The organism is Comamonas thiooxydans, from assembly GCF_002157685.2.
In the GTDB taxonomy this organism is placed as follows: Bacteria; Pseudomonadota; Gammaproteobacteria; order Burkholderiales; family Burkholderiaceae_C; genus Comamonas; species Comamonas testosteroni_H.
Genome location: NZ_AP026738.1, coordinates 1 through 56265, shown reverse-complemented (window position 1 = coordinate 56265; position 56265 = coordinate 1). Strand labels below are relative to the sequence as shown.

Genomic DNA, 56265 nt, shown 5'->3' with positions numbered 1-56265 from the left:
CGCCCCGCCGGTCATGGGTATCAATCGCCAGCCCGTGGACTTCGAGTATGTGAAATTCTGATCCCCCTGAGCGGCCGAGCCGCCTCCCCCAAGGGGGACGACATCCTCGCGGCGGAGCGGCCCTTGCTCGATGTCACTGAGTGGGGTTGCCCCGGTTTGGAGAACAAAATGAGCACCATCACGCTGATTGAAAACGGCATCCTGAAGCAGCATCTGATCGACCCGGAGATCTGCATTCGCTGCAACACCTGCGAGGCGACCTGCCCCGTGGACGCCATCACGCATGACGACAACAACTATGTGGTCATGGCGGACAAGTGCAACGGCTGCATGGACTGCATCTCGCCCTGCCCCACCGGCTCCATCGACAACTGGCGGCTGGTGTCGGCAAGCAAGCCCTACAGCGTGGCCGAGCAGCTGGGCTGGGAGAGCCTGCCCGAAGAGCTTTCTGCCGATGCACTGGCCGCCGCGCAGAAGGCCGAGAATGCCGGCGATGTGCAGGATCTGAGCCAGGCCCAGGCAGTGATTGCGGCCGCTGCCGGTCTGGCCGAAAGCGGCGCTGCGGAAGTCTTTCGCGCAGCCAGCTATGGCGCCACCACGCCGCCCTGGTCTGCCGCCCATGCCTATACCAATCTGCATGGTCCCAAGGCTCCGGTAACGGCCACGGTGGTGGGCAATCTGAACTGTACGGAAGCCGGCTTCGACAACGAGACCCACCACATCGTGCTGGACTTCGGCGCCATGCCTTTCCCGGTGCTCGAAGGCCAGTCGCTGGGCATTGTTCCGCCCGGTGTGGATGCCGGCGGCAAGCCCCATGTGGCGCGCCAGTACTCGATTGCCAGCGCCCGCAACGGCGAACGCCCCGGCTACAACAATCTGGCATTGACCGTGAAACGCGTGGTCGAGGATCACCAGGGCCAGCCCGTGCGCGGCGTGGCCAGCAACTATCTCTGCGATCTGCAGGTGGGTGACAAGGTGCAGGTCATAGGCCCGTTCGGCAGCAGCTTTCTCATGCCCAACCACCCGCGCTCGCACATCGTGATGATCTGCACCGGCACGGGCAGCGCGCCCATGCGCGCCATGACGGAATGGCGCCGCCGCCTGCGCAAGAGCGGCAAGTTCGACAGCGGGAAACTGCTGCTGTTCTTCGGTGCGCGCACGCCTCAGGAGCTGCCTTATTTCGGCCCCCTGCAAAACCTGCCCAAGGACTTCATCGACATCAACTTCGCCTTCTCGCGCGTGGCCGGCCAGCCCAGGCGCTATGTTCAGGACGCCATGCGCGAGCGCTCGGCCGATCTCATGGAGTTGCTGCGCGACGACAACACGCACATCTATGTCTGCGGTCTCAAAAGCATGGAGGACGGCGTCGTTCTGGCCCTGCGTGACGTGGCCCAGCAGGCAGGCCTGGGCTGGGAGGAACTGGGAGCAAGACTCAAGCGCGAAGGACGTCTGCACCTGGAAACCTATTGAGGCCTCAAGCCCTCGCGAATCCTGTGGACGGAAAACAGGATTCGCGCATCAAGGCGGCGGCCGCATGTCATGCCCTTGACAGCGCAGCCCCTGCCAGCGACCTACAGTGCAACGACCATAACCCACGAAAGACATGGCATGAATGCACGGGCGAACTTTCTGCGCATGCAAGACAGCACGCGTGAAAACTGGCAGTTGATCGGCGGCGAATTTGCACACTTCACCAGCGGCCTGCCCGATAGGGTGATGGCCCATCTGAAGCTGCTGGAGGGCGACTATGGCGGCTTTCCGGTGGACCGCTATACGCACTCCCTGCAAACCGCCACGCGCGCGCTGCGCGACGGCCGCGACGAGGAGTATGTGGTGTGCGCGCTGCTGCACGACATTGGCGATACCCTGGGCTCGTTCAACCACCCCGATATTGCCGCCGCGATTCTTCAGCCCTTTGTGAGCGAGGCCAACCACTGGATGGTCCAGCATCACGGCATCTTCCAGGGCCATTACTTCTTCCATCACATCGGCCTGGACAGGGACATGCGCGAGCAGTTCCGGGAACATCCGCACTACCAGCGCACGGCCGAGTTCTGCGAACTCTATGACAACCCGGCCTTCGATCCCCGGGGGGAGACCCTGCCCCTGAGCGAGTTCGAACCCATGCTGCGCCGCCTGATGCAGAGGCCCCGGCAAAGCATCTACAAGGCCGCCATGGACACGGAGATGCAGAGCGCCCGGAAGCCGTAGCGGATACCGGCAAACCACCTTCAAAAGATGAGCTGGCACCGCACACCCATCAACGGATCTGGCCGTTATTCGATACCTATCCGTTGTACTGCAGGCGATTGCAGCTCATCTTTTTACAGGGCTCTGGCCCTCCCTCGCTGCTAATGCGCGTAGGCGTCCTGCGCCAGCGCGCAGGCCAGTATCCAGGCCGGGTCCACCAGCTCGGCGCCGCGGGCCTGCGGCGCCTGCGGCAGTGCCAGCGGGATTTCGGTGCAGCCCATGATCACGGGCACGGCGCCGTGGCGCTGCAGCAGTGGTGCCAGCGCCTCGCCGAAGCATTGCACGGCCAGCGGCATATCGCCCTGTTTCACGCCCTCGTAGATGCCTTGCATGAGCCGGGCCCGGCCCGCCGGTCCGGGCCGCAACGCGGCAATGCCGCAATCGGCCAGCGCCGCGTCGTAGAGGCCGCTGTCATAGGTGCCGTCCGTGGCCAGCACCAGGGCCTGACGCGCACCGCCTGCCTTCAGGTACAGCGCCGTCTGCTGCGCGATGTGCAGCACGCGCAGCTGCGGGAAAAGTGCCTGTATCTGCCCATGCCAGGCATGGGCCGTGTTGCAGGCCAGGGCCATGCTGCGCACGCCCAGGGCCGCGAGCCGGCCCGCGCCCTGCAGCAGATGCGCAGCCGGGCCCGCAGGGGACTGCGGATCGCGGCGCAGCGCCTGTGTGCGATCGGGCATGGGCAGTTGAACCAGCCAGTGCTCGGGATAGGCCTGGTCGTGCACGGGCAGGCCCTGGTCCTGCAGGTGCCGGGTGCAGGCCTGCACGAACAGGCGCACGAAATCCGCGCCCGCAGCAGGCCCCATGCCGCCGAGAATGCCCACTGCCCGCATCTCAGAACGCCGGCTTGTCGCCGCGCTCCTGCACGTTGCGCTGCAGCTGCTCGCTCATGGGCAGACCCAGGGCCGCGTTCTTGGGCGGAATGGGCTGCATGAACCATTTGTCGTAGAGCCTGGCGAAGGCGCCCGACTTCATCATGTCGCCGATCACGCCATCCACCAGCTGCTTGAACTGCGGGTCGTCCTTGCGCAGCATGCAGGCATAGGGCTCGACCTGCAGCGCATCGGCCACGACGTGGAAATCCTTGGGATTCTTGGCGTTGGCGATCAGGCCGTAGAGCAGGATGTCGTCCATGCCGAAGGCCGCGGCGCGGTCGTTCTCGACCAGCAGAAAGCCGTCGGCATGGTCTTTGGCCATGACGATGTTCATGCCCCAGCCCTGCTCGGCATTGGCCTTGCGCAGCACCTGCAGATTGGTGGTGCCGGTGGTGATGGCCGCGGTCTTGCCCTTGAGGTCGGCATAGCTCTGGATGCCCGAGCTCTTCTTCACCAGCAGCCGCGTGCCGGTGTAGAAGTGATTGACGGCAAAACCCACCTCCTTGGCCCGCACCGTGTTGTTGGTGGTCGATCCGCACTCCAGATCTATGGTGCCGTTGGCCAGCAGCGGCATGCGATTTTGCGAAGTCACGGCCTGCCAGCGCACCTCCAGCGCGGGTAGGTTCAACTGCTTTTTCACGGCTTCGGCCACCGCCTGCGAAAGCTCCACGGTCATGCCGATGGGCTTGCCGTTGTCCAGGTAGCTGAAGGGCACGGAGGACTCGCGGTAGGCCAGCGTGATGCGCCCGCTGTCGCGCACCTTGGCCAGGGTATCGGCATGGGCGGCGCCCAGAAAACCCAGGCCCAGTACTGCGCAAAGCACGGTGGAGTGAAGTTGCATGCGATGTCTCCTCTTCGGTGGTGGATGTGCCGCCAGTGTAGAAAGCACGCCCGACTCCCGGGGATGACAATATCGGGCGGATCCATGCCCCTGGTTTATGGGTGGCAGCACAGGCACGGCCATGCTCCGGGTAAACACCGCGACGAAGGACCAACCCGCCGCACGCATCGCGCGGACAGACCATAACCTGGGCGCATACCCTGCATGCCAAATGCCATGGCTGCCAGGCCCCGTACGGGCCTACAGTGCGGCGCATGGAGAAACGATCTATGCATGTCTGCATCGTGGGCGCCGGCATCGTCGGCCTGGCCACTGCCTATGCGCTGCAGCGCGCGGGCTGCCGCGTCACGGTCCTGGAGCGCGGGCCCGGCCCGGCAGCGGGCGCCAGCGGCGGCAACGGCGCGCAGCTCAGCTATTCCTACGTGCAGCCGCTGGCCGATCCCGGCATCTGGAAGATGCTGCCGCAGCTGCTACTGGATAAGGACTCGCCGCTGGCCCTGCGCCTGCGCGCCGACCCCGCCCAATGGGCCTGGGGACTGCGCTTTCTGGGCGCCTGCAATGCACGCGCTTCCATGGCCGGCACGCAGGCGCTGCTGAGGCTGGCCGCCGAAAGCCGGGAGGCTTTCGAGCGTCTGCAGGCGCAGGAATCCCTGAGCTGCGCACTGCACACGCCGGGCAAGCTGGTGCTCTACCACACGCAGCAGGGCCTGGATGCCGCGGCCCGGCAGGTGGCCCTGCAATCGCGCCTTGGCGGCGCCAGTCAGCAGGTGGTGGATGCGGCCACCGCCGTGCGCCTGGAGCCCGCGCTGGCCGGCTACGCGGGCCGCATGGCGGGCGCCGTTCACACCCCCAGCGAAAGCGCCGCCGACTGCCGCCAGCTGTGCGAGCAACTGGCGGCGCTGCTGGCCGTGCGCGGCGCCGAGTTGCGCTACAACACCGAAGTGCAGGGCTTCGAGCGCCAGGGCGACGCCGTCACCGGCCTGCGCACCGCCGCAGGCCTGCTGCAGGCCGAGCACTACGTGCTGGCCAGCGGCTGGGAAAGCCCGGCCCACGCGCGTCAGCTGGGCCTGCGCATTCCCGTCTATCCGCTCAAGGGCTACAGCATCACCGTGGACATAGGGTACGACCACACCCACACCCACGCCGCGCCGCGCGTGAGCGTGACCGACACCGCGCGCAAGGTGGTGTTCGCACGCCTGGGCGAGCGCCTGCGCGTGGCCGGCATGGTGGAGATCATCGGCCGCGACACACGCATCGATCCGGCCCGCATCGACAGCCTGCGCCGCTCCACGCAGCAGGTCTTTGCCCAGCTGCCGCTGCAGGGCTCGCTGCATCCCTGGAGCGGCATGCGCCCGGCCACGCCCACAGGCCTGCCCATCACCGGTCGCCAGCGCGGCGGCCCGCGCAATCTGTGGCTGCAGACAGGCCATGGCGCGCTGGGCCTGACGCTGGCCTTCGGCTCGGCCCAGCGGCTGGCTGCGCAGATGCGCGCGGCCTGAACCCGGGCTGCTCAGGAGGCGCTCAGAAGCTCCTGCAGGGCCTTGCGCATTTCCTGGGTCATGGCGCGCGCCAGCACCGATCCCGGGCGCTGGGGCAGGCTCAGCGCGTTCACGCCCACGGTGATGCGCGGCAGCAGCGGCACCACATGCACGCGGCGCCGGTCGGCCGCCAGGGCCGTGCAGCCGTCCATGATGGCCGCGCCCAGCCCGTATTCGGCCATGGACAGCGCCGCATGGTAGGTCTGCACCGTCACCACGGGCGACAGCCCCACGCCATGCTCGCGGCAGGCCTGGCCCAGGCGCATGCCCAGCGGGTCGCGCGCATCGAGCGCGACCACGGGCAGATCGGCCAGATCCTTGAGTTCCATGCCTTCGGCGCGCACGCGCGAAGGCGGCAGCAGTCCCTTGGGCAGCACACAGAACATGTCAACCTCGGCCAGCAGTTCGTGCTCCAGCGCGGGCTGGCCCACGGAGCTGATCACAAAGCCCACATCGGCCTCCTGCAGCAACAGGGCCGATACCACCTGCGGCGTGTGCAACGCCTGCACGTGCACCTGGACCTGCGGATGGCGACGCCTGAAGCCCGCCACGGCTCGCGGCAGCACCTCGCGACTGAGCGCGAATACCGTCAGCACATTGAGCCGGTCGGCAGACTGGCCATGACGCAGATTGGCGGCCAGGCGCTGCACCTCGTCGAGCTGCTCGAACAGCTTCTCGATATGCGGAAACAGGGCCAGTGCCTCATTGGTCGGCGTCAGCCGCCCCCGCGCGCGCTGGAACAGCGCAAAGCCCATCTGCAGCTCGGCATGCTGCAGCGTGCGGCTGACTGCGGGCTGGGTGACGTTGATGAGGCGCGCGGCCGCGCTGACGCTGCCGGTCTGCATCACGGCATTGAAGACTTCGATATGTCGCAGACGCATGCCCGGCCTCCTGCCACCGCCTCACTCGGACTGCGCGCGCGCCAGGCGTTCGCTCTTCCAGTACACATCGTCGCCGCCGTCGAGGCGGTTGAGCACGCGGGCCAGCACGAACAGCAGATCGGACAGGCGGTTCAGATACTGGCGCGGCGCGGCTCGCATGGCCTCGGCCTGCTCCAGCGCCACCACCTGGCGCTCGGCACGGCGCGCCACGGTGCGGCATACATGGGCCTGCGCGGCAGCGCGCGTGCCGGCCGGCAGGATGAACTCCTGCAGGCGCGGCAACTGCGCGTTGTAGTGGGCCAGCGCGTTGTCGAGCTGCAGCAGTGCATCGTCCTTGAGCAGCTCATAGCCCGGCATGGACAGCTCGCCACCCAGGTTGAACAGCTGATGCTGGATGTCGATCAACAGGTCGCGCACATCCTGGGGCATCGGCTCGCACAGCAGCAGGCCGATATGCGAGTTCAGTTCATCCACATCGCCCATGGCATGCGGGCGACCGCTGTTCTTGGAAACGCGGGTGTTGTCTCCGAGGCCGGTGGTTCCGTCATCTCCGGTGCGGGTGGCGATTTGCGTGAGGCGGTTGCCCATGGGTCATCCCTTGTCAAAACTGCGAGTTTTCAGGGCCGGCGCGGCCCTCAGATACTGCCGCCATTGTGCGTTACAGCCCGCAGGCAAATGTAGTCTGAGGCAACAGCAGGCAAAAGTGCTGGCCCTTTGCCGCCTCACAAGGTGCAATGCACTCCTGTTATCGCATAGAGAAGGAATGCCATTCATGAACAAGAAGAATCTGCTCAATTGCAAGGTCTCGTCATTCGAAGTCGTCAGCGTGGTGCTGTTCTCCGCACTCACCCTCGGCGGGGGCATGGCTTTTGCGCAAACCGGCGGCAGCAACGCCGGCAACAACAAGGAGCCTGCGCGCATCGTGCAATCGGGCGCGGCCACCGGTGTGCAGCAGGCCCCAACCGCCAAGAACAGCGTGCAAGCGGCCTTCGAGCGTGCCGACGCCAATCGCGACGGTCAGCTCAGTGCACAGGAGGCACGCCAGTTGCCTGTCATCTCCCAGCGCTTCGAAGAGATCGACAGCGACCGCAACGGCCAGCTGTCACGCGCCGAATTCGACAAGGGCGCTCAGCAGTACTGAGGCCTTGCCGCGGCGCTTTCCTGATCACGCCACAGCGCTGAGTTCCTCCTGCGGCAAGGCGAACTCGGCCCCGGCATAGTCCAGGTGAATCTCGAACTCGCGGCGCAGCAGACGCTGCGCCCAGTCATCGACCAGGCTGCGCTGCGCAGCACTCACGCCGGCCCCCATTTCCAGCCGCACCAGGCTAGGCTCCTCGAGGCCGAAGGCACGATAGCCGCCCAGCGGCAGCAGGCCCCGGGCATGGTCCTCGACGGCGCGAAACAAGGCCTCGCCGGAATCGCAGATTGCCGAGGCCACAAACACTTCGGGGTCGCGCTCCACCCAGTTCAGCACATTGCCGATCTGCGCCACGCCATGCGCCCGGCAGGCCTGCGTGACGCCGGGGCGACCGCCATCGAGCATGGCAAACACAATGTCCAGATCCGTCTGCTCGACCATCGCCGAGACACAGGTGCGGGCCCAGCCCGGACGATGCTGGTGACCACAGAACTGGGTGACCAGCTGCCCCTCGAAGCCGGCGCGCCTGAGACCGTCCGCATAGGCCGCGCGGCCACGCAGACCTGGCGGTACTTTCTCGCCCGAGAAATGCCCCACCTTGCCCGTCTTGCTCCACTGGCTGGCCAGCACGCCGGCGAGGAATGCCGACTGCTCCTGCAGCACCTCGTAACGCGCCACATTGGGAGCCGCCCAGCTGCCTTGCGTGACCGCGAAGGCCTGCTGGGGCCAGCGCTCGGCCAGGATCTGCACCGGACCGTCACCCTGACCGCCATGCGCAAGAATCAGCGCATAGCGACCGCCGCACAATGCGGACATTTCGGCGGCGCGCTGCTGCGCCGACTGGCCGGCCACCCAGAGCACATCGACCTCATGGCCGGCCTCTCTGGCCTTGTGGGCTCCGCGCAGTCCCGACTCATTGAAACTGCCCTGCCCTTCGGGGCCAAACAGCACCACGGCATAGCGTGGCTTGCGGGGTGAATGCAGGTTTTCGTTGCTCATCGTTGTCCTGATTGCTTAAAGTTTTGCGCCGGTCTTTTTCGCGATATCGCCCCAGGCCAGATGCTGGTCTGCAATCAGCTGGGTGAAGGCTTTGGATTCCATGTCCCGGGTCACGAATCCCTGGGCTTCGAGCGTCTGTGCAAACTCGGGGCGCGCGCTGATCTGCCGCACCGCGCTGGCGATTCTTTCGGCCAGCGCCCTGGGCAGGCCGGCGGGTGCCGAGATGCCGACGAAATTCTCGGAAACCAGCTGTGCCAGTCCCAGTTCGGCCACGCTGGGCACCGTCGGTGCCTGCGCCACGCGGCGTGACGATGTCAGCGCCAGCAGCTTGAGCCGGCCCTGCTTGTGCAGCGCGATGTTCTGCGGCAGCGCATCGATGGCCAGCTTGATATGGCCGCTGAGCAGATCCGCACGCATGGGACCGGCACCGCGATAAGGCACATGCTCCATGGACAGCTTGAGCGTCTGCGCAAACTGCTCGCCCACCAGATGCCCCACCGAGGCAGCGCCACCGCTGCCAAAGGCCACGGGAGCAGGCTGCTCCTTGATCCAGCTCACCAGCTCGCTCAGGCTGTTGGCGGGCACCGAGGGATGCACTGCAAACACCGTGGGCACGGCACCGATATAGGCCAGGTGTTCGAAGCTGCGCAAGGGGTCGTAGCCAGGACTTTGCAGCAGCGATGGCGCAATCGACAGCGCCGCCGAATTGGATACCAGCAGCGTGTAGCCGTCGTTGGCGCTGTGCGCCACGATCTGCGCGCCAATCGACGAGCCCGCGCCTGGCTTGTTGTCTATGACCACACTCTGGCCCAGCTTCTCGGCCAGCGCGGGAGCCAGCACCCGCGCCACGATATCGCTGGATCCGCCGGGCGGAAAGGTCACGACCAGTTTGATGGGTCGTGCCGGCCAGGCCTGCGTCTGCGCCGCACGCACATGCCATGCAGCGCCCAGCATGCCTGCCGCCGACACCCCGGCCAGCCCCTGTATGAATGATCTGCGACCCGTATCGCGCATGGCTTTGCCCTCCGAACTGCTTTTGGTTTGAAGCGAGCTCTGCAGCGCACGCCATGAGGCTTGCCAATATAGGCACACTAGGAGCAAACCCTAAACACTGATTTCTCATTAGCTAGGGCGGAACTTATCTATGTGCCCGCGGCAGACGGCTGCGCCACGGCGAAACCGCGATCTCTGCCAGCTCCAACGGGCATGCGCCATGCGTATCGATTGCGACCTTGAGCGGCATGGCCTAGTACCCAATACGTACACGCCCTGATCGGGCCAGGTGATATTCTTTTTCTCCTCTGGAGACCCCGATGAACGCACCTGTTTCCCATACCTCGCTGCAGCCCGATTTCGTGCAGCGCCCCATCCCCGAAGAATTTCTGCAGGCTCTGCAAACACGTTTCGGCGGTCAGTGCTCCACGGCATTGGCCGTGCGCGAGCAGCATGGCCGCGACGAAGGCGCGATTTCCGCGCCCCCTCCGGCTGCCGTGGTGTTTGCCGAGTCCACCCAGGACGTGCAGGACGCCGTCAGGCTCTGCGACCAGTACGGCGTGCCCGTGATTGCCTATGGCGCAGGTTCGTCGCTGGAAGGCCATCTGCTGGCCGTGCAGGGTGGCATCACCATCGACGTCAGCCGCATGAACCGGGTGCTCTCGGTCAATACCGAAGACCTGACCATCACCGTGCAACCCGGCATCACGCGCAAGGCGTTGAACGAGGCCATCAAGGACACCGGCTTCTTCTTTCCCATCGACCCCGGTGCCGACGCTTCGATCGGCGGCATGACCTCGACCCGCGCCAGCGGCACCAATGCCGTGCGCTACGGCACCATGCGCGAGAACGTGCTGGCCCTGGAGGTAGTGACGGCCAGCGGCGAAGTGGTGCGCACCGGCAACCGTGCCAAGAAGAGCGCCGCCGGCTACGACCTGACCCGCCTGCTGGTGGGCAGCGAAGGCACGCTGGGCATCTTCACCGAGATCACGCTGCGCATCTACCCGCTGCCCGAAGCGGTGAGTGCAGCCATCTGCTCTTTTTCCAGCATCGAGAACGCCGTGCACGCGGTGATCCAGACCATCCAGATGGGCATTCCCATCGCCCGCGTGGAGCTGGTCGATGTGAATTCAGTGCGCATGGTCAATGCCTACAGCAAGCTGTCCCTGCGGGAAGAGCCCATGCTGCTGATGGAGTTCCACGGCTCCCCCACCGGCGTGAAGGAGCAGGCCGAGATGGTTCAGGACATTGCCCATGAATTCGGCGGCAATGCCTTTGAATGGGCCGAACGCCCCGAAGACCGTACGCGCCTGTTCACCGCGCGCCACAACGCCTATTTCGCGGCCGTCTCCAGCGTGCCCGGATGCCGCTGCATCACCACCGATGCCTGTGTGCCCATCAGCCGCCTGGCCGATGCGCTGCTGGAGTGCGTGACCGAAGCCGATGCCAGTGGCATCCCCTACTTCCTGGTCGGCCATGTGGGCGACGGCAACTTCCACTTCGGCTATCTGATCGATCCCGACAACGACACCCAGCGCCAGCAGGCCGAGCAACTCAACCACACGCTGGTGGCGCGCGCGATTGCGCTGGGCGGTACCTGCACGGGCGAGCACGGCATCGGCATCCACAAGCAGGGCTTTTTGCTCGAAGAGGCGGGAGCCGGTGCGGTGCAGATGATGCGCGCCATCAAGCAGGCTCTGGACCCCAAGAACATCCTGAACCCGGGCAAGATCTTCCAGCTGCAGTGAGCCTTGCTCGCGCTGGCTGAAGACGCACAAACCATGAAAAAGGGCCTGCAGTTGCAGGCCCTTTTCTGTTCTCGGATCGGTGCTTTACTTGCCGACCTTGAGCTGACCGCCACGACCCAGGCCGCCCTTGACTTCCTGTGCCTTGTAGTTGCGCAGCGAGATCACCATATTGTTGTAGGCATCCATGAAGGCGGCCACCGTGGCCTTGCCTTCGGGAGAGCGCGAGAAGCCGCCCAGACCACCACCCACGCCACCGCCGAACGCGCCCATGGCTGCGCCGAAGTTGGTGGCTGTGGAGTTGCCTTCGGAGATGGAGATCTGCACGCCAGAACGGATGTCGAACATGCTCAGCGTCACCACCGAAGCCTTACTCTGCATGGCACCGCCGATCAGCGTACCCACATTGCCGAACAGACCGCCCACGCCCGCTGCCAGCTGACCGGTTGCATCGTTGTCGATGATGATGGAAGGCTCCATGTAGTAATCGGCTGCCACGCGCTGGCCCTTTTGCTGCTTGGAGCCGGCGCGGAATTCACCGGAATTTCGCTGCTTGTCGGTGATCGCCGACATCTTGCTTTCGGTGCGGTTGTTGCCGATGGAGGTGATCACGAAGCAGTTGGACTGCTGCACGGCCAGACGGATCAGGGGCTCGATGGTCGTGATCTTGGTGGCGGCGCCAAAGCTGGCATACCACTCCTTGCCGCGACCGTCGTCCACAGCCAGCGTACCCAGAGGGGCATCGCAACGCTCGAGCGTAGAGTTCGCATTCACGCTGGTTGCGCCGCCCGCTGCGCCAGTGGCAGCCGTGGGAGCCGTACCTGTGGAAATGGTGCCGCCGCCGGGGGTCACGCAGCCGCCCAGTGCCAGGGCCGATGCGATGGCTGCCAGACGCAGCGTTGTCTTCTTGGACATAGTGATGCTTTCAAAAAAATAAAAATGCTGCAGCGCTCACAGCGCCTCAGCGGTAATACCAACCCGACGAGCCCCACACCATGTAGTAGGGCGCGCCCACATACCAGCCATTCCAGGACTTGCGCTCGTCCTCGATGGCCTGATAGCGTGCATGAGCATTCTGTTTGGCGGCTTGCGCCTGGGGCAGCAGGCGCTTGGCTTCCTTGAAACCCTTGGCGGCAGCACGCGACAGCCAGGCCTCGGCTTCGGCGGGGTCCGGACCCATTTCTTCAAAGCCCAGCAGATATAGACGGCCCAATGCAAACTGGGCCTGACCGTTACCGGCATCACCGGCCTTGCGCATCCATTCGATGGCCTGATAGCTGTTGCGCTCCACGCCATCGCCGCGCAGATAGCGCAGCCCCAGGTCATAGGCTGCGCGAGGATCGGCTTCGGCTTTTTGCACCAGTGCCGCCAGGCGGCGCTCCGCCTCGGGATTGACGGGCTCGCCACGGAAAGTCGCGACATTGCGCGGCAGCTCGGAACAGTTATTGCCTTCGCACAGGCGCACGGTGGGCGAAGCAGGTGCCAACTGCTCCTGCGGTGTCTGTACCGCGCATGCTGTCAATGCAAGAGCCGCCAATGAAAAGGTGGGGGCGAGCAGGCGCATGGATGTCTCCTCTGAATTCTCAGCCGCTGAAAGCCGAAAAGTATACATAAGCAAAAATCAGTAATTTTTACGACGAGTTGACAACACGCATACCCCACCAAAGAGGGGTATCCCGCACAAAATGCAAAACCCCGACAAGGCCTTGTCTGCACTGCAGTGTCGTGGAGCCTGTGATTGACGGATACATTTCAAAACTCATGACAAAAAAATGGCTTGCCTCGACCTGGCCTCTGCCTGCATTGCTCGTCTGGCTGCTGGCCTGGGTGATTTTTGCGGGTCTGGCGCGCCTGCTGCCCTGGTGGCTGGCCCTGCTGGTCGCCGGTGGCTTCAGCACGGCGGCCAGTCTCTACGGGCCCAACTGGTGGCGCAGGCTCATCATTGCGGCCGGGTTTCCGCTGTCGTTTCTGGTGCTCAGCGCCAGCCAGTTGCCCGCCTGGGGCTGGCTGCTGCCTCTGGCCTTGCTGCTGCTGATCTACCCGCTCAATGCCTGGCGTGATGCCCCGGTCTTTCCAACGCCGTCAAATGCGCTCAAAGGACTGGCAGAGGTCGTGCAGTTGCCGGGGCAGGCGCTGGTGCTGGACGCCGGCTGCGGCATGGGCGATGGCTTGCGCGCGCTGCGCAGCGCGCTGCCGCAGGCCCGCCTCAATGGTCTGGAATGGAGCTGGCCACTGGCGATTGCCAGCGCCCTGCGCTGCCCCTGGGCACGCGTGCGGCGTGGCGATATCTGGCTGACCGACTGGAGCGGCTACCAGTTGGTCTATCTGTTCCAGCGGCCCGAAAGCATGGGCCGCGCTGCTGTCAAGGCTGCCACCGAGATGCAGCCCGGCAGCTGGCTGGTGAGCCTGGATTTCCAACTGCCCGGCGTGGAAGCGACGGCATGTCTGCAAGGCAATAGCCGCCACAAGGTATGGATCTACGCCATGCCGCTGGATGGCGCAGAACGCAGCTGAGGCGTTTTATTTGGCTGCGCCGCTGGCCTTGCTCACGTAGAGAGCAACGGCAGCGATATCGGCTTCGCTCATTGTGGCCTTGAAGGAGGGCATGGAGCCGATGCCGTCCTTCAGGGCACGCGCCACGCGGGCCGCATCGGGCTGCAACTCGTCCAGCACCGGGCCTATGGCACCTTCGGTGCCGGCGTCCTTGAGGGTATGGCACACCGCGCAGGCAGGGACGGCAGCCGTGGTGAACAGCTCTTTGCCGCGCGCCATCTGGGCGGCCTGATCGGCATGGGCGGCAGTGCCCGCCAGGACGGTCAGCAACAGGGCGGCGAGGGTGGGTTTTGTCTTCATCATTGTTCTTAGGGAAATGCGATGCATCGGGGTTTGATGCCCATGGCCCGGCGCCCCTTCTTCGGCGCCCGGCATGGGTAGCGAGTGCGGCGCTCAGGCCACGGTGACAGTGACGGCGTGATCGGCCCAGCTGGTATTGTTGTAGCCGCTCTGGTTTTCACCGCGCGTCTCGGGCTGCACATTGCCCTTGACGTCGGTTGCGCGACTGGCCAGTTGGTAGGTGCCCTTGGGCAGCTGCGCTGGCAGCACGAACTGACGCCAGGCGTACCGGCCCATATCGGGGCCCACCAGACGGGCCTGCTTCCAGGTCTTGCCGCCGTCGATGGAGACCTCCACCCCCTTGACGGCGTTCATGCCGCCAAAGGCCACGCCCTGAATCTGCACCAGGCCGGGGGCTTGGTTGCCGTTTTCGGGGATGGGGCTGTTGATCCAGGACTTGACGCTCATTTCCTGCACCGAAGGCTGGCTGGGGTCGCCCTTGCTGCCGGGGGGGGAGATGCGGTAGCCGTGGGACATGATGTGCGCCTCGCTTTCCTTGACGGTAAAGGCCAGCTGCTTGATGTACTTGATGTTGTTCACGCCGGTGTAACCGGGAACGATCAGGCGCAGCGGGCCGCCATGGGCCAGAGGCACTGGCTCGCCGTTCATTTCCCAGGCCAGCAGCGCGTCCTCCATGGCCGACAAAGGCACGGAACGCTCCACCAGCACGCTCTTGGGGTCCAGTCCTGCGGGCAGCACCTCTCCACCCGTTCCCGTCATGTAGGCCATGCCGTCGGCCACGCCGCCCAGGGCCTTGACCACCTCACGCACTGGCACGCCGCTCCAGACCACGCAGCCTGCAGCGCCTACGGTCCATTGCGTGCCGCTGGGCTTGGTGGGGAAGAAGGCGCGGCCATTGCCCGAGCATTGCAGCACCATGGTCACAGTTTCCAGGCCCAGCTTCTTGAGCTCGCCAACGGTCAGCTTGGCGGGCTTCTTCACGCCATCAATCTGCACCGCCCATGCATCGCGATCGGCCACGATGGCCTCGGCAGGCGTGGGCAGGTTGTTGCGCACATAGAGCTGGTTGGTGGGCGTGACCACGCTGGAGCCAAACGCGCTGCGCTTGGTCTCGATGGTGGTAGAGCTGTGCACGATGACGGCATCGGCATTCTTGAAGCCGGCATAGCCGGGTAGAGGCTTGGCTGCTGGTGCAGCGGCCTGTGCCATGGCCTGGCTCTGGAAGCTGGCCAGACCGGCTGCAGCCAGCGCGCTGGCGCTACCGGCGAGCAGGCGGCGACGTGGCAGAGAGGTGGGTTGTTGCATGGGGTCTCCTCGGTAATTTTTGTGAATGATCAGAGCGAAAAATCCGGTTCAGCCATCGACTTTCTCAGGGGCCCCCAGAGCGCGCGATGCCACGGCCAGAGCCTGTTTCTTCTGTGCGATCAGCACCAGCGGGCGGCCTTCCCTCGAACGCACCACCTTCCAGTAGCTGTTGGCCCACCAGCCCTGGCCGTCGGCCATCCGCTGGGGCTGCTCGAAGGCCAGCACGGTGACGATGCCGCCTTTTTCAAAGAAAGTGGTCAGGTGATAGGCGCGACTGCCATCGATGTCGCAGGGCCGCATGAGCTGGGTATAGCCAGGCAGCTTCTGGTCGACAGGCCAGTCCATATGCTTGGCAATCTCGGCCTCCGGGATGAACTGACCGCGCAGCGTGCGTTCGTAGTACTCATGCTCGATGGCCGAGCGCACCATCTGCGGCGGGCGCAGGCTCAGCACGCTGCCTGCAGCGACGCTGCTGACGATCGCTGCTGCACACAGCACCTGCAGGCCACGACGGGCATACCAGGGCGTGTGGCGCAGCAAATGGGCCGGCGGCTCGCCGGGATCGAAAGCCAGCGCCAGCTCGGCACGGGCGCGCAGGTCGAAATCGGTGTCTTCGGGGCGGTCTTGGTGTTTCATGGTGCGCGCTTTCTCAGCGGTATCACGCTGGCAGCTGCGGAAGATTCAGTGGCGGCCCCAGCGGGATGGCGCGCCGGCTCCTGCAGTGCCGTCTTGAGCGCTTCACGGGCCCGCGCCAGGCGAGAGAGCACAGTGCCCGGTGCAATATCCAGCGCCTCGGCCATCTGGGCCGTGGGCATGTCGTCAAAGTAGTAAAGCACCAGCACTTCACGATGGATGGGGGCAATGCGGCTCAGCGCCTTGACCACGTCCAGCTGCGCATCGAGTGCATCGTGATGATTCACTCCCTGCTCGCAGGCTTCATCCAGAGACTCGGTCTGCGATTGCACAGGATCGAAGTGCCTGAAGGCATGGCGGCGCATGATCTGGAACAGCCAGGCCCTGGCCATGCTCTGGTCGCGCAGTTGGTGGCGAAAGCGCCAGGCGCTGGTGAAGCAATCCTGCACCACATCCTCGGCCGTGGCACGAGAGCCCGTCAGCGCCCAGGCGCTGCGCAGCAAAAAGCGGTAGTGCTCGCGCACCCACTGGTTGTAGCGCGACTCGGCGGAGAAGATCATGGTGCTAAAGAGCACAGGTTTGCAGCTTTCATTCCATGCCGCTGCAAATATTGTTTGAGGCTCCGCCCTTCAAAATAACGAAAACCGCCTCAAACCCTTTTGCACAAAGCGCTAGAAGCTATACATTTTGAGCATGCATGCCGAAAAATTGTGCCGGAGGCATACCCACCGTGCGGCGCACCATGGCGCTGAAGGCGCTGGGACTGTAGTCCAGCTCGGCCGCAATGCGCTGAATCGGCCAGTTGCGCGCTGCCAAGCTGACGGCATGGGCCAGCACCACCTGCTGGCGCCACTGGGTAAAGCTGCATTCCAGCTGCTGGCGAAACAGTCGCGCCACCGTGCGCGGACTGGCCCCGGTATCGCGCGCCCAGTCCTCCAGCGTCTCGTTGCGCGTGGGATCGGCCAGCACGGCCTCGCAGAGCTGGCGCAAGCGCTTGTCCTGGGGCAGGCTCACGCCCAGCTGCACGGCACTGGCACGGCGCAGCTCGTCGAGCAGCAGCTGGCTCAGATGGTGCTCGCGTGCCCTGTCCTGCTCGCACAGCTGCTGGCTGTCATCGGGCAGCGTGGGCAGCTCGCGCACCACGGCGCGCAGCAGATCCGAGGCATTGAGCACCCGGCACTGGCGCCAGGCCGCCTCTTCGCCGGGGGCCACATCGGGGCCGCAACGCCCCTGGGTCTGAAAGAAGTACAAGGTGCGCAGATCGGCGCTTTCCACCATGGTCACGGCATGCTCCATGCCCGGCGGCACCCACAGCACGCGCGAGGGCGGCACGATATAGGTGCCCTGCGCTACCGTCAGGCGTATGGTGCCCGTGGTGGAGATGGCCAGTTGCCCCCAGGGATGACGGTGCGGCTTGACCTGGGTGTCGGCCTCCAGCCAGCGACATTTGGCACGCACCGGACGCTGTGCCGTGGGTATGTAGAGATGGGGTGTCAGCGTCTCCACATAGGCGGTGGCCTTGCCTGCACGCAGGGGCTCGGGGTCGTGGAGACTGGACATGATGGTTTGGCTGGCTTGCGATAGCAATTGGCAGACTATCGCATACAAGACGCGAGCAGTCTGCCTAAGATGCGACATATGAACCGCCCTGCCTCCACAACACCTCAAAACCAGGCGCCAGAGACACTGCGCAGTGACGCGCGCACCATCAGCCTCATCGGTCTGGCCCATGGCTCGTCGCATTTCTTCCATCTGCTGCTGCCGCCGTTGTTTCCCTGGCTGATCAAGGACTTCGGCTACAGCTATGCCGAGCTCAGCGTCATGGTCTCGCTGTTCTTCATTGTTTCCGGCACCGGCCAGGCACTGGCCGGCTTTGCGGTGGACCGCTTTGGCGCACGCCCGATTCTGTTTGCCGCCCTCGGCAGCTTTGTGGTGGCGGGCCTGATTGCCAGCACGGCCCAAGGCTACAGCATGCTGCTTGCTGCCTCCTTTTTTGCGGGCCTGGGCAATGCGCCCTTCCACCCCGTGGACTTCACCATCCTCAACAAGCGCGTGTCGCAGCAGCGCATAGGCCATGCGTTCTCGGTGCATGGCCTGTCCGGCAATCTAGGCTGGGCGCTGGCGCCGCTATTCATGGCGGGCATCACCACGGCCACGGGCTCCTGGCGCCTGGCCTGCCTGGGCGGAGCCCTCTGCGCAGCCGTGGTGCTGGCCATCATGGTCTTCAACCGCGACGCGCTCGATGATCGCGCCGAATCCGCCGGAGCTGCCGCCAAGCCGGCCGCCGGAACCATTGCCGCACCTCAGGAACACCCCATGGCCTTCATGAAGCTGCCATCGGTGTGGCTGTGCTTTTCCTTCTTCTTCTGGAGCACCTGCGCGCTCAGTGCCATCCAGAGCTTTGCCAGCCCGGCCCTGCAATCCATGTACGGCCTGCCGCTTTCCGTGACGGCGCTGATCGTCACCGGCTATATGCTGTGCGGCGCTGCCGGCATGGTCGTGGGCGGCTTTCTGGTCGGCCGCGTGCAGCGGTTGGAAAAGGTGATCTCCATCTGCATGCTGGGCTCGGGCCTGTTGCTGTTTGTCGTCGGAACGGGCTGGCTGCCCGGCATGGTGGCGGTGGTCGTGGCCTCAGTCGCCGGTCTGGGCACGGGCCTGGCCGGCCCCTCACGCGACATGCTGATCAAGCGCGCAGCGCCCCCCGGCGCAACGGGCCGCGTCTACGGCACGGTGTATTCGGGCCTGGATCTGGGCTTCTGCCTGGCGGCGCCGGTCTTCGGCTACATGCTGGACCACCAGATGACCAACGCAGTGTTCTATGGCTCGGCGATTGCGCTTGTACTGTCTGTGGTCTCGGCCGTCATCGTCGGTGACGGCGTGAGCAAAAAGGCCAAATCCCATCTGGCCGCTGCCTGAGCAACCGGCGCAACCCACCCAGCCCTGCCCGCGCAAGCTGCAGGGCTTTTTTTCGGCACGAAAGATCAAGTTACCCTGGTATTTATCCCTAGGCCAGCAGCCCGGATGCTGCAAACACGGCTGCTAAGCTGAATTCCCTGAGCGGTGCATCACGCCGCCTTTTCTGCCGTGGCCCTATCCGGGAGCGGCCCCGCCCCTAAGGAGAATTTCTATGCGTTGGAACACGCCCTCTGCCCCTTTGCTGCGCGCCCTGCCTCTGGCCCTGGTGCTGGCCTTCGGCTCTGCCCAGGCTGCCCCTCAGGCCGAATGGCTGGAGCATGCGAAAAAGGAGCAGCAGCCCTATCTGGACACGCTGCGCGATCTGGTGCATATCGAGTCCGGCAGCAAGGATGTGGCGGGCGTGAAGAAGATTGCCGAATACATTGCCGGCAAGCTGCGCTCGCAGGGTGGCAAGGTCGAGGTGATCGAGCCCAACGACATCTACCGCCTCGATGACACACCCGAGAAGGTCGGCCCCATGGTGCATGCCGAATTCAAGGGCAAGGGCAGCAGCCGCATCATGCTGATCGCGCACATGGACACCGTCTATCTGCCCGGCATGCTCAAGGACCAGCCCTTCCGCATCGACGGCGACAAGGCCTATGGCCTGGGCATTGCCGACGACAAGCAGGGCGTGGCCCTGATCATGCATATCGTGCCCCTGCTCAAGAAGCTGGGCATCGAGGACTACGGCACGCTGACCGTGCTGATCAACGGCGACGAGGAAATCAGCTCGCCCGGCGCACGCAGCACCATCACCCGCCTGGGGGCCGAGCAGGACGCCGTGTTCAGCTTTGAAGGCGGCGGCACCGACGGCAGCCTGCGCCTGGCCACCAGCGGCATCGGCGCCGCCTACCTCAAGGTCACGGGCAAGGCGTCGCATGCGGGCGCCAAGCCCGAAGACGGCGTGAATGCGCTGTACGAGCTCTCCCATCAGCTGCTGCAGATGAAGGACCTGTCCCAGCCCCAGGACGGCCTCAAGCTCAACTGGACGGTGTCCAAGGCCGGCACCAACCGCAATGTGATTCCCGCCGAAGCCACCGCCCAGGCCGATGCCCGCGCACTGCGCGTGGCCGACTTCGCGGCGCTGGAAAAAGCCATGCAGGACAAGATCGGCAACAAGCTGCTCCCCGCCAGCAAGGTGGAGCTGAAGTTCGAAGTGCGCCGCCCGCCGCTGGAGGCCAATGCCATGGCACGCAAGCTGGCCGCCCATGCCCAGGGCATTTATGAGCAGGATCTGAAGCTGCCCATGAAGGTCATGGACAAGGCCACGGGCGGCGGCACGGATGCGGCTTTCGCGGCCCTCAAGGCCAAGGGCGGCGTGATCGAGGGCTTCGGCCTGTCCGGCTATGGCGCACACTCCAACGATGCCGAATACGTGCACATCAACACCATTGCACCGCGCCTGTATCTGGCTGCCCGCATGATCCAGGACCTGTCGCGCGGCCAGATCAAGTAAGCGCTTTTGATAGCTTCTTGCGCCTGATCTGCTTCGGTTTCCATAAAAAAGCGATCTGAAAATCAACAGGAGCTTGCGCTGTAAGCTCCTGTTTTTTTATGTCCCGGATTCGGACCAACATCTGCGACGAGCATGTCCGCCGCTCCTGATCCGAACCGGCCTCGCCTGCGTTTCCACGGTTCTGTCGCCTAGCCAACAGACCGCAGGCGCACGAGTGTCTACATTCATCGGATCAACGATGAAGGAGAGTCGCCCGTGAGCCAAGAGCCCTTGAACATCCCCAGCGTCCGGCATCTGGTCAGCCCCGAGGAATGGCAGCTGCGCGTGGACCTGGCCGCCTGCTACCGGCTGGTGGCGCTGTACGGCTGGAGCGATCTGGTCTTCACCCACATCAGCGCGCGGCTGCCGGGCGCCGGGCACCACTTTCTGATCAACCCCTATGGGCTGATGTTTGACGAGATCACGGCCTCCTCGCTGATCAAGGTGGATCTGGGCTGCAACAAGCTCATGGACTCGCCCTTCCCCGTGAACCCGGCAGGCTTCGTCATCCACAGCGCCGTGCATGAGGCACGCGCCGATGCGCAATGCGTGATCCATACCCACACGCGTGCCGGCGTGGCCGTGGCGGCCCAGAAGCAAGGGCTGCTGCCCATCAGCCAGCAGAGCACCTTTGTCCTGGGGTCGCTGGCCTATCACGTCTATGAAGGCGTGGCCTTTCGCGAGGACGAGAAACCGCGTCTGCTGGCCGACATGGGCGAGGCCAACTTCCTCATGTTGCGCAACCACGGCCTGCTGACCTGCGGCGCCACGATTGCCGATGCCTTTCTGTCCATGTACGTCTTCGAGTCCGCCTGTCAGATCCAGATCGCGGCCCAGTCCGGCGGCACCGAACTCACCGAGGTCGACCCGCAGATCCTGCAAGGCATCGCCCATGCCATGAAGGTGCAGACCGGCGGAATGGGCGGCCGGTTTGCCTGGCCCGCCCTGCTGCGCAAGCTCGACCGAATCGACCCCGGTTACCGCAGCTGAGCTGCTGCGCGCGTGCAAAAAAAAGAGCATCCCGTGGATGCTCTTTTCGCTTGCTTGGGCGCAAGAATCAGACTTCGCCGCGCAGCTTTTCGATGAGGCCGTTGAGCTCCTCCAGCGAGCCGAACTGGATGGCGATCTCGCCCATTTCCTGCTGCTTGCCATGGCGGCGCACGGTCTTCTTGATGCGCACCTCGACATCGGCCGTGAGCAGGTCGGACAGCTCTTCCTCGATGCGCTTCACGTCACGCGACTTGCCATCTTTCTTGGCCTTCTGGCGCGTCAGATTGAACTCGGCACCGATCTTCTTGACCAGCGACTCGGCCTCGCGCACCGACATCTTCTTGGCCGCGATCTGGTTGCCTGCCGTGATCTGGGTGGCACGGTCCAGCGTCAGCAGTGCCCGCGCATGGCCCATGTCGATATCGCCGGCCATCAGCATGGTCTGCACGGGCTCGGCCAGATTCAGCAGGCGCAACAGATTGGTGGCAGCGCTGCGCGAGCGGCCCACGGCCTGCGCGGTCTGCTCGTGGGTCAGGCCGAATTCCTTGACCAGACGGGCCAGACCCTGCGCCTCTTCCAGCGGATTCAGGTCCTCGCGCTGAATGTTCTCGATCAGTGCCATGGCCGCCGCCGCCTCGTCGGGCACCTCGCGCACCAGCACCGGCACCTCGGACAGACCCGCGATATGCGCGGCACGGAAGCGTCGCTCGCCAGCAATGATTTCGTACTTGCCGGCGTTGTCGCCCCTGGAGAGCTGACGCACCAGAATCGGCTGCATGATGCCCTGGGCCTTGATGCTCTCGGCCAGCTCATACAAGGCACCTTCGTCCATGCGAGTGCGCGGCTGGTACTGGCCGGCCACCATCACATTGAGCGCCAGGCTGCTCGGCAGATTGGCCTGAGACCCGCTCGCAGCGGCCTGCTCTGTTTCACTGACCTTGGGGCCCAGCAGGGCTTCCAGACCTCGTCCCAGGCCCTTGGGTTTCTTAGTCACCATTGCTGAATTCTTTCTTTAAAGGGAGAGCAGCAGCTCATGCCCTGCGTCCCACAGTCCCAGTCCGCTGGCCGTGTTGATATGGCCTGCGGCACCCGCATTCACAAACCGGCTGCCCCAGCCCTCAGCCATGGTCTGTGCGCGTGCCACAGAGCAGTTGGGGTCGTTCTCGCTGCCTACCAGTATCGACGGGAAGGGCAGCTTTTGCAGCAGCACAGGCGACCAGCCCGGCAAAGCGCCGCGCAGGCTTTCCTGCTCCGTATCGCCAGGGGCAACCAGCAGAGCGCCGCGTACCTTGGTTTTCGCGACCTGAGAATGCGCCGCCCACCATGCCACCAGAATACAGCCCAGGCTGTGCGCCACCAGCGTCACGGGGGCGGGAGCGTCGAGCACGGTTTCCTGCAGGCGAATGCTCCAGTCACCGCGCAGCGGATGCTGCCAGCTATGCTGCTCCAGCCGCTGGTAGCCGTACCGGTCCTGCCACAGGCTCTGCCAATGGCCGGGGTCGGAGTTCTGCCAGCCGGGAAGCAGCCAGACATGCTGAGGGTTCAGTGCTTCAGAGGTCATGGTCGTTGGCGATGGCTGGATGGGTGACGGGGAGCTGTTTCACGTGAAACACTCACATTTTCTTGATGCGTCGCACCATCTCTTCGGCAAACTCGACAAAGGCCTTGCTGCCCTTGGCCGAGGCATCGAACACCACACCGGGCAAACCGTAGCTGGGGGCTTCGGCCAGGCGTACATTGCGCGGAATCACGGTATCGAACACCTTGTCGCCGAAATGTTCCTTGAGCTGGTCGCTGACCTGCTGCTGCAGCGTGGTGCGCGGATCGAACATCACGCGCAGCAGACCGATGATCTGCAGGTCAGGGTTCATGTTCGCATGCACCTGTTTGATGGTGTTGACCAGGTCGGTCAGACCTTCCAGCGCAAAGTACTCGCACTGCATGGGCACGATCACGCCATGCGCCGAGCACAGACCGTTCAGGGTCAGCATGGACAGCGAAGGCGGGCAGTCGATCAGCACAAAGTCATAGTCGGCGGCCACGGCCTGCAGAGCAGTCTTGAGGCGCTCGTTGCGGCGCTCCAGCGAGACCAGCTCGATCTCGGCACCCGACAGCTCACGGTTGGCACCCAGCACGTCGTAGCCGACCTGCTCGGACTTCTGAGCCACTTCCTTGACGCTGGCGTTTTCCAGCAGCACGTCGTAGACCGTCAGCTCCAGCGCGCGCTTGTCCACGCCGGAGCCCATGGTGGCATTGCCCTGCGGGTCCAGGTCGATCAGCAACACACGCTGGCCGACCTTGGCCAGACCGGCGGCAAGATTGACCGTGGTCGTGGTCTTGCCCACTCCACCCTTTTGATTGGCAACGCAGAAAATTTTGGCCATTGAACTTCTCTTTTAGTTGGTGGCCAGCTTGAGGCCAAAACCGATCAGAAACACACCGGCTGTTTTTTCCAGCCACTTCACCACGGCCGGATTGGCACGCAAACGCTCTGCCAGCACCGTGGTCAGCGTCACCACGATGACGCTGTAGATAAAGGTAATTGCCGCCACCGTGGCGGCCATCACGCCAAAGGTGATGGCGCCCTGGTGATTGGCCGGGTCCACGAACATGGGAAAGAAGGCCATGTAGAACACGATGGCCTTGGGGTTCATCAGGGTGATCAAAGCACCCTGACGGAAATACTGGCGCGGCTGGATTTCAATGGCCGGCGCATCGCCGGGCTTGGCCGTGAGCAGCTTGTAGCCCAGCCAGGCCAGATAGGCCGCCCCCACCCATTGCACGGCATGGAAGGCCGCTGGATAGGCGGCCAGCACCGCGGCCACACCGGCAACAGCCAGCCACATCAGCACCTGGTCGGCGGCCATCACACCCAGGCAGCAGGCGACACCGGCTCTCCATCCGCCCTTGCCCGTGGAGGTAATCAAGGCCAGATTGCCCGGTCCAGGGATCAGCAAGAAGACGGTAACGGCGGCTGCAAAAGCGCCGTAATCAGAGATGCCAAACATTCAAACCCTGCGCGATGGAAAACAGCAAGTTTATGCGAGGGCCGTGACCGGCGCATCTGCATTGCGCAGATGTTGTCCGATACGGTGTGTAAAAAAACGGTTTTCGCCGTGGCCAGCGACTTCGATATGTGCCGGCCCAGGTCGAGGACGCCAAGCAAAGGCCTGGGCGGCCCCGCCGCCCTGCGGCGAAGGCGTCGTCCCCTTTCCAGGGGGAAGCGGCAAAGCCGCTCAGGGGGTTACTCGATTTTCAACCAGATGACGCAGCGCTCGGCATCCAGGCCGGGAACCTGCAATGGTTCCACGTGAAACACTTTCACATCGGCAGGCAGCGCAGCAATTTCCTCATCAGGGTGCTTGCCCTTCATGGCAAACCAGATGCCGTCCTCGGCCAGCGCCTTGCGCGACCAGGTGGTGAAGTCCACCAAGGACGCAAAGGCGCGGCAGCTGATGACCGGATAGCGGGTCTTGAGATTTTCCACCCGATCATGAATGCCGCGCAGATTGGGCAGGCGCAGGGAGGCAGCCACCTGCTGGATGAAAGCGGCCTTCTTGCCCACGGTATCCACGCAGTTCACATCGATCTGCGGGCAGCAGATGGCAAACACCACACCGGGCAGACCACCGCCGGAGCCCACGTCCAGCAGAGGCAGGCGCTTGCCTTCTTCCACCGGCAGGCGGTTCACATGCCGCAGCAAGGCGGGCACGGCGGCCAGGCTGTCGAGCAGGTGATGTGTCAGCATCTCCTGGGGATCACGCACCGACGTCAGGTTGTAGACCTTGTTCCATTTCTGCAGCAGATCCATGAAGGACATCAGCAGATCGATCTGCGCCGGTGCCAGTTCCAGCTTCAGTGCCTGAACGCCCTGCTCCAGTTGGGTACGCAAAACCTGGCTCATGCGGAAGCCTCTTCGTTCTGATTGGCAAAGCCCTTGAAGCCGCCTTTTTTCAGATGCACCATGAGCAGCGAGATGGCGGCAGGCGTCACTCCCGAAATACGCGAGGCCTGACCCAGGGTTTCGGGCCTGTGCTTTTGCAGCTTCTGGCGCACCTCGAAGGAAAGCGCCGCCACCTGCATATAGTCGAAGTCCAGCGGCAGACGCAGACGCTCGAAATGCGCGGCACGTTCTACCTCATCCTTCTGGCGGTCGATATAGCCAGAGTACTTCGCGGCGATCTCCACCTGCTCGATCACTGGAGCGCTGAGTTCGCCCAGCGCCTCAGGCTGCACATCGGCAGAGGCATACCGGCCCTGGTTCATGCCCATGAGCTTGTCGTAGTCCACACCAGGGCGACGCAGCAGGTCGAACAGGTTGTATTCGCGCTCCATGGCCTTGCCCAGCACGCGCTCGGACTCTTCCGCAGTCACGACACGCGGGTTCACCCAGGTGGACTTGAGGCGCTCTGTTTCACGTGAAACAGCATCGCGCTTGCGACTGAAGGAGTCCCAGCGCGCATCGTCGACCAGCCCCATCTGGCGGCCCGCTTCGGTCAGACGCATGTCGGCATTGTCTTCACGCAGTTGCAGGCGGAACTCGGCGCGGCTGGTGAACATGCGATAGGGCTCGGTCACGCCCTTGGTGATCAGATCGTCGACCAGCACGCCCAGATAGGCCTCGTCACGACGCGGCATCCAGGGGCCTTCGCCACGGCACTGCAGCGCTGCGTTCAAGCCGGCGAACAGGCCCTGGGCGGCCGCCTCTTCATAGCCGGTCGTACCATTGATCTGGCCCGCAAAGAACAGACCTTGAATCTGCTTGGTCTCGAAACTGCTCTTGAGCGAGCGGGGATCGAAATAGTCGTACTCGATGGCATAGCCGGGACGCAGGATATGGGCGTTCTCCAGCCCCTTCATGCTGCGCACCAGTTCGTACTGGATGTCGAACGGCAGGCTGGTGGAGATCCCGTTGGGGTAGAACTCGTGCGTGGTCAGGCCTTCGGGCTCCAGAAAGATCTGATGGCTTTCCTTGTCCGCGAAACGGTTGATCTTGTCTTCCACGCTGGGGCAGTAACGCGGACCCACACCCTCGATCTTGCCGGTGAACATGGGACTGCGGTCAAAGCCGCTGCGGATGATCTCGTGCGTGCGCGCATTGGTGTGCGTGATCCAGCAAGGCATCTGCCGGGGATGCATGGCACGGTTGCCCATGAAGCTGAACACGGGCACTTCGCCCTCGTTGACACCGCCAGGCATGCCGTCGCCGGGCTGTTCCTCGCACTGGCTGAAATCGATGCTGCGGCCGTCGATGCGCGGTGGCGTTCCGGTCTTCAGGCGCCCCTGTGGCAGCTTGAGTTCCTTCAGGCGCGCCGACAGGCTCACGGCCGGAGGATCGCCAGCACGGCCTGCGGCATAGTTGTTCAGGCCCACATGGATCTTGCCATCGAGGAAGGTGCCCGCCGTCAGCACCACGGTGCGGCTGCGGAACTTGAGACCCACCTGGGTGACGGCACCGACCACGCGGTCACCCTCCACCATCAGATCATCCACGGCCTGCTGGAAGAGCCAGAGATTGGGCTGGTTTTCCAGCATCTCGCGAATCGCGGCCTTGTACAGAATGCGGTCGGCCTGGGCGCGCGTAGCGCGTACGGCCGGGCCCTTGGAGCTGTTCAGGATGCGGAACTGGATGCCGCCCTTGTCCGTAGCCAGGGCCATGGCGCCGCCCAGAGCATCGACCTCCTTGACCAGATGGCCCTTGCCGATACCGCCGATGCTGGGGTTGCAGCTCATCTGCCCCAGGGTTTCGATATTGTGGGTCAGCAGCAATGTCTTGCTGCCCATGCGCGCAGCGGCCAACGCAGCCTCGGTGCCGGCATGGCCGCCACCGACCACGATCACATCAAATTCCTGTGGGTACAACATATTCCTGCTCCGGGCCAAGCCCGGCCCTTGCCCCTGCACGAAGCAACCATGCCTCGGCTCTCACGGCAGGCGGACATGTTCTCGCGCCATGTCCAGCCCTGCGGGGAACCTGCAATTTTCCCACCATTGGCCCAACAATGCCTTGCCAGGGGGGTTTCACGTGAAACATGGCGACCTGAAGCCCAGCCTAGATGTTTGCCCTGATAGTCCCGTCTATGCATGAAAAATGCAATCGCTCTGTGCTGCAATCACTGCATGCAAATACTCATTTTCGCGGGCAGTACCCGCCAGGATTCGTACAACCGCAAGCTGGCCAAGGTCGCAGCCTCCATCGCGGAACAACAAGGCGCACAGCCCAGCCTGCTGGAATTGTCGGACTACGACATTCCGCTCTACAACGCCGACCTCGAAGCTCGGGGAACGCCTGCCGACGTCATTCGTCTCAAGCAGGCCATGCATAGCCATGCTGCCTGGATTGTCTGCAGCCCCGAATACAACGGCAGCTACCCTGCCCTGCTCAAGAACGCGATCGACTGGGCCTCCAGCCCGGTCAAGGGCGATGCACAGTGGTCCGATGGCGTTCTGCCCTTTCGCAACAAGGTCGTCGGCATGGCCAGTGCCTCACCTGGCGGTCTTGGCGGCCTGAGGGCCCAGTCTCACCTAGCTGCGCTGCTATTGAATCTGGAATGCTGGGTAGCACCGCGCAGCCATGCCGTGAGCCATGCGGCAGAGGCTTTCGATGCCCAGGGTCATCTGCTGCGTACACAGAACCAGCAAGGCATGGAGGCTCTTGTGCAGCAGGTGCTGTGGGCCGCAGGGCGCCTGGGCTGAGCAATCTCCTCTCCGATCCGGACTTCTGCCGGCTGCGCATGCATATGAAGTGCAACCGGTTTAGCATGGGCGCTTGTCTTTTCATTGCATAGAGAGCCACTCACCATGAAGCTTTACTACAGCCCCGGCGCTTGCTCCATGTCTCCGCACATCGTGCTGCATGAAGCAGGCCTGCCGCATGAAACCGTGATGGTCAGCACCAAGAGCCACAAGCTCCAGGACGGAACGGATTACTACGGCATCAATCCCCTGGGTTATGTGCCCTTTCTGGTACTGGACAACGGCGACACCTTGCACGAAGGTCCGGCCATTGTTCAGTACCTCGCCGATCTGGCCCCCGAAAAGAACCTGGCACCGGCCAACGGCACCGTGGCCCGCTACCACCTTCAGGAATGGCTGAACTTCATCAGCACCGAGGTGCACAAGGGCTTCAGCCCCTTGTTCAGCCCCGCAACGCCCGAAGACTTCAAGCCCGTGCTGCTCGGCAATCTGTTCAAGCGCCTGAGCTGGGTCAACGAGCAGCTCGCCAACAAGTCCTATCTGATGGGCGATCAGTTCACTGTGGCCGATGCCTACTTTTTCACGGTCACAGGCTGGGCCCAATTTGTGGGCCTGGATATCTCTGAACTCCAGCACCTTCAGGCTTATCGCGAACGCATTCTGGCGCGTCCCGCAGTGCAGGCTGCCATGAAGGCAGAGGGCTTGCTCAAGTAAGTTTTTCGACACCCATGCACACTCAAAAGCTCGGTACCCACCGAGCTTTTTTCATCTGGAGTTCTGCATGACCTCATTGTTCGAACCGATTGAAGCAGGCAGCCTGCGTCTGCCCAACCGCATTGCCATGGCACCGCTGACGCGCAACCGCGCCCCCGACGCGATACCCACGCCGCTGATGCAAACCTACTACGTCCAGCGCGCCTCTGCCGGTCTGCTGATCAGCGAAGGCACGGCCATCAGCCACCAGGGACAGGGCTATGCCGATGTGCCCGGTCTGTATGACGAAGAGCAACTGCGGGCCTGGAAAAAAGTCACCGATGCCGTGCATGCCAAGGGTGGCCGCATCGTCACCCAGCTCTGGCATGTGGGTCGCATCTCCCACAACGTGCTGCAGCCAGACAGCCAGCCCCCGGTCGCGCCCTCCGCGCTGACGGCCCGCTCCAAGACCTATGTGATCGACAAGCAGACCGGGCAAGGCCAGTTTGTCGCCACCTCGGCACCGCGCGCACTCAGGCAGCAGGAGCTGCCAGGCATTGTTCACAGTTTCGCCACCGCCGCGCGCGAAGCCGTACAGTCGGCGGGCTTCGATGGCGTGGAGCTGCATGCAGCCAACGGCTATCTGCTCGATCAATTCCTCAAGACCGGCACCAACCAGCGCAGCGACGACTACGGCGGCAGCATCGAGAACCGCGCCCGTCTGGTGCTGGAATGCGTACGCTCCGTGGCCGATGCCATCGGTGCCGGAAAGGTCGGCATCCGCATCTCTCCGGTCACGCCAGCCAATGACATCGTGGACGAAAACCCGCAGGTGCTGTTCGAATATCTGGTGCGCCAGCTCGCCCCGCTGGGCCTGTCCTATATCCATGTGATCGAAGGCGCAACTGGCGGCCCGCGCGAGCTGGCGGATCGTCCCTTCGACTACCAGGCACTCAAGCAGGCCTATCGCTCTGCAGACGGCAAGGGAGCCTGGATGGTCAACAACGGCTATGACCGCCAACTGGCCACGCGCGCCGTGGAAAGCGGCTATGCCGATGTCGTGGCCTTCGGCAAGGCCTATATCTCCAACCCCGATCTGGTGCACCGCCTACGCGACGATCTGCCGCTCAATGCCTGGAACAGCGAGCGCTTCTACGGGGGGGGTGCCGATGGTTATACCGACTACCCAGCGGTTGCCTGCCAGTAACTTCAATCCATCAAGCCTCCGGCCCTTTCTCTGATTTGGCTGGAGCCTATTGAATAAAAAGCAAAAGCCCGGTGCATCACTGCAACCGGGCTTTTTTCATGGAACGAGCCGCTCAGGGATGAGCCGCTCAGGGCTCAGGCATGTTCCAGCAATTGCGCCTTCTGACCAGGCAAAGCAGTCTGAGCGGATGCAGGCACCGCCGGTGCCATGCCGGGATGGGCTGCGCCTCTGGGGCTGCGCATGACTGCATGTATCGCGCCGCCCGCCAGCTTGAACTGGCTGACCAGCTGTGCCAGTCGCGCCGCCTGCTCGCGCAGCGATTCTGCGGCGGCGGCAGACTCTTCCACCAGTGCCGCATTCTGCTGGGTCATGCGGTCGATATCACCCACGGCCTGATTGACCTGGCTGATGCCCAGCGACTGCTCGCTGGACGCCGCCGTAATCTCGCCAATGATGTCGCCCACACGCTGTGCGCTGTCCACGGTCTCCTGCATGGCCTTGCCTGCACTCTCCACCTGACGCGCGCCCACGTCCACGGTCTGCACGCTGGTGTTGATCAACGATTTGATCTCGTTGGCGGCCTGTGCCGAACGCTGGGCAAGGCTGCGCACCTCGGCCGCCACCACGGCAAAACCACGACCCTGCTCGCCGGCACGGGCCGCTTCCACAGCGGCATTCAGCGCCAGGATATTGGTCTGGAAAGCAATGGAATCAATCAGGCCGATGATGTCGCCGATCTTGCGGCTGGAGGCCGAAATCTCCTGCATGCTGTTGACGGCCTGGCCGACGATCTCGCCGCCCTGCACGGCCGTCGAAGAGGCCGAGGCCGCCAGCTGGTTGGCCAGTTGCGAAGACGATGCGGTCTGCTGCACCGTGGCCGTCAGCTGAGCCAGCGACGCGACGGTTTCCTGCAGATTGCTGGCAGTCTGTTCGGTTCGGGCCGACAGATCCTGATTGCCCGTGGCAATTTCCTGGCTGGCCGTGGCGATATTGCCGCTGGCATCGCGCACCTGGGCCACCGTGGTGCTCAGCGATTGCTGCATCTGGTCCAGCGCACGCTGCAGATCCGTCAGTTCATCCTTGCCGCTGACCTCGGCCCTGTGCGACAGATCGCCGCCGGCAATCGTCAGTGCCATCTGACGGGCCACTTCAAGCGGACGGCAGATGGACAGCATGTTCAGCAAAGTCAGCGGAATCACCACCACCAGCGCCAGAATCACGGCCGCCACAAACATCCAGCGCGTTTGGTCGGCCACGTCGCGCTCGGCTGCGGCCAATTCATTGGCCTGCTCACGCAGCAGGTTGTCCAGCTGCGCCAGCAGCTTGTCGGCCTCCATGACTTCGGCCAGAGCCTTGCCGCTCATGCGGTTGGCCGTGGTGGCAGAGTCATAGCCACCGGCTTCAAGCTGGCGTGCAACAGGCTCGAAGAGCTTTCGATAAGCGTCGATGTGCCCAATGATGCTCTTGGTCAGCTGTGCGTCCTGCGCGTTCTGGTCGGTCACAAACTTGCCCAATGTCACCTTGGATTTGTCGATGAACATGACCCATTGCTGATAGGCCTTGCGCACCTCTTCAGGCTTTTCGTACTGGATGACCATGTCCTTCTCACTGGAACGAATGCCGCCCAGCTCCGTGCGCAACTGCGCCATATGGCCCGATTTGACAAAGGCGTTGCTCAGAAACTCCTGACTCATGTCCTGAATGCGGAACATGCCCAACATCCCGGCGCCCCCCAGCAGACTCAGCAATACCATCACCACACCAATGGCGCCCAGCATGCGCGTGCGAATGGTGAAGCCCCGCATCATTTCCAACAGACTCATGAATCCCTCTCCACTTTGAACGACTGGCATTGTCGGGCCAGAACTTGCAAATTGTTTCAGATTGTCACCGACGCCGAGAAAAACCCGTGACTGCGATGTCCAAGCCATGGCGATCTGCAATATGACAAGTTCTTATCGGCAGTCTTTGCGACTTATCAACCCTGCCGGCTTCATGTCTTGTCAAAGGCTTGACCTTGCCATGATGTTAGGGTTAACCATTCAAGACATGGAGTCCGCCAGTCCGGTCGACTCACTTTCTGAAGGAGCCATCCATGCAACAAGTTTTTGAAGTTCAAGGCATGACCTGCGGCCACTGCGAACGCGCCGTCACCAACGCCATCCAGGGCGTCGATGCCCAGGCGCAGATCAAGATCGACCGCACCGCCAACCGAGTGGAAGTCGAAACCGGCGCCAGCCGCGAGGCCGTGGCAGCCGCCATTGCCGAAGAGGGCTACAAGGTCGCCTGAGCGCTACCTCTCCCACCGCGCCAGCACCTCATGCAAGCCATCAGAAGGCTGCTGGCGCGTTTTTTCAGGATCGTCCATGCCCAACCACCTATCGACACAAAAAATCGCTCAGAACTGGCCTGTCGTCATCGGCGAGGCCGCACGCCGCGCCGGGGTTTCTGCGCGCATGGTGCGTCACTACGAGTCACTGGGCCTGCTGCCACCCGTGCACCGAACCGACAGCGGCTATCGCCAGTACACCGAAGCCGATGTGCATGCGCTGCGCTTCATCCGCCGCGGGCGCGATCTCGGCTTTTCCATGGACGAGATCGCCACCCTGCTCGGCCTGTGGCAGGACCAGGGCCGCGCCAGCAGTCAGGTCAAGGCCATCGCGCAAAAGCACATCGCCACGCTGACCGAGCGCATCGCCGCCATGCAGTCCATGCAGCGCACGCTGCAGACCCTGGTGCATTGCTGCCATGGCGATGACAGGCCGGACTGCCCCATCCTCGACGACCTGGCCAGCGCGGACACCGACCTGACACCGGCCCATCACGAACCCAGGGCTCCCACTCCGAGAAGCCGGCGCAGGGCTGCGGCCTGAGGCTGCTCATGGGTTTCACGTGAAACCATCGCCGCCCACACAGGGCCGCGTCAACAACGAGACATGTTGCACTGCAGCAAATACTGCAGAATACTCTGTGCGATGAATGCGGTTGCTCTCATTCATCTTTTCAAATCACTCAAGCACAAGCATTGCCGACGCGATGCAGGAGACAAACCATGAGCACCAGAGACATCTTCGTTGTCAGCGCCGCGCGCACGGCCATCGGCACATTTGGCGGCAGCCTCAAGGACGTTCCCAACGCCCAGCTGGCCACCACCGTGGTCAAGGCCGCCATTGCGCGTGCCGGCATCGCTGCCGACACCGTGGGCCATGTGGTGATGGGCAACGTCATCCCCACCGACACGCGCGACGCCTACCTGTCCCGCGTGGCGGCCGTGGACGCCGGCTGTTCCATCGAAACCCCGGCCTACAACGTCAACCGCCTGTGCGGTTCTGGCCTGCAGGCCATCGTCTCGGCAGCGCAATCCATTGCGCTGGGCGACTGCGAAGTGGCGATCGGCGCCGGCTCCGAATCCATGAGCCGCGGCCCCTACTTCGACATGTCCGCACGCTGGGGCGCACGCATGGGCGATGCCAAGAGCATCGACTACATGCTGGGCATCCTGCACGATCCCTGGCAAAAAATGCATATGGGCATCACTGCTGAAAACGTGGCCGAGCGCTACAAGATCAGCCGCGTGATGCAGGACGAACTGGCGGTCATCAGCCAACAGCGCGCTGCTGCCGCCATCGAGGCCGGCCGCTTCAAGGAACAGATCGTTCCCGTGGAAATTGCCAGCCGCAAGGGCGTGGTGCTGTTCGACACCGACGAACATGTGCGCGCCGCCACCACACTGGACACCCTGGCCGGCATGAAGCCCGCGTTCAAGAAGGAAGGCGGCACGGTCACTGCCGGCAACGCCTCCGGCATCAACGATGGCGCGGCTGCCGTGCTGATGATGAGCGAGCAGGCACTGAAGTCTTCCGGCGCCAAACCCATTGCCCGCCTGGTCGGCTACGCCCACGCCGGCGTCGAGCCCGCATACATGGGCATCGGCCCGGTCCCCGCCACGCAGAAGGTGCTGGCACGCACCGGTCTGAAGATCGAGCAGATGGACGTGATCGAAGCCAACGAAGCCTTCGCCGCCCAGGCCTGCGCCGTGATTCAGGAGCTCGCTCTGGACCCTGCCAAGGTCAACCCCAACGGCTCCGGCATCTCCCTGGGCCATCCCGTGGGTGCCACCGGCGCCATCATCACCACCAAGGCGCTCTACGAGCTGCAGCGCACTGGCGGCCGCTACGCGCTGGTGACCATGTGCATCGGCGGCGGTCAGGGTATTGCCGCGATTTTCGAGCGCGTCTGATTCCCGCGTTTCAGAGCACCTGAAACGTCCATGAAAAAGGCCTGCCAGATCACTCTGGCAGGCCTTTTTTGATAGCTTCTAGCGCTTGCTAGCACTTGATTTCAGCATCAATAAATACTGATATCCATGATTGAAAAGCGCAAGCAGCTACATCATCCATAGCGTCAGAACGGCGCCTCTTCCGGGGCCGTATCGGCTGGAGCCGTGGCCGGTCCGGTGACCGTTCCCTGGCTGCGCCCCTGTGCCAGACGCACGGGCAGGGTTTCTGCGGCCGGCGCCGACGACAGCGATGCAGGCAGGCCGTCACCCAGGCCTGTACGCCCTTCCCCACCCAGAGCCTCGATCAGATCGGGAATCAGACGCGAGAGCTCGCCCGTGGCAATTGCCACATCGGTATCGAAACCGCCATCGTCCTGGCTGTTGCCATCCATCACCGCATCGAGCAACGCGATCTTCTTGATCTGCAGACCTTCGCTCAGCACAAAGCTCACGCGGTCATCCCAGGTCATGGCCAGCTTGGTGGGCAACTTGCCATGCTCGATATGCTGGCGCACCTCGTCGATATCGAGCGGGTGGCGCGCATAGCGCACCACGGCCTTGGACTCATCGGCGGCCTTGAGCTCGCACTCGCGGTCTATGGAAAAACCTTCTGGCGGCTCCTGCGTCATCAACCAGTGCGCCATGGCGGCCTGCGGACTGGTCTGCGTATCCAGCAACGCCAATGCAAAACCCGGCAGGCCTTCGACCAACAGCGTCACGATCTCGTCGGCACGACCTTGTGCACTGGTATCGAGCACCAGCGTGCGCGCCTGCGGATCGATCCAGACCCACATGGCTCCCTGCTTGGTAAAGGCCATGGGCAGCAGGTCCAGCTTGGCCTCGTCCTTGAGCTCTTTCTTTTCCTTCTTGCCGGGCTTGCGGCCCTCGGTCTTTTCGATGTGCTCGGCCTTCTCGTTGACCTTGCGGTTGAGCACGCTGGCCGGCAGCATCTTGGACTCGCTCATGAAGCGCATCACCCACTGGCCGGCCACGCTTTCCGCCAGCGGGCCATGCGGCTCGCCGCGCGGCGGCACCCAGCCCATGGAGCGCTCCTGGGTCGCGCCGCACTCCTCAAACACCGTCTTTTGCAGCGCATCTTCGAGCTGCTGCAGATCGCTCTGCCAGCTCTCGGCAATGCGATAAACAATCATGTTCTTGAACATCAAAAACCTTTGCTAAACCTTCAATCGTCGCCAGCTCCTGCAGCTGGATCTCGCGGAAAAAAAAACCGGCCGCCAACGCAGCCCATGCATCCATTGTTGCGCAGTCGGAGCTATTCAAACTTATCAAATCTTTACAGAGCGGCTGCAAAACCTCACGTCTCAGAAACATGGGGGGTCCACACTTCAGTCATCCGCTACCGAATGCCCATTCAGGAGCAAGACCAGGCGGCCACTTCTTCCACTTCAACCGAAAAGGAAACAGACATGACCCGCTTTCGCCAGACATTGACCAGTGCCGCTGTGGCAACCGCCCTGCTCGCCTCGCTGAGCCTGCCCAGCTTTGCCCAGACCACCGCTGCTGCCGAGCAACCTGCCGCAGCCCAGAAAGCGCCCGAGCCGCACCAGCACCAGCGTGGTGACAAGCGCGGCGACCGCATGGAGCATATGAAGCAGCGCATGGAAAAACTCAAGGCCGATCTGAAACTGACGCCTGCGCAGCAAGCTGCCTGGACCACCTACACCCAGGCCATGAAGCCCGGTGAACGCCCTGCCCCCGGCGACCGCGAAGCCTTTGCCAAACTGACAACGCCAGAGCGCATCGACAAGATGCGTGAAATGCGCGGCAAGCGCATGGCCGAGATGGACCGCCGTGCCGAAGCGACCAAGGCCTTCTACGCCCAGCTCAATGCCGAGCAGAAAAAGACCTTCGATGCAGCCACCCTGCACATGCATCACCAGCGCGGTGAGCGCCATCACGGCCACCATGGCGGCAAACCCGGCCAGGAGCGTCCCGCAGCTCCAGCCCCTGCGGCAAAGTAAGCCGAGTTCAATCGCCTTCTCCATAAAAGCCCCCGGTCGTAATGACTGGGGGCTTTTTTTCATATCGATATCAATTGGCTGACTACCAACGCAAGCGCTTGCCGACAGAACATTTATTCACAAGCTTCTAGATTCATATCCACAGAGGGAGCGAAATCCAAGCATGACACAGGCATCGATGTCGCGACCAGATTCAAAACATTTAGATGGCAATTGACATGAAAAAACCGCAATTGGCAACGAATCTCGTAATCCCGATGCTGATCAGCCTGGCAAGCCCCATGCTTCATGCACAGCCTGTTCAAACATCGACGACTGCCCTCTATCTGCAATACGGCTCGGCGGAGCACAGCACCGACAGCTGGACAGGCGGCGTCATCCTCCCCTGGAACTGGAGCTACGCCCTTGGCTCGGGACGGATGACGGGTTACTGGGATCTCTCTGTCAGCCGTTGGTCGGCCGACTATCAGGGCGGCAATCGTGCAACCTGGGTTCTGGGTGCACAACCCACATTACGCTGGCGCCCCTCTCAAGGCCAGTCTCCCTGGTTCCTGCAAGCCGGCCTGGGCGTGAGCTATGCCATCAACCACCGCTTCATCACCGATCACAAGGAATTTTCGACCCGCTACAACTTTGCCAGCCATATAGGCATCGGCTACCTGTTTGGCGAGCAACTGAAAAACGAGATCAGCCTGCGCTTCGAGCACCAGTCCAATGCAGGCATCAAGCGCCCCAATCCGGGAGAGAACTTTCTTCAGCTGCGATACGCACGCCACTTCTGAATTCCCGGGCCAGCGCTATCCGGGTCGACCAGGCCGCCCAACGGGCGGCTTTTTTCATGCTTTGCAGCAGTTGCACGGCCTGTGAATAAACATGGTGATAAAAGCCGAGGAAATTTTCTGTTTTCCACAGCCAGGCTGGCTTCTGGAAAGTTGTTCCCAAATCAAGGACATCGGCAGCCCATGCAAGGGCACAGGCTTTTAGAAATCATAAGTTGTTGATTTTAAATTAAATTAATTACTTATCAACAATTAAGTGAACTACTTACTATTACTACTAAGTAAAAAGATAAGACTAGAAATAACAACTTTGGCCGAAGTGTACACAGCAATCGGAGATGGTCTGAATAAAAAAAGAGGCGGATCAGATCGGCTTCAAGCAGTTCTTGCTACATCACACCCTTGACATCCAATGTGCTCAAGCATGTCTTCATCAGTTGTTCACTATAAAAATAATAGCTAACAACGCTTATATATCAACGAATAAATAGCATTTACTGCCAATCAACAGGAAAATGGATTTCTGTGGATAAGCAGATATCAACTTTCATGTTTTCCACAGAAACATGGAAAAAGGCCAAGTTGTTCATGGATCGAGGACAGCAGCAACCGTCATTTGTCTCCATGTTTGTCATTACGCAAGATGCTTGATTTGCCTTGAGTTTTTAAAGTTATCAACAGCAGATGCCAAGTCTTACTACTACGACTATATTTTTATAAAACTTCTAAAGAACAACTGAAGGCAAAGTCATAGGCAAGAGCCGGGGCCATGCAAAATCGCAGCTGATCAGGCGCTCCAATCCCTTTGATTCAGAGGGAAGTCCAGAAAAAAAGGGCTTTGGAAAAATTGACGCGCCAGATCTCGAAAAATTGGCGTAAGATGCGCCTCCTCGATGACAGGAGGTGGGGATAAATTCCCATTGAAGAGTCTTTGACGCGACTGTTATCCACAGAATGTTATGAACAGCTGGGGGAAACTGGCCGGGAGTGCGTGCAATCGATATCAGCCATGATTGCGCTCTACTCATTCAAAAAAATTCAATGATCTATAAATCATTGTTTTAAAAGAACTTTTCGCTTGTCCGTGGAGCAAGCCCGGACCAGATGTGGCAAGCGCTGGGAGAGTGCGGCACCCGCCAACACCGACAGGTCTGAAATCCGGAGTTGCTCAACAACCATGGGATCTGCAGCACACCTGCCTGGCTGCACCGTTTCGGGCAAGACTTTGTGGCTTGCCAAGCCGGCAAGAAGGATGCCGCTCGCAGTGCCCGGCAACTGTTAGAAAAATTACAAATGCGCGGAGTGCGCCAGGACTGAGTGAAAGTGCGCAGGAAGGGCGCTGCAGCAATGCAGAAAAGAGCCATGCGGCGAAGGTCTGGAACGCTGAAAACCCGCCTCTGGAATGGCGCAAAAGAGCTGCGAAACGGCCTTGAATCAGCAGTGTGAAAGGCGCGCTTCGCTCAGGACTTCAAGGCATTGAAACAGGGCGCCGTTGCAGCGTGAAGGGCGGCAGGCCCTTGATGAGCAATTGGCCGTAGCTGGTGCCCGTCAGGCGGCGGTCGTAGCAGTACACATGGGCCTGGTCTTCCTCGGTGCGGATGGCGCGGCCTACCCACTGGGCCAGGCGAATGGCCGTGGCCGGCACCACCAACTCGTTGAAGGGGTTGCGGCCGCTGCTGCGCAGCCATTCGGCTCTGGCTTCGCCAACGGGATCGTCGGGAGGAGCAAAGGGCAGCTTGGTGATGAACAGGGACTCGCAGAGCGCTCCGGGCAGGTCCAGTCCTTCGCCAAAGGACTGCATGCCGAAGATGATGGAGGGCTCGCCCATCGCCACGGCCTCACGATGGCGTGCCAGCAGAGTCTGGCGGGGCAGGGCGGTCTGCACCAGCACCTGGTTGCGCATGCTGGTGGAAAGCGCGTCCACGGCCTGGCGCATCTGCTCGCGGGATGTGAACAGGACCAGTGCGCCGGCCTCTATGCGGCTCAGATCGTTCAGCAGGGCCTCGACCATCTCCTCGGTAAAGCGGGCGGCTTCGCGCGGGTCTGAGGCCGTTTCACGGGCCACCAGCGTGCCCTGGCGCGCATAGTCGAAGGGACTTGGCACTTCCAGCGTGGTGACAGAGGCGTCATTGGCCAGCCCCGCCTCACGCAAAAAGAAGTCGAAATGGCCGCAACTGGTCAGCGTGGCGGATGTCAGCACCGCACCGCGCACCTGCGACCACAGGTGCTGGCGCAGGGTGGAGCCGGGCTGTATGGGACTGGCATGGGCCTTGACCACGATGAACTCGCCATCCATCTCCAGCGTGAACCACTTGGCATGGGGCACCATCTTGCCGTCGCCATCGCTATCGTTGTTCTGCAGCAGCAATTGCGTGGTGTTGAAAATGGCTTCCAGCCTGGGTGCCAGGGCGCCTACCTGCGCATAGACGGTGGACAGGCGCTGTGCTTCCTCGGGTTGTTCCTTGATTTCGGCACGCAGAGCCTTGGAGACGGCACGCAGCGCATCCAGAAAGCCGTCGGCATGGTGCGCAATCTGTCCCAGAGGCTCCAGAAGGGCCTCTGGCAGCATTCCGCGGGGTGCCCGTACCCTGGCTGGCCCATAGCTGTCTTTCTGCGATTTGAGAGTCTCTCCGTAGTGCTCCATGACCAGTCGCGCCAGCTCCTGCATCTGCTGGCGCAGCTGACCCGCATGCTTGGGCACGTCGGCCAGTTCCTCGACTTCGGCGACCTGGTTCACGCGCAGCGCACGGCTGGCCAGCTTGTCGATCCAGCCCAGGCGGCTCAGATCCATCTCGCCGGCAAACTGGTCCAGAGCCGTGGAAGGCAGGTGGTGGGCCTCGTCGAGCACCAGCAGGCAATTGTCCAGCTCGGGCAGCAGCTTGGAGCCCAGCGAGGAAAGCAGTAAATCATGGTTGGCGACAATGACTTGCGCCGCCACCAGGTCTTTGCGGCGTTCGTAATAGACGCAGTTGCCGAAAGCCGGGCAGTGCTTTCCGGTGCATGAAGAGGATTCGGCAGCCACGGGGCTCCAGGCCTCGGCCTCAGGCGGGGTCTCCAGTGAATCGCGGTCGCCGTTCCAGGCCTCCGTGGCCAGCGCATCGGCCATGGATTTGTAGAACTGCATGCGGGCCTGCAGTTCATGCTGAGGACGGCTGAACTTGGCCTGGCCCTGCTCATCGCCAAACAGATCGTCCATCTCGTCCTGCGCTTCTCCCGTGCTCGCCAGACGTTCCAGCTTGAGTTTGCAGACAAAGCGGCCACGCCCCTTGGCCAGGGCGAATTTGAAAGGCTGGTCCAGCTTTTGCGCCAGGGCCGGCAAATCCTTGTTCACCAGCTGTTCCTGCAGCGCCACCGTGGCTGTGGAGATCAGCACGCGCGTGCCGCGCGACAGCGCCATGCGAATGGCCGGAATGCTGTAGGCCAGCGATTTTCCGACCCCGGTTCCAGCCTGCACGACAGCGATGGCGCGACGCGGTTCCGGCTCGCCTTCATCGACTTTTCCGAGCTGGGCCTGGCTCAGCGTTTGCGCGATCTGGGCCGCCATTTTTCGCTGTCCATCACGACTGCGAAATCCCGGCATGGCCCCGACCACGGCATCAAAGGAATTCAGGGCCTCTTCAGCCCACTTTTTTTCATGCATTTCAGCGTTTTTTGAGACGCAAAGACGCTGTGCTTTGGCGTTTTATAAGTATTCGTACAGAGATATGTATCAAATAAGATTGAATTTCTTATGTGATACGGCATACAAAACAGGGGAGTTCGTATGTTCTACGGTTGTATCCGATGAGCAGTTTTAACGAAACTTTTCCACCACTTGTATGTGACTTGTTCATTGTAGTTGTGGATTGAGTCAGGCGTAGTTACCAAGAAACTTATCCACAGAAGGAGTCGAAAGTCTGCCTGTACATATCCTGGAGACAACCATGTATCAATCCCTGTGGATATGGTTGTTAAATTTTTATGAATAAAAAGATTTTTCTAGATTTTGGATTTTCTGCAATTTTGCAGAAATGGCATGGTTTTCAAGTGCTGTGGGTAAGGTTGTTCATGGCTTTCTTCGCTCTTGCTAGTGGTGAAAAAGCAAATTTATCCACAAGTTTGGCGAAAGCCCGCTGGGGCGGCTTCAGGCACAAGATTACCCACCGGCAGTGCTCGTCTCGCTGCTTTGTATGCAAGAGCGCCTGTTTCTGTTGAAATCTGGAGGCTAAGGAAGAAGAGGGCGAAATCTATCCACCGCGTGGATAACTTCAAAGCTCACCTTTTGATAGTAGATATCCATGGACTATCAAAGGTTTGATTGTGTTTTCCCTGAAATTCAGAGACAAGGCATGCTTCTGCCTTTGAGCATGAAATGATGATGCTTTTTGTACTCATGTATGAAAAAATACATGAGAAATGCCTATTTTTTGAGCAAATGGCAGAGGATATGCGTGAGTTGCCTGAAAAACGGGCAATGCAGCCTGTCTGAAGGCTGATTTCCTGGTGTCAGGCCATCAGCGGGGCCTGGCCTGCTTGGCCCCGTTCCAGTCCGTGCCCGGTCTTACCAAACCGTAATGCGTGTGTCATCCACGCAGTTCGGGGCTGTTCCTAGCATGGTGGCATCACTGCAAGTGAAGCCGTGGACCAGCTCGTCACTTGCCAGTCATGGAAAAGGGTGAACGATGAACAAAAGCCTTGTGGGACTGCCGGGAGCGGCACATTTACCAAACTGGACATGGGCAAGACTGCCGATGGTGGCTGCGGCCATTGCCGTGGCAGGTCTGTTGGGTGGCTGTGATGCCTCCAAGGCCACCGAGGAAGCGAAGAAGCCGGTTGCGCAGCTGCCCAAAGGCTTTATTCAGGTCAAGCCAGAATCCGTGAAGATGCTGGAGATCGCGCCCGTGGCCGATCCGCAAGGGGTGCAGATGGCCTGGGCTCCTGCGCATGTGGCGTTTGTCGAGGATCGTGTGGCTTCGGTTGCAGTGCCGTTATCGGCGCGTGTCGTGGCCGTCAACGCGCATGTGGGCGATATGGTCAAGGCCGGCGATTTGCTGGCGACGCTGGTCAGCCCCGATGCACTGCGCACCCGCTATGACGTGGCTGCGGCCAAGACCGCACACGACGTGGCTGTGGTGGAAGCCCAGCGCCAGCAGACCATGGTGGACAAGGGCGTGGGCGTGGAAGTCGATCTGCGTGCCGCGCAGGCCAAGCTGCGTGAAACCTCGCAGGAGCTTGGCCGTGCACAGGGCACGGCAGCGCTGCTGGGATCCGGTGGCGGCGATCGGATCGAGCTGCGCGCACCGCGTGCCGGCATCGTGGCCGAGCGCAAGGCAGTGGTGGGTACTGCTGCTGAGCCGGGAGCGGCGCTGTTCATGATTGGCGATCCCCAGGCCATGAATGTGGTCGCAGAGGTGTTCGAGTCCGATCTGCCAGGCATTCGTCTGGGCAGTTCCGTACAGGTCGAGGTACCGCAGCTGCCCAAGCCGATCAAGGGCACGGTCCGTCATCTGGGGGCTACGCTGGACAAGGAGTCGCGCCGCGCTGCCGTGGTGGTGGAGTTGAGCGAACAGAACCCGGTGCTGCGTCCCGGCATGCAGGCCAAGGTGGGCGTGCAGTTGTCGAATCTGCAGGAGATGCTGATTCCCGTCACTGCCGTGCTCATCAAGGATGAGAGCCGCAGCGTGGTCTATGTGCAGCATGAGAACAACCAGTTCGAGGCACGCGTGGTGACGCTGGGGCGTCCATCGCGAGGCATGGTGCCGGTGATCAGCGGCCTCAAGGTCGGTGAGAAGATCGTGGTGCGTGGTGGTCTGCTGCTCGACGGCGCGGCCAGTCAGCTGCTGTAGTCCCGGCAGGAGTCTGAACCATGCTGCGTTCATTTATTGCATTTGTCGTCCATCGCCGACTGCTGGCGCTGTGCGCCACGCTGGCGATTGCCATCTATGGCGTCTACGCCTATCTGCAGACAGCCATCGAAGCCTATCCTGACGTGACCAATGTGCAGGTCGGCGTGATCACCCAGGCGCCGGGCCTGGCTCCCGAAGAAGTGGAGCGCCAGATCACCCAGCCGCTGGAGCGTGAGCTCAACGGCACGCCGGGTCTGATATCGCTGCGCTCGGAGAGCTATTTCGGCCTCTCCATGATCAACCTGGTCTTCAACGACGACGCGAAAAGTTTCACCGCGCGCGCCGAGGTTTCGCAGCGTCTGCCGCAGGCGGATCTGCCCAACGGCGTGACGCCTGAAATGGCGCCCGACTACACCCCGCTGGGCAAGATTTTCTACTATCGCCTGCAAAGCGACAGGCACACCCTGGCGCAGCTGCGCACCGAGCAGGAATGGCATGTGGTGCGCGTGCTCAAGCAGGTGCAGGGCGTGGCTGACGTGGTGAGCATTGGCGGCTTCGTCAAGGAGTTCCACGTTGAAGTGGACCCCGAGAAACTCTACAGCCTGGGCCTGTCGCTGGACGATGTGAGCGATGCGCTGTCCAAGTCCAACCGCAACGTTGGCGGTGGCCTGATGCGCCGCGGAGAGCAGTCCTTCATCATTCGCGGTATCGGCCTGTTGCGCAATCCGCAGGAGATTCAGGATGTGGTCGTTGCCATGCGTGGCAAGGCTCCCGTGACCATTGGTGACGTGGCGCGTGTCGCGCAGTCGCATACGCCGCGTCAGGGCTCGGTGGGCATGGACGACCAGAACGATGTGGTGCAGGGCATTGTGCTGCTCAAGCGCGGCGCCAACCCTTCCATCGTGCTCGATGACATTCATGCCAAGGTCGATGAGCTCAACAGCGGCGGCCTGCCTGAAGGCATGCACATGGTCACCAACTATGACCGCTCCGATCTGGTTGGCCATACGCTCAAGACCGTGCAGCACAACCTGCTGTTCGGGGCCACGCTGATCGTGGCCGTGCTGTGGCTGTTCCTGCGCAGCCTGCGTGGCTCGCTGATCGTGGCTACCGTGATTCCGCTGTCGCTGCTGGTGGCCTTCATCGGCCTGCACTGGCTGGGCATGCCCGCCAATCTGATCTCCATGGGAGCCATCGACTTCGGCATCATGGTGGACGGTGCCGTGGTGCTGGCCGAGAACATCATCCGCAACGCACGCCAGCGCAAGCCGCAGACGGCGAACGACATGCGCCACATCATTGTGGATTCGGCCGTTGCCGTGGCCAAGCCCACGCTGTTTGCCATGGCCATCGTGATTGCGGCGCTGATTCCCGTGTTCTCGCTGCAGAGCATTGAAGGCCGCATCTTCCGCCCGCTGGCCATGACCTACAGCTTTGCCCTTCTGGGTGCGCTGGTGTTTGCCATGGGACTGGTGCCTGCGCTGTGCGCCCTGATGCTCAAGCCCAAGCATGTGATGGTGGAAGAACCCAAGATCTTCGACCGCGCGCACCATGGCTACCAGCACTGGATCGCCAAGGTGCTGGGCGCAGCCAAGCGCCGCACGGCCGTGATTGCCGTGTTCGTGAGCGTGCTGGTGGTGGCCGGGGTTTCAGCCAAATGGCTGGGCACTGAGTTCCTGCCCGAGCTGGATGAGGGCGATGCCTATGTGCTGGTGCAGATGCCTGCTTCCATCTCGCTGGAAAAAGGCCAGGAAGTGCTGCGCGATGTGCGTCTGCGCCTCAAGGTCTTCCCCGAGGTGATTACCGTTACCACGGAGCAGGGACGCCCCGAATCGGGCACCGACAACGAGACGCTGAATCTGGCCAAGGTACTGGTGCGCCTCAAGCCCCATGGCGAATGGCGCAAGGGCCTGACCAAGCCCGCGCTGATCGAGGAAATGCGTGCGACGCTGGGCGAGATTCCCGGCGTGGCCTTCAACTTCGCGCAGCCTATTCGCGACAGCGTGGAAGAGTCCACATCGGGGGCGCGCGGTCAGGTCGTGCTCAAGCTGTTCGGCCCCGATATTCCCACGCTGCGCGGCATTCTTCAGCAGACCAAGTCGCTGGTGAAGGACATCGATGGCGTGGTTGACCTGGATCTGTACCGCGATGCTCCGGCACCCCAGGTGCATGTGCAGTTCGATCGCCAGGCGTTGGCACGCCAGGGCATCGCCATGGAAGACGCGCAAAAGACGCTGGAAGTGGCCCTGGCGGGCAATGTGGCCACCACTCTGTGGGAAGGTGAATTCCCCGTGCCGGTGCGCGTGCGCCTGCCCTATGTGGACCGCATGGACGAGGAGCGCATTCGCAACATCGCCATACCGCTGCCCGATGGTGGCTCGGTCCCCCTGGGATCGGTAGGTACGGTCAGCATGAAGATCGGCAACTCCTCCATCTTCCGCGAAGGCAATGCGCGCTATATGGCGCTCAAGTTCAACGTGGAAGGACGCGATATCGGCTCGGTGGTGAAGGACACGCTGGCCACCTTCAAGCAGAACGTGAAGCTGCCCGAAGGCTACCAGGCTGTCTGGGGCGGCGAGTGGGAGAACCAGCAGCGTGCGGCTGCACGTCTGAAGGTGGTGGTGCCGCTGTCTCTGGTCATCGTCTATGCCCTGTTGTTCGGTGCGCTGGGCCAGGCCCGCAGCGCCGGCATCATCCTGCTGTGCGCGCCGTTTGCGATGGTGGGTGGCATCGCAGCCTTGCATCTGGCACACATCGAGCTGTCCATCAGCGCGGCCATCGGCTTTATCGCCTTGCTGGGTCAGGTGGCCCTGGCGGGCTTGCTGGTGGTCTCTGCGGTCGAGGATTTGCGCCGTCAGGGCATGCCCTTGATGCAGGCGCTGATCGAAGGTGCAGCCGAGCGCATGCGCTCCATCATTCTGGTGGCTTTGCTGGCGCTGCTGGGCCTGCTGCCCATGGCTCTGTCTACCGGCGTGGGTAGCGAAACCCAGCGCCCCTTTGCCTCGGTCATCGTCGGCGGCATGGTGGTGCTGCCACTGGTGGCGCTGGTGCTGCTGCCCGTGCTGTATGCCTTGCTGGGCCCCAAGAACATGTTGACGCAGGAAGAACGTGATGAAAGCGCTCAAGATGAATAAGTGGCACTCTCTGGCCATGGCCGCTGCACTGTGCTGCGGCGCTTTCAGCGGCACAGGCCATGCTGCCGAGACTATGGATGCAGCCGCACAGAGCAATGCTGCAGCGGGCCGTATGGCGGCCCCTGCACAGCCTGTGACCCTGCAGGAATATCTGCGCATCGTCGTGCAGAACCAGCCCAATCTGGCTGCAGATCGCATGCAGCTGGATCTGGCAAAGGCAGACAGCAAAACGGCTGCCACCATACCCAATCCCGCCATGCACTACTCCAGCAAGCGCGGAGAAAAGGAATGGGGCGTGGAGCAGGCCATCCCCATCTTCGGCCAGCGTGGCATGCGCATCGAGAACGCCAGGCTGGGCGAGAAGGCCGCTGCGGCCAATGCAGATGTCGCAGTCGCCGTCACCATGAGCGATGCAGCCCATGCCTTCAACGAGCTGCTGGTGGCACAGCAGCGCTATCAGGTGTGGTTGGCTGCCCGTGATGAGCTGGAGAAGGCCGGCAACATCGTCAGGGGCCAGATTGAAGCAGGCACGCGCAGCCGTTATGACGGCGCGCGCCTTAACCTGCAACAGGCCCAGATGAGCATGCAGGTCAGCAAGGCTCAGGCAGCCTTGCGGGATGCAGCATCACGCGTGGCCATCATTGCGGCCTTGCCGCAATGGCAGGTGCGTGTGGAAGGCAGCCTGCAGGCCACTGACATTCGCAAGGCAGCCAGCTACGAGCAGCTGTGGAACCAGGCGCAGACCCAGTTGCCAAGTCTGCGTGCCGCGCAGGCCGAGCTCGACAGGTCGCGCCAGAAAATCAAGCTGGAGCAGCGTGAAGCATTGCCCACGCCATCCTTTGGTCTCTCCCGTATCCGTAACAGCGTGGATGGCAGTTTCAACCAAGTGGGCGTGAGCGTGGAGATCCCGCTTTTCGACCGTCGCCAGGGCCCTATCGAGCGCGCCAAGGTCGAGGCCGATCAGGCCGAGCTGCGCCGTGATGCGGTCGTGCTTGCCGCTCAGTCCGAATTGCAGCGTGCCCTGCAGCAGCTGTCGCTGCGCCGAACGGCCGTGCGCGACTACGAGAAGGAAGGGCTGGCGCAGATCGCGCCGCTGCACCAGATGGCACAAGACGCCTACAAGCTGGGCAAGGGCACGATCCTGGAGCTGATCGATGCACTGGGCTCGATTACCGAGCACAGGCTGGAGCACCTGGAGCTGGTCAAGGACATGCTGGATGCCGAGTGGGAAGTGCGTCAGGCCAGCGGCGATCTGCCACAGGTGCAGCCTTGAGCGAGGCGAGGGAGATGGCACAAACCCCTGTACCACCTCCTGATGCCGCTGCGTCTCCGGCTGCGAAGGTGGAGGCAACGGCTTATAGTGTCTGTCCACCAACGGCCAGAGACAGACTCAGCATGTACCGCTACCTCATCATCGAAGACGATGCGCTCAACGCGCGTTACATCGCTGAAGGGTTGCGCCAGCAAGGCGCGCATGTCAGCGTCTGCGGTGACGGCGTGCAAGGCATTGCACAGGCCGTTGGCGAGAACTGGGATGTCATCATCCTCGACCGTATGTTGCCCAATGGCTTTGACGGGCTGCAGATTCTGCAGACACTGCGTTCCATGGGCAAACAGACGCCGGTGCTGGTACTCAGTGCCTTGTCTGCCACGGACGAGAGAGTGCGCGGACTCAAGGCCGGCTGCGATGACTATCTGACCAAGCCCTTTGCATTTTCCGAGCTTTCGGCAAGGCTCGAAGCCCTGGTGCGCCGCGCCCAGATCCCGGCTCCCACGCGCGAGATGCAGGTAGCCGATCTGCGCGTCAACCTGATTTCGCGCAACGCCGAGCGCGCCGGCCAGCCGCTGTCACTGCAGCCGCGCGAGTTCCGCCTGCTGGCGTTTCTCATGCAGCATGCGCACCAGATCGTCACGCGCACCATGCTGCTGGAGTCGGTCTGGGATTACCGCTTCGATCCGCAGACCAATGTGATCGACGTGCACATCAGCCGCCTGCGCAGCAAGGTGGACAAAGGCTTTGCCACGCCTCTCATCCATACCGTGCGCGGTGTGGGCTACAGCCTTTCGGACCAGCCGCAAGACCTGCCCGAGGTGGTCTGATGATGCGCTCCAGACCCTGGAGTTCACTGGCCTTCAGGCTGGCACTCAGCTATGGCGGCCTCCTGGTTCTGACCATGGCCATTGTGCTGGCCGTCTTCTATGTCCAGACCGTCGGCGTGGTGCGGGTGAGGCTCGACAAGCAGGCCGAGAACCATGTGCGCAGACTGACCGAGCACTCGGCCAAATACGGCCCTGGAGCGCTGGAAAGCGAGATACTGCAGACCATTCGTGACGGTGTGAATACCGACACGGAAATCCTCATTCTCATGAACCCGCAAGGCGAGACCATTGTCAGCAATGCCGAGGTCTATCCTCCGCGCAAGCTCAGCATCATGGGCGTGCGCGAGCTGACCGTGAAGCGCAACGGGCGGCTGATGGTGGGCCGGGTTGCCGTGGTCGAAATGCCCAATGGCAATCTGCTGGCCGTAGGCAGCGACATGCAGCTGCAGCGCGACATGGAAGAGCTGTTCGGTCAGGCCAGCTTGCTGGCGGCCGTTGCGGCCTGCATCATGGCCCTGATAGGTGCCATGGTCTTCAGGCGTGTGGTGGATGAGCGCGCGGCCGCCATTCGCAACACCATGTCGCGCGTTGCGGCTGGCGATTTGCGACAGCGCATTCCGGTCGATCAGCGCGGCGATGAATTCACGCTGCTCAACCGCGATATCAATGCCATGCTCGATCGGCTCGAGCAGTTGATGGAAGGCATACGCCATGTCTCCAACAGCATTGCGCACAACCTCAGAACGCCGCTGACGCGCATCCTGCTGCGCCTGCGCAACGCGCAGCAGGCCAGTCCCGAAATGCAGTCCGCCACGCTGGCGCTGGTGGCCGAAGAAGTCGCTGAACTCGGTGTGGTGTTCGAGAAGCTTTTGCAGATTGCCGAAGTGGAAAGCGGAGCCAGCCGCAAGAGTTTTGCGCCGGTTGATCTGCAGGCCTTGCTGGTCGATGTGGTGGACTTCTACGAGCCGCTGGTGGAAGACGCCGGCGGCATTCTCAGGCTGGATGTGCAGCAAGGTGTGCAGGCCCTGGGCGATGGTGATCTGTTGGCCAGCGCCGTCTCCAATCTTGTTGATAATGCTATCAAATACGGAGCATCATCCAACGATATTCATGGCGCTGACGTGCTGCTGCGTGCGGCCCCGGCGCAGGAGCAGGGCAGCGATGGGGCATGGGGGGTGGAGATCACCGTGCAGGACCAGGGACCGGGCGCAGATCCTCAGACCCTGGAGAAAATGACCACCCGTTTCTACCGCGCAGAATCGGATCGCCCAGGCTACGGACTGGGCCTGGCCAGCGTGCTGGCCATTGTCCAGCTGCATGGCGGCAAGCTCAGTTTTCACAACGCCAATCCGGGCATGGTGGCGCGCATCTGGCTGCCTGCCGTGGCCGATGTCTGAAGCGCTGCTGCGACGCTTTCAGATCTGCGAAAGCGCCTTGTTGCCGTAGGCGCAGAACCCCGGTTTGGGCCCCTTCTTGGGATGCAATCTGCAGGTCTCCGGGCGCTTTTCATAGACCGTGCAGCGGCGCGTGTTCTTGTCCAGAAAATTGCAGTCGCCACCCGCACGGCGGGCCATGGTGAAGATCTCGTGCTTGGGGTTGAAGTGGTCGATCAGGCGCATCTTCAGCAGCCGCTTGGCGATCAGCTTGGGCTCGATGTTCTCGACCTCGAACGGGTCCACCAGCTCCAGGCGCACCAGATCCGGCAGGCGCACCTCCAGCGGCATGGTGCAGCAATTGGCCGCGCAGCTGTCACACATGCCGGCCTTGTACTTGCTCCAGGTTTCCAGGCGGTCGACGTCAACAATGCGGATGGAGGATTTCATTTCGGGTGGGGCACTTCTGGGAGAAGCGCGATGCTGCCATGAGATGTCGATGTCTGCCTTGCGCCATTGCTATGAACAGACCCGGTTCATGGGATTGAGCCGGCTGCGCAGCAGCCTACACTGCACAGGCATATCACCATCCACGGGAGAACGATTTTGGCAAGCCAAACCACGCTTTACTACGCAGCTGGCACCTGCGCGCAGGCCGTATTGATTGCGCTTTATGAGGCCGATGCCCAGTTCACGCTGAAGACGCTGAGCTTTGCCGACAACGAGCAGCGCAGCCCCGAATACCTGAGCATCAATCCCAAGGGCAGGGTGCCCGCGCTGGCCACGGAACGCGGTGTGCTGACCGAGACTCCGGCGCTGCTGCTGTATGTGGCGCAGACCCATCCGCAGGCAAGGCTGGCGCCGCTGGAGGATCCCTTTGCGCTGGCGCAGATGCAGGAATTCAATGCCTATCTGGCCTCTACCGCGCACATCGCCCACGCCCACCGTCCACGCGCCTCGCGCTGGGCCGACGACGAGGCCGCCCAGGCCGCCATGCGCGCCAAGGTGCCGCAGAACATGCGCGATTGCTTTGCCGTGATCGAGCAGCACTATCTGGGTGACAAGACCTGGGTGATGGGCGAGCAGTTCACCGTGGCCGACGGCTATCTCTACACCGTGGCCGGCTGGCTCAAGGGCGACGGCGTGGACATTGCCGAGTTCCCGCGCGTGGCAGCCCATTTCGAGCGCGTGAAGGCCAGGGCTTCGGTGCAGAAGCTGAAATAAAAAAGGCCAGCTTCCGCTGGCCTTCTCTTTGTTTTTTCATCCACCTACAGGGGGATCAAACGTCGATATTCCCCGCACGCAGCGCGTTGTCTTCGATGAAGTTGCGGCGCGGTTCGACCTCGTCGCCCATGAGCATGGTGAAGACGCGGTCAGCCTCGATGGCGTCGCCGATCTTGACCTGCAGCAGGCTGCGGACATTGGGGTCCATGGTGGTTTCCCAGAGCTGCTCGGGGTTCATTTCACCCAGACCCTTGTAGCGCTGGCGGCCCGTGGTGCGCTCGGCTTCGGAGATCAGCCAGGCCATGGCCTGACGGAAGTCGCCGACCTTTTCGGTCTTGGCCTTCTCGCCTTCGCCGCGCGTGACCTTGGCGCCTTCGCTCAGCAGGCCGACGAAGTTCTGCGCTTCGTCGGACAGGGCCGCATAGTCATGGCTGCGCACGAACTCCTGGGTCAGGATGGAGCTCTTGATATTGCCGTGGTGATGGCGGCTGATGCGCAGGATGGGGTGCTCGCTGTTGGGGTCGATCTCGGCCGTCACATCGGCGGGCACGCCGGTGGTGGTCAGCTCGCGCAGCTTGGCTTCGAGAATCGGGGCGCATTCCTGGGCTTCCTCGATGGTGTCGAGCTTGATCTGCACGCCGTCGGCAATGGCGCGCAGGGCTTCGGCATCCATGAAGTTGGACAGGCGCTCGATGACGGTTTCGGCGGCCAGGTGCATGTCGGCCAGTTTGGCCAGCTCTTCGCCCTCGACGGTGCGCGGAGTGTCGCCGCCGGTGTTCACGCTGGCATGGTTCAGCGCGATCTTGAGCAGGTATTTGTTGAGGGCCGGGCCGTCCTTGAGGTAGAGCTCTTCCTTGCCGTTCTTGACCTTGTACAGCGGCGGCTGGGCGATGTAGATATGGCCGCGCTCGACCAGGTCGGGCATCTGGCGGTAGAAGAAGGTCAGCAGCAGGGTACGGATGTGGGCGCCGTCCACGTCCGCATCGGTCATGATGATGATGCGGTGGTAGCGCAGCTTGTCGGGGTTGTAGTCGTCGCTGCTGCTCTTGCCCGAGTCTTCGCTGACCTTGCCGATGCCGGTGCCCAGGGCGGTGATCAGGGTGATGATTTCCTGGCTGGACAGCAGCTTTTCGTAGCGGGCCTTTTCCACGTTCAGGATCTTGCCGCGCAGCGGCAGGATGGCCTGGAACTTGCGGTCGCGACCCTGCTTGGCGGAGCCGCCGGCGGAGTCACCCTCGACGATGTAGATTTCGCACAGCGCAGGATCTTTTTCCTGGCAGTCGGCCAGCTTGCCGGGCAGGCCCATGCCATCCAGCACGCCCTTGCGGCGTGTCATTTCGCGGGCCTTGCGGGCTGCTTCACGGGCGCGGGCGGCTTCCACAATCTTGTTGCAGAGAATCTTGGCGTCGTTGGGCTTTTCTTCGAGGAACTCGGCGAGCAGCTTGCCGACAATGTCTTCCACGGGCGCTCGCACTTCCGAGCTGACCAGCTTGTCCTTGGTCTGGCTGGAGAACTTGGGCTCGGGCACCTTCACGCTGAGCACGCAGCACAGGCCTTCGCGCATGTCGTCGCCGGTGACTTCGACCTTGGCCTTCTTGGCAAGTTCGTTGTCGGCGATGTACTTGCCGATGACTCGGGTCATGGCTGCGCGCAGGCCGGTCAGGTGGGTGCCGCCGTCACGCTGGGGAATGTTGTTGGTGAAACAGAGGACTTGCTCGGCATAGCTGTCGTTCCACTGCATGGCGACTTCGACGCCGATTTCGGTGCCGGGAATGCCACCATAGGTCTCTGCCGGGCGTGTGCCTTCGGCGTAGAAGGTGGTGGGGTGCAGGACCTTCTTGGTGCCGTTGATGAATTCCACAAAGCCCTTGACGCCGCCGGCGCCCGAGAAGTCGTCTTCCTTGCCGTCGCGTTCGTCCTTCAGGCGGATGCGCACGCCGTTGTTCAGGAAGGACAGCTCGCGCAGGCGCTTGGCCAGGATTTCGTAGCGGAACTCGAAGTTCTCCTTGAAGATCTCCTGGTCGGGCAGAAAGTGCACCTTGGTGCCGCGCTTGTCGCTGGCACCGACCACGCGCATGGGCGAGACTTCGGTGCCGTCCACGACTTCGATCAGGCGGTTTTGCACAAAGCCGCGCGAAAAGTCGATTTCATGGCGCACGCCGTCGCGGCTGACGGTGAGCTTGAGCCAGATGGACAGCGCGTTCACGCAGGACACGCCCACGCCGTGCAGACCGCCCGAGACCTTGTAGCTGTTCTGGTTGAACTTGCCGCCGGCGTGCAGCTCGGTCAGGGCGATTTCGGCGGCCGAGCGCTTGGGCTCGTGCTTGTCGTCCATCTTCACGCGCGTGGGAATACCGCGGCCGTTGTCGATCACGGACAGCGAGCCGTCGGCGTGGATGGTGACCAGAATGTCGTCGCAGTAGCCGGCCAGCGCTTCGTCGATGGAGTTGTCCACGACCTCGAAGACCAGGTGGTGCAGACCGGTGCCGTCCGAGGTGTCACCGATGTACATGCCCGGGCGCTTGCGCACCGCTTCCAGGCCTTCCAGGATCTGGATTGCGCCTTCGCCATAGCCGCCTGCATCCGCGGCGGTCTGGGTGTCTGGCTTGTTCTCTTCGGTCATGAAATTACCTTGCTGCTACAAGGCCAGGAGCTGTTGGCGCCTGACCTGCATAACTTTCAAATGAATACTTGCCTGAAATCATTACAGGATGAGCGGTAGCTGCTCCTGTTATTTCAGGCAATGAAATGGCTGGCTGCGTTCGGTCCGCTCAGATGCGCATGGGCATCACGACGTACTTGAAGCTTTCGTTCTCGGGGATGGTGACCAGCGCCGAGCTGTTGCCGTCCTGCAGATCGATCTTGACCATGTCCTGGCTCATATTGGTGAGCACGTCGATCAGGTAGGTCACGTTGAAGCCGATCTCGATGGTGTCACCACCGTAGTCGATATCGAGCTCGTCCATGGCCTCTTCCTGCTCGGCGTTGTTGGACGCCACGCGCAGCGTGCCGGGCTCGACCGACAGGCGCACGCCCTTGAACTTGTCGCTGGTCATGATGGCCGTGCGCTGCAGCGATGCCAGCAGCGGTGCGCGGCCCAGGGTCACGCTGTTGGTGTGGTTGCGCGGGATGACGCGGTTGTAGTCGGGGAACTTGCCCTCGACCAGCTTGGTCACGAACTCCATGCCGCCAAAGGTGAACTTGGCCTGGTTGTTGGCAAACTGCATCTCGATGACGGGCTGGTTCTCGCCGCTGGCGTCCGACAGCAGGCGCTGCAGCTCCAGAACGGTCTTGCGCGGCAGAATCACTTCCTGCTTGATGGGCACTTCCACGTCCAGCGTGGCGCTGGCCCAGGCCAGGCGGTGGCCGTCGGTGGCCACCAGGCTCAGGGTGTTGCCTTCGGCGACGAACAGAATGCCGTTCAGGTAGTAGCGGATGTCCTGCACGGCCATGGCAAAGGAGACCTGGCCCAGCAGGTCCTTGAGCACTTTTTGCGGCACGCTGAAAGCGGGGCCGAAGGCGGCCGATTCCTGCACCAGCGGGAAGTCTTCGGCGGGCAGGGTCTGCAGCGTGAAGCGGCTCTTGCCGCCTTTCAGAATCATCTTGGACTGCTGCGTCTCCAGGCTCACGGTCTGGTCGCCGGGCATGGTCTTCAGGATGTCGATCAGCTTGCGGGCACCGATGGTGGTGGTGAAGTCACCGGCGTCGCCGCCCAGCTCGGCCGTTGTGCGGATCTGGATTTCCAGATCGCTGGTTGTCAGCTGCAGTGCATTGCCGGTCTTCTTGATCAGCACATTGGCCAGAATGGGCAGCGTGTGGCGGCGCTCGACAATGCCGGCCACCGATTGCAGGACCGCGAGAACTTTGTCTTGTGTGGCTTTCAGGACGATCATGTCAACCTCAGTGATTTAAGTGCGCATTTGTTTTGACGCGGCGGCGTCCGCAGGGCAGGGCGGACGCTCCCTCATGCCGCGTGAATTCCCCATTTTGCCCTGTGTGAGTGACATTCATGGGGGAGTTTTTTAGAGCGTGGTCAGGACCTCTACGTCGGCGCGAGGAGATCGTGAACACGCTCTTAACCCTTGAGCGTTTGTTCCAGCACATGCAGCTGCTGGTTCAACTCGGTGTTGGTCTGGCGCTCGCCCGCAATCTTGCGTACGGCGTGCAGCACCGTGGTGTGGTCGCGGCCGCCGAACAGCTCGCCGATCTCGGGCAGGCTTTTCTGCGTCAGCTCCTTGGCCAGATACATGGCAATCTGGCGCGGTCGGGCAATGCTGGCCGGGCGCTTCTTGCTGTACATGTCGGCCACCTTGATCTTGTAGTAGTCAGCGACCGTCTTCTGGATGTTTTCCACAGAAATCTGGCGGTTCTGAATACTGAGCAGATCACGCAGGGCCTCGCGGGCCAGCTGGATCGACACTTCCTTCTGATTGAAGCGCGAATAGGCCAGGATCTTGCGCAGCGCGCCTTCGAGCTCACGCACGTTGGAGCGCACGTTCTTGGCCACGAAGAAGGCGACTTCCTCGGGCATGTCGGCGTTCTCGGCGCGGGCCTTGTTGATCAGAATCGCCACGCGCATTTCCAGCTCAGGCGGCTCGATGGCCACCGTCAGGCCCGAGTCGAAACGCGAGACCAGGCGCTCGTGAATATTGGCCAGACCCTTGGGGTAGGTGTCGGACGTCATCACGATATGGCTCTTCTTGGCCAGCAGGGCCTCGAAGGCATTGAAGAACTCTTCCTGCGTACGGTCCTTGTTGGCGAAAAACTGCACATCGTCGATCAGCAGCAGGTCGAGCGAGTGGTAGCGTTCCTTGAACTCGTCGAAGGTGCGGCGCTGGTAGGCCTTGACCACATCCGAGACGAACTGCTCGGCGTGGATGTAGAGAATCTTGGCGTCGGGCTTGTCCTTGAGCAGCTGGTTACCCACAGCGTGGACCAGGTGGGTCTTACCGAGACCGACACCGCCGTAGATGAACAGCGGGTTGTAGAGATGACCGGGCGAGCCTGCCACATGCATGGCAGCCGAGCGCGCCATGCGGTTGGCCGTACCTTCGACCAGCGTCTCGAAGGTGAGGGCCGGGTTCAATCGGGTGCGGAAAACCGGAGCGCTGGCCTCTTCGCTGGTGACGGTGGGCACGGCGACATTGTGCGTCTGAGGCGCAGTCTGTTGTGTCGACGACGGAGGTCGCACATAAGTGCGTACAACGCTTTCACGCTGAGCAAGTGCTAACTCAAGAGTGACGGGCTGGCCGTAGAGAGACTCCAGCATGGCCGAGATGCGGCCCGCATACTGGGCACGGATCCAGTCCAGCTTGAAGCGGTTGGCCACATAGACAGTGACCTTGGAAAAATCTTCTGCAACGAGTGCCGTCAGCGGCTTGATCCAGGTGTTGAATTGCTGCTCTGGCAGCTCCTGACCCAGTTGCTCAACGCAGACCTGCCACAGGGCCTGGCCTGCATCATTGGTTGGTTCCTCTGTCAT

The 56265-nt window shown here is 62.3% G+C and carries 50 protein-coding genes (1 of these 50 only partly in view); 24 read left to right on the top strand and 26 right to left on the bottom strand.

Annotation, left to right across the window (positions count from 1 at the left end; translation table 11 throughout):
- The 3 genes from boxB to CTR2_RS00240 form a co-directional block, all read left to right on the top strand.
- On the top strand, window positions 1–61 hold the 3' end of the coding sequence (gene boxB, locus CTR2_RS00250) for a benzoyl-CoA 2,3-epoxidase subunit BoxB (RefSeq protein ID WP_087085547.1). It extends 1364 nt beyond the left edge of the window; only the last 61 of its 1425 coding nucleotides appear in the window; the start codon falls outside the window, past its left edge; it ends in the stop codon at window positions 59–61.
- Between the two features lie 107 nt (window positions 62–168).
- Window positions 169–1470, top strand: a complete 1302-nt coding sequence (boxA, locus tag CTR2_RS00245; protein WP_087085548.1) for a benzoyl-CoA 2,3-epoxidase subunit BoxA — start codon at window positions 169–171, stop codon at window positions 1468–1470.
- A 138-nt stretch (window positions 1471–1608) separates the two neighbouring features.
- Window positions 1609–2211, top strand: coding sequence for an HD domain-containing protein (locus CTR2_RS00240; protein WP_087085549.1), 603 nt, complete (start codon window positions 1609–1611; stop codon window positions 2209–2211).
- Between the two features lie 140 nt (window positions 2212–2351).
- Here the strand turns inward: CTR2_RS00240 and CTR2_RS00235 are convergent, their stop codons facing one another.
- Both CTR2_RS00235 and CTR2_RS00230 read right to left on the bottom strand, forming a co-directional pair.
- Window positions 2352–3080 carry an aspartate/glutamate racemase family protein gene (locus CTR2_RS00235; RefSeq protein ID WP_087085550.1) on the bottom strand — a complete coding sequence of 243 codons (729 nt, stop codon included), beginning with the start codon at window positions 3078–3080 and terminating at the stop codon, window positions 2352–2354.
- A gap of 1 nt (window position 3081) precedes the next feature.
- A complete protein-coding gene (locus tag CTR2_RS00230; protein WP_087085551.1) occupies window positions 3082–3963 on the bottom strand; it encodes an amino acid ABC transporter substrate-binding protein in 882 nt (293 codons plus the stop codon).
- Window positions 3964–4232: 269 nt separating this feature from the next.
- Here CTR2_RS00230 and CTR2_RS00225 point away from each other — a divergent pair, with 269 nt between their 5' ends.
- On the top strand, window positions 4233–5462 hold the full coding sequence (locus CTR2_RS00225; RefSeq protein WP_087085552.1) for a D-amino acid dehydrogenase: 1230 nt from the start codon (window positions 4233–4235) through the stop codon (window positions 5460–5462).
- Window positions 5463–5473: 11 nt separating this feature from the next.
- Here CTR2_RS00225 and CTR2_RS00220 read toward each other — a convergent pair whose 3' ends face one another.
- Together CTR2_RS00220 and CTR2_RS00215 are read right to left on the bottom strand one after the other, a co-directional pair.
- On the bottom strand, window positions 5474–6382 hold the full coding sequence (locus CTR2_RS00220) for a LysR substrate-binding domain-containing protein (RefSeq protein ID WP_034382670.1): 909 nt from the start codon (window positions 6380–6382) through the stop codon (window positions 5474–5476).
- A gap of 21 nt (window positions 6383–6403) precedes the next feature.
- A complete protein-coding gene (locus CTR2_RS00215) occupies window positions 6404–6970 on the bottom strand; it encodes a cob(I)yrinic acid a,c-diamide adenosyltransferase (protein ID WP_087085553.1) in 567 nt (188 codons plus the stop codon).
- Window positions 6971–7154: 184 nt separating this feature from the next.
- On the opposite strand from CTR2_RS00215, the gene CTR2_RS00210 reads away from it, so the two are divergent.
- Window positions 7155–7523, top strand: a complete 369-nt coding sequence (locus CTR2_RS00210) for an EF-hand domain-containing protein (RefSeq protein ID WP_087085554.1) — start codon at window positions 7155–7157, stop codon at window positions 7521–7523.
- A 24-nt stretch (window positions 7524–7547) separates the two neighbouring features.
- On the opposite strand, the gene CTR2_RS00205 is transcribed toward CTR2_RS00210, so the two are convergent.
- Together CTR2_RS00205 and CTR2_RS00200 are read right to left on the bottom strand one after the other, a co-directional pair.
- Entirely contained in the window at window positions 7548–8519 is a 972-nt protein-coding gene (locus tag CTR2_RS00205) for a BMP family lipoprotein (RefSeq protein WP_087085555.1), read from the bottom strand.
- A gap of 15 nt (window positions 8520–8534) precedes the next feature.
- On the bottom strand, window positions 8535–9533 hold the full coding sequence (locus CTR2_RS00200) for a Bug family tripartite tricarboxylate transporter substrate binding protein (RefSeq protein ID WP_087085556.1): 999 nt from the start codon (window positions 9531–9533) through the stop codon (window positions 8535–8537).
- A 299-nt stretch (window positions 9534–9832) separates the two neighbouring features.
- Between CTR2_RS00200 and CTR2_RS00195 the strand changes: the two genes are divergently transcribed.
- Window positions 9833–11260, top strand: coding sequence for an FAD-binding oxidoreductase (locus CTR2_RS00195; protein ID WP_310222405.1), 1428 nt, complete (start codon window positions 9833–9835; stop codon window positions 11258–11260).
- A gap of 84 nt (window positions 11261–11344) precedes the next feature.
- Here CTR2_RS00195 and CTR2_RS00190 read toward each other — a convergent pair whose 3' ends face one another.
- Together CTR2_RS00190 and CTR2_RS00185 are read right to left on the bottom strand one after the other, a co-directional pair.
- The gene (locus tag CTR2_RS00190) at window positions 11345–12172 is read right to left on the bottom strand and encodes a hypothetical protein (protein ID WP_003065256.1); all 828 of its coding nucleotides are present in this window, start codon (window positions 12170–12172) and stop codon (window positions 11345–11347) included.
- A 46-nt stretch (window positions 12173–12218) separates the two neighbouring features.
- The gene (locus CTR2_RS00185) at window positions 12219–12821 is read right to left on the bottom strand and encodes a tetratricopeptide repeat protein (RefSeq protein ID WP_003065258.1); all 603 of its coding nucleotides are present in this window, start codon (window positions 12819–12821) and stop codon (window positions 12219–12221) included.
- 197 nt (window positions 12822–13018) lie between these two features.
- Here CTR2_RS00185 and CTR2_RS00180 point away from each other — a divergent pair, with 197 nt between their 5' ends.
- Window positions 13019–13771 carry a class I SAM-dependent methyltransferase gene (locus CTR2_RS00180; protein WP_087085557.1) on the top strand — a complete coding sequence of 251 codons (753 nt, stop codon included), beginning with the start codon at window positions 13019–13021 and terminating at the stop codon, window positions 13769–13771.
- A gap of 6 nt (window positions 13772–13777) precedes the next feature.
- On the opposite strand, the gene sorU is transcribed toward CTR2_RS00180, so the two are convergent.
- From sorU to CTR2_RS00155, 5 genes are all read right to left on the bottom strand, one after another.
- Window positions 13778–14113: a SorU family sulfite dehydrogenase c-type cytochrome subunit gene (gene sorU / locus CTR2_RS00175; RefSeq protein WP_140401089.1), complete on the bottom strand. Its 336-nt coding sequence runs from the start codon at window positions 14111–14113 to the stop codon at window positions 13778–13780.
- A 90-nt stretch (window positions 14114–14203) separates the two neighbouring features.
- The gene (gene sorT / locus CTR2_RS00170) at window positions 14204–15415 is read right to left on the bottom strand and encodes a SorT family sulfite dehydrogenase catalytic subunit (RefSeq protein ID WP_087085558.1); all 1212 of its coding nucleotides are present in this window, start codon (window positions 15413–15415) and stop codon (window positions 14204–14206) included.
- A gap of 48 nt (window positions 15416–15463) precedes the next feature.
- On the bottom strand, window positions 15464–16051 hold the full coding sequence (locus CTR2_RS00165) for a hypothetical protein (RefSeq protein WP_087085559.1): 588 nt from the start codon (window positions 16049–16051) through the stop codon (window positions 15464–15466).
- Window positions 16048–16608: an RNA polymerase sigma factor gene (locus tag CTR2_RS00160; protein ID WP_012836565.1), complete on the bottom strand. Its 561-nt coding sequence runs from the start codon at window positions 16606–16608 to the stop codon at window positions 16048–16050. The genes CTR2_RS00165 and CTR2_RS00160 overlap by 4 nt, the downstream gene beginning before the upstream one ends.
- 118 nt (window positions 16609–16726) lie before the next feature.
- On the bottom strand, window positions 16727–17608 hold the full coding sequence (locus tag CTR2_RS00155) for an AraC family transcriptional regulator (RefSeq protein WP_087085785.1): 882 nt from the start codon (window positions 17606–17608) through the stop codon (window positions 16727–16729).
- A 78-nt stretch (window positions 17609–17686) separates the two neighbouring features.
- On the opposite strand from CTR2_RS00155, the gene CTR2_RS00150 reads away from it, so the two are divergent.
- The 3 genes from CTR2_RS00150 to CTR2_RS00140 all read left to right on the top strand — a co-directional run bounded on the left by CTR2_RS00150 (window position 17687) and on the right by CTR2_RS00140 (window position 21491).
- Complete coding sequence (locus CTR2_RS00150; protein WP_087085560.1) at window positions 17687–18964, top strand: MFS transporter; 1278 nt, start codon at window positions 17687–17689, stop codon at window positions 18962–18964.
- Between the two features lie 211 nt (window positions 18965–19175).
- Window positions 19176–20462 (top strand): M20/M25/M40 family metallo-hydrolase, encoded by a 1287-nt coding sequence (locus tag CTR2_RS00145; protein ID WP_087085561.1) that lies wholly within the window; start codon window positions 19176–19178, stop codon window positions 20460–20462.
- A 255-nt stretch (window positions 20463–20717) separates the two neighbouring features.
- Window positions 20718–21491, top strand: coding sequence for a class II aldolase/adducin family protein (locus CTR2_RS00140; protein ID WP_087085562.1), 774 nt, complete (start codon window positions 20718–20720; stop codon window positions 21489–21491).
- Window positions 21492–21558: 67 nt separating this feature from the next.
- On the opposite strand, the gene CTR2_RS00135 is transcribed toward CTR2_RS00140, so the two are convergent.
- From CTR2_RS00135 to mnmG, 6 genes are all read right to left on the bottom strand, one after another.
- Window positions 21559–22488 carry a ParB/RepB/Spo0J family partition protein gene (locus CTR2_RS00135; RefSeq protein WP_087085563.1) on the bottom strand — a complete coding sequence of 310 codons (930 nt, stop codon included), beginning with the start codon at window positions 22486–22488 and terminating at the stop codon, window positions 21559–21561.
- 15 nt (window positions 22489–22503) lie between these two features.
- Window positions 22504–23052, bottom strand: coding sequence for an RBBP9/YdeN family alpha/beta hydrolase (locus CTR2_RS00130; RefSeq protein WP_087085564.1), 549 nt, complete (start codon window positions 23050–23052; stop codon window positions 22504–22506).
- A gap of 52 nt (window positions 23053–23104) precedes the next feature.
- Window positions 23105–23875, bottom strand: a complete 771-nt coding sequence (locus tag CTR2_RS00125) for a ParA family protein (RefSeq protein WP_003059963.1) — start codon at window positions 23873–23875, stop codon at window positions 23105–23107.
- 12 nt (window positions 23876–23887) lie between these two features.
- Window positions 23888–24499, bottom strand: a complete 612-nt coding sequence (locus tag CTR2_RS00120) for a LysE family translocator (RefSeq protein ID WP_087085565.1) — start codon at window positions 24497–24499, stop codon at window positions 23888–23890.
- A 236-nt stretch (window positions 24500–24735) separates the two neighbouring features.
- Complete coding sequence (gene rsmG, locus CTR2_RS00115; RefSeq protein ID WP_087085566.1) at window positions 24736–25395, bottom strand: 16S rRNA (guanine(527)-N(7))-methyltransferase RsmG; 660 nt, start codon at window positions 25393–25395, stop codon at window positions 24736–24738.
- Complete coding sequence (mnmG, locus tag CTR2_RS00110; RefSeq protein ID WP_087085567.1) at window positions 25392–27356, bottom strand: tRNA uridine-5-carboxymethylaminomethyl(34) synthesis enzyme MnmG; 1965 nt, start codon at window positions 27354–27356, stop codon at window positions 25392–25394. The genes rsmG and mnmG overlap by 4 nt, the downstream gene beginning before the upstream one ends.
- Window positions 27357–27611: 255 nt before the next feature.
- Here mnmG and CTR2_RS00105 point away from each other — a divergent pair, with 255 nt between their 5' ends.
- The 3 genes from CTR2_RS00105 to CTR2_RS00095 all read left to right on the top strand — a co-directional run bounded on the left by CTR2_RS00105 (window position 27612) and on the right by CTR2_RS00095 (window position 30087).
- Window positions 27612–28187 carry an NADPH-dependent FMN reductase gene (locus CTR2_RS00105; protein ID WP_087085568.1) on the top strand — a complete coding sequence of 192 codons (576 nt, stop codon included), beginning with the start codon at window positions 27612–27614 and terminating at the stop codon, window positions 28185–28187.
- A 105-nt stretch (window positions 28188–28292) separates the two neighbouring features.
- Window positions 28293–28901 carry a glutathione transferase GstA gene (gene gstA / locus CTR2_RS00100; RefSeq protein ID WP_003065291.1) on the top strand — a complete coding sequence of 203 codons (609 nt, stop codon included), beginning with the start codon at window positions 28293–28295 and terminating at the stop codon, window positions 28899–28901.
- A 67-nt stretch (window positions 28902–28968) separates the two neighbouring features.
- Window positions 28969–30087, top strand: coding sequence for an alkene reductase (locus tag CTR2_RS00095; protein WP_087085569.1), 1119 nt, complete (start codon window positions 28969–28971; stop codon window positions 30085–30087).
- Between the two features lie 134 nt (window positions 30088–30221).
- Here CTR2_RS00095 and CTR2_RS00090 read toward each other — a convergent pair whose 3' ends face one another.
- Entirely contained in the window at window positions 30222–31910 is a 1689-nt protein-coding gene (locus CTR2_RS00090) for a methyl-accepting chemotaxis protein (RefSeq protein ID WP_087085570.1), read from the bottom strand.
- A 272-nt stretch (window positions 31911–32182) separates the two neighbouring features.
- On the opposite strand from CTR2_RS00090, the gene CTR2_RS00085 reads away from it, so the two are divergent.
- The 3 genes from CTR2_RS00085 (at window position 32183) to CTR2_RS00075 (ending at window position 34327) form a co-directional block, all read left to right on the top strand.
- Window positions 32183–32377 (top strand): heavy-metal-associated domain-containing protein, encoded by a 195-nt coding sequence (locus tag CTR2_RS00085; protein ID WP_003072092.1) that lies wholly within the window; start codon window positions 32183–32185, stop codon window positions 32375–32377.
- A 76-nt stretch (window positions 32378–32453) separates the two neighbouring features.
- Entirely contained in the window at window positions 32454–32960 is a 507-nt protein-coding gene (gene cueR / locus CTR2_RS00080) for a Cu(I)-responsive transcriptional regulator (RefSeq protein ID WP_087085571.1), read from the top strand.
- A gap of 179 nt (window positions 32961–33139) precedes the next feature.
- Entirely contained in the window at window positions 33140–34327 is a 1188-nt protein-coding gene (locus CTR2_RS00075; RefSeq protein ID WP_087085572.1) for an acetyl-CoA C-acyltransferase family protein, read from the top strand.
- Window positions 34328–34491: 164 nt separating this feature from the next.
- On the opposite strand, the gene CTR2_RS00070 is transcribed toward CTR2_RS00075, so the two are convergent.
- On the bottom strand, window positions 34492–35529 hold the full coding sequence (locus CTR2_RS00070) for a recombination-associated protein RdgC (protein WP_087085573.1): 1038 nt from the start codon (window positions 35527–35529) through the stop codon (window positions 34492–34494).
- A 264-nt stretch (window positions 35530–35793) separates the two neighbouring features.
- On the opposite strand from CTR2_RS00070, the gene CTR2_RS00065 reads away from it, so the two are divergent.
- Window positions 35794–36348 carry a Spy/CpxP family protein refolding chaperone gene (locus CTR2_RS00065; RefSeq protein WP_087085786.1) on the top strand — a complete coding sequence of 185 codons (555 nt, stop codon included), beginning with the start codon at window positions 35794–35796 and terminating at the stop codon, window positions 36346–36348.
- A 218-nt stretch (window positions 36349–36566) separates the two neighbouring features.
- Window positions 36567–37130: an acyloxyacyl hydrolase gene (locus CTR2_RS00060; protein ID WP_087085787.1), complete on the top strand. Its 564-nt coding sequence runs from the start codon at window positions 36567–36569 to the stop codon at window positions 37128–37130.
- Window positions 37131–38595: 1465 nt separating this feature from the next.
- Here the strand turns inward: CTR2_RS00060 and dinG are convergent.
- Window positions 38596–40767: an ATP-dependent DNA helicase DinG gene (dinG, locus tag CTR2_RS00055; protein WP_087085574.1), complete on the bottom strand. Its 2172-nt coding sequence runs from the start codon at window positions 40765–40767 to the stop codon at window positions 38596–38598.
- Between the two features lie 1021 nt (window positions 40768–41788).
- Here dinG and CTR2_RS00050 point away from each other — a divergent pair.
- The 5 genes from CTR2_RS00050 to CTR2_RS00030 all read left to right on the top strand — a co-directional run bounded on the left by CTR2_RS00050 (window position 41789) and on the right by CTR2_RS00030 (window position 49583).
- Entirely contained in the window at window positions 41789–42952 is a 1164-nt protein-coding gene (locus CTR2_RS00050; protein WP_087085575.1) for an efflux RND transporter periplasmic adaptor subunit, read from the top strand.
- Window positions 42953–42972: 20 nt separating this feature from the next.
- Window positions 42973–46086 (top strand): efflux RND transporter permease subunit, encoded by a 3114-nt coding sequence (locus tag CTR2_RS00045; RefSeq protein ID WP_087085576.1) that lies wholly within the window; start codon window positions 42973–42975, stop codon window positions 46084–46086.
- The gene (locus CTR2_RS00040) at window positions 46064–47359 is read left to right on the top strand and encodes a TolC family protein (RefSeq protein ID WP_087085577.1); all 1296 of its coding nucleotides are present in this window, start codon (window positions 46064–46066) and stop codon (window positions 47357–47359) included. The genes CTR2_RS00045 and CTR2_RS00040 overlap by 23 nt, the downstream gene beginning before the upstream one ends.
- A gap of 122 nt (window positions 47360–47481) precedes the next feature.
- Window positions 47482–48186, top strand: coding sequence for a response regulator transcription factor (locus CTR2_RS00035; RefSeq protein WP_087085578.1), 705 nt, complete (start codon window positions 47482–47484; stop codon window positions 48184–48186).
- Window positions 48186–49583, top strand: a complete 1398-nt coding sequence (locus tag CTR2_RS00030; RefSeq protein WP_054073427.1) for a sensor histidine kinase — start codon at window positions 48186–48188, stop codon at window positions 49581–49583. Before CTR2_RS00035 ends, CTR2_RS00030 begins: the two co-directional genes overlap by 1 nt.
- Before the next feature lie 18 nt (window positions 49584–49601).
- Here the strand turns inward: CTR2_RS00030 and CTR2_RS00025 are convergent, their stop codons facing one another.
- Entirely contained in the window at window positions 49602–50009 is a 408-nt protein-coding gene (locus CTR2_RS00025; protein WP_003065319.1) for a YkgJ family cysteine cluster protein, read from the bottom strand.
- Window positions 50010–50165: 156 nt separating this feature from the next.
- Here CTR2_RS00025 and CTR2_RS00020 point away from each other — a divergent pair, with 156 nt between their 5' ends.
- Window positions 50166–50783: a glutathione S-transferase family protein gene (locus tag CTR2_RS00020; protein WP_087085579.1), complete on the top strand. Its 618-nt coding sequence runs from the start codon at window positions 50166–50168 to the stop codon at window positions 50781–50783.
- A gap of 55 nt (window positions 50784–50838) precedes the next feature.
- Here the strand turns inward: CTR2_RS00020 and gyrB are convergent, their stop codons facing one another.
- The 3 genes from gyrB to dnaA form a co-directional block, all read right to left on the bottom strand.
- Entirely contained in the window at window positions 50839–53406 is a 2568-nt protein-coding gene (gene gyrB / locus CTR2_RS00015) for a DNA topoisomerase (ATP-hydrolyzing) subunit B (RefSeq protein ID WP_087085580.1), read from the bottom strand.
- A 148-nt stretch (window positions 53407–53554) separates the two neighbouring features.
- Window positions 53555–54676 (bottom strand): DNA polymerase III subunit beta, encoded by a 1122-nt coding sequence (dnaN, locus tag CTR2_RS00010; RefSeq protein ID WP_003064798.1) that lies wholly within the window; start codon window positions 54674–54676, stop codon window positions 53555–53557.
- A 182-nt stretch (window positions 54677–54858) separates the two neighbouring features.
- Window positions 54859–56265 (bottom strand): chromosomal replication initiator protein DnaA, encoded by a 1407-nt coding sequence (dnaA, locus tag CTR2_RS00005; RefSeq protein ID WP_087085581.1) that lies wholly within the window; start codon window positions 56263–56265, stop codon window positions 54859–54861.

Excerpts from the sequence above, each read along its gene's own strand:
- boxA (WP_087085548.1), top strand. The coding sequence starts at position 169 with ATGAGCACCATCACGCTGATTGAAAACGGCATCCTGAAGCAGCATCTG.
- CTR2_RS00240 (WP_087085549.1), top strand. The coding sequence starts at position 1,609 with ATGAATGCACGGGCGAACTTTCTGCGCATGCAAGACAGCACGCGTGAA.
- CTR2_RS00235 (WP_087085550.1), bottom strand. The coding sequence starts at position 3,080 with ATGCGGGCAGTGGGCATTCTCGGCGGCATGGGGCCTGCTGCGGGCGCG.
- CTR2_RS00230 (WP_087085551.1), bottom strand. The coding sequence starts at position 3,963 with ATGCAACTTCACTCCACCGTGCTTTGCGCAGTACTGGGCCTGGGTTTT.
- CTR2_RS00225 (WP_087085552.1), top strand. The coding sequence starts at position 4,233 with ATGCATGTCTGCATCGTGGGCGCCGGCATCGTCGGCCTGGCCACTGCC.
- CTR2_RS00220 (WP_034382670.1), bottom strand. The coding sequence starts at position 6,382 with ATGCGTCTGCGACATATCGAAGTCTTCAATGCCGTGATGCAGACCGGC.
- CTR2_RS00215 (WP_087085553.1), bottom strand. The coding sequence starts at position 6,970 with ATGGGCAACCGCCTCACGCAAATCGCCACCCGCACCGGAGATGACGGA.
- CTR2_RS00210 (WP_087085554.1), top strand. The coding sequence starts at position 7,155 with ATGAACAAGAAGAATCTGCTCAATTGCAAGGTCTCGTCATTCGAAGTC.
- CTR2_RS00205 (WP_087085555.1), bottom strand. The coding sequence starts at position 8,519 with ATGAGCAACGAAAACCTGCATTCACCCCGCAAGCCACGCTATGCCGTG.
- CTR2_RS00200 (WP_087085556.1), bottom strand. The coding sequence starts at position 9,533 with ATGCGCGATACGGGTCGCAGATCATTCATACAGGGGCTGGCCGGGGTG.
- CTR2_RS00195 (WP_310222405.1), top strand. The coding sequence starts at position 9,833 with ATGAACGCACCTGTTTCCCATACCTCGCTGCAGCCCGATTTCGTGCAG.
- CTR2_RS00190 (WP_003065256.1), bottom strand. The coding sequence starts at position 12,172 with ATGTCCAAGAAGACAACGCTGCGTCTGGCAGCCATCGCATCGGCCCTG.
- CTR2_RS00185 (WP_003065258.1), bottom strand. The coding sequence starts at position 12,821 with ATGCGCCTGCTCGCCCCCACCTTTTCATTGGCGGCTCTTGCATTGACA.
- CTR2_RS00180 (WP_087085557.1), top strand. The coding sequence starts at position 13,019 with ATGACAAAAAAATGGCTTGCCTCGACCTGGCCTCTGCCTGCATTGCTC.
- sorU (WP_140401089.1), bottom strand. The coding sequence starts at position 14,113 with ATGATGAAGACAAAACCCACCCTCGCCGCCCTGTTGCTGACCGTCCTG.
- sorT (WP_087085558.1), bottom strand. The coding sequence starts at position 15,415 with ATGCAACAACCCACCTCTCTGCCACGTCGCCGCCTGCTCGCCGGTAGC.
- CTR2_RS00165 (WP_087085559.1), bottom strand. The coding sequence starts at position 16,051 with ATGAAACACCAAGACCGCCCCGAAGACACCGATTTCGACCTGCGCGCC.
- CTR2_RS00160 (WP_012836565.1), bottom strand. The coding sequence starts at position 16,608 with ATGATCTTCTCCGCCGAGTCGCGCTACAACCAGTGGGTGCGCGAGCAC.
- CTR2_RS00155 (WP_087085785.1), bottom strand. The coding sequence starts at position 17,608 with ATGTCCAGTCTCCACGACCCCGAGCCCCTGCGTGCAGGCAAGGCCACC.
- CTR2_RS00150 (WP_087085560.1), top strand. The coding sequence starts at position 17,687 with ATGAACCGCCCTGCCTCCACAACACCTCAAAACCAGGCGCCAGAGACA.
- CTR2_RS00145 (WP_087085561.1), top strand. The coding sequence starts at position 19,176 with ATGCGTTGGAACACGCCCTCTGCCCCTTTGCTGCGCGCCCTGCCTCTG.
- CTR2_RS00135 (WP_087085563.1), bottom strand. The coding sequence starts at position 22,488 with ATGGTGACTAAGAAACCCAAGGGCCTGGGACGAGGTCTGGAAGCCCTG.
- CTR2_RS00130 (WP_087085564.1), bottom strand. The coding sequence starts at position 23,052 with ATGACCTCTGAAGCACTGAACCCTCAGCATGTCTGGCTGCTTCCCGGC.
- CTR2_RS00125 (WP_003059963.1), bottom strand. The coding sequence starts at position 23,875 with ATGGCCAAAATTTTCTGCGTTGCCAATCAAAAGGGTGGAGTGGGCAAG.
- CTR2_RS00120 (WP_087085565.1), bottom strand. The coding sequence starts at position 24,499 with ATGTTTGGCATCTCTGATTACGGCGCTTTTGCAGCCGCCGTTACCGTC.
- rsmG (WP_087085566.1), bottom strand. The coding sequence starts at position 25,395 with ATGAGCCAGGTTTTGCGTACCCAACTGGAGCAGGGCGTTCAGGCACTG.
- mnmG (WP_087085567.1), bottom strand. The coding sequence starts at position 27,356 with ATGTTGTACCCACAGGAATTTGATGTGATCGTGGTCGGTGGCGGCCAT.
- CTR2_RS00105 (WP_087085568.1), top strand. The coding sequence starts at position 27,612 with ATGCAAATACTCATTTTCGCGGGCAGTACCCGCCAGGATTCGTACAAC.
- gstA (WP_003065291.1), top strand. The coding sequence starts at position 28,293 with ATGAAGCTTTACTACAGCCCCGGCGCTTGCTCCATGTCTCCGCACATC.
- CTR2_RS00095 (WP_087085569.1), top strand. The coding sequence starts at position 28,969 with ATGACCTCATTGTTCGAACCGATTGAAGCAGGCAGCCTGCGTCTGCCC.
- CTR2_RS00090 (WP_087085570.1), bottom strand. The coding sequence starts at position 31,910 with ATGAGTCTGTTGGAAATGATGCGGGGCTTCACCATTCGCACGCGCATG.
- CTR2_RS00085 (WP_003072092.1), top strand. The coding sequence starts at position 32,183 with ATGCAACAAGTTTTTGAAGTTCAAGGCATGACCTGCGGCCACTGCGAA.
- cueR (WP_087085571.1), top strand. The coding sequence starts at position 32,454 with ATGCCCAACCACCTATCGACACAAAAAATCGCTCAGAACTGGCCTGTC.
- CTR2_RS00075 (WP_087085572.1), top strand. The coding sequence starts at position 33,140 with ATGAGCACCAGAGACATCTTCGTTGTCAGCGCCGCGCGCACGGCCATC.
- CTR2_RS00070 (WP_087085573.1), bottom strand. The coding sequence starts at position 35,529 with ATGTTCAAGAACATGATTGTTTATCGCATTGCCGAGAGCTGGCAGAGC.
- CTR2_RS00065 (WP_087085786.1), top strand. The coding sequence starts at position 35,794 with ATGACCCGCTTTCGCCAGACATTGACCAGTGCCGCTGTGGCAACCGCC.
- CTR2_RS00060 (WP_087085787.1), top strand. The coding sequence starts at position 36,567 with ATGAAAAAACCGCAATTGGCAACGAATCTCGTAATCCCGATGCTGATC.
- dinG (WP_087085574.1), bottom strand. The coding sequence starts at position 40,767 with ATGCATGAAAAAAAGTGGGCTGAAGAGGCCCTGAATTCCTTTGATGCC.
- CTR2_RS00050 (WP_087085575.1), top strand. The coding sequence starts at position 41,789 with ATGAACAAAAGCCTTGTGGGACTGCCGGGAGCGGCACATTTACCAAAC.
- CTR2_RS00045 (WP_087085576.1), top strand. The coding sequence starts at position 42,973 with ATGCTGCGTTCATTTATTGCATTTGTCGTCCATCGCCGACTGCTGGCG.
- CTR2_RS00040 (WP_087085577.1), top strand. The coding sequence starts at position 46,064 with ATGAAAGCGCTCAAGATGAATAAGTGGCACTCTCTGGCCATGGCCGCT.
- CTR2_RS00035 (WP_087085578.1), top strand. The coding sequence starts at position 47,482 with ATGTACCGCTACCTCATCATCGAAGACGATGCGCTCAACGCGCGTTAC.
- CTR2_RS00030 (WP_054073427.1), top strand. The coding sequence starts at position 48,186 with ATGATGCGCTCCAGACCCTGGAGTTCACTGGCCTTCAGGCTGGCACTC.
- CTR2_RS00025 (WP_003065319.1), bottom strand. The coding sequence starts at position 50,009 with ATGAAATCCTCCATCCGCATTGTTGACGTCGACCGCCTGGAAACCTGG.
- gyrB (WP_087085580.1), bottom strand. The coding sequence starts at position 53,406 with ATGACCGAAGAGAACAAGCCAGACACCCAGACCGCCGCGGATGCAGGC.
- dnaN (WP_003064798.1), bottom strand. The coding sequence starts at position 54,676 with ATGATCGTCCTGAAAGCCACACAAGACAAAGTTCTCGCGGTCCTGCAA.
- dnaA (WP_087085581.1), bottom strand. The coding sequence starts at position 56,265 with ATGACAGAGGAACCAACCAATGATGCAGGCCAGGCCCTGTGGCAGGTC.